The organism is Streptomyces sp. NPDC048270 (genome assembly GCF_040652335.1).
Classification (GTDB): domain Bacteria; phylum Actinomycetota; class Actinomycetes; order Streptomycetales; family Streptomycetaceae; genus Streptomyces.
Map to the genome: position 1 here is coordinate 108,516 of NZ_JBEZLV010000018.1, position 47,630 is coordinate 156,145.

Annotated in this window: 44 protein-coding genes and 2 pseudogenes (1 of these 46 only partly in view); 16 read left to right on the top strand and 30 right to left on the bottom strand. The window is 71.4% G+C overall.

What is annotated here, in order from left to right; all coding sequences use genetic code 11:
• The 7 genes from AB0D66_RS18240 to AB0D66_RS18270 all read right to left on the bottom strand — a co-directional run.
• Positions 1-688 carry the 5' portion of a hypothetical protein gene (locus AB0D66_RS18240; protein ID WP_362303877.1) on the bottom strand. The gene continues 470 nt to the left of window position 1, outside the view, so 688 of the gene's 1,158 nt are visible here — the first part of the coding sequence; it begins with the start codon at positions 686-688; the stop codon falls past the left edge of the window.
• On the bottom strand, positions 685-1,314 hold the full coding sequence (locus AB0D66_RS18245; protein WP_362303879.1) for an HAD-IA family hydrolase: 630 nt from the start codon (positions 1,312-1,314) through the stop codon (positions 685-687). Before AB0D66_RS18245 ends, AB0D66_RS18240 begins: the two co-directional genes overlap by 4 nt.
• On the bottom strand, positions 1,298-2,191 hold the full coding sequence (locus AB0D66_RS18250) for an alpha/beta hydrolase (RefSeq protein ID WP_362303882.1): 894 nt from the start codon (positions 2,189-2,191) through the stop codon (positions 1,298-1,300). Before AB0D66_RS18250 ends, AB0D66_RS18245 begins: the two co-directional genes overlap by 17 nt.
• Entirely contained in the window at positions 2,184-3,206 is a 1,023-nt protein-coding gene (locus AB0D66_RS18255; RefSeq protein WP_362303884.1) for a glycosyltransferase, read from the bottom strand. Before AB0D66_RS18255 ends, AB0D66_RS18250 begins: the two co-directional genes overlap by 8 nt.
• Positions 3,207-3,547: 341 nt before the next feature.
• Entirely contained in the window at positions 3,548-4,048 is a 501-nt protein-coding gene (locus AB0D66_RS18260; RefSeq protein ID WP_362304020.1) for a hypothetical protein, read from the bottom strand.
• A gap of 11 nt (positions 4,049-4,059) precedes the next feature.
• Positions 4,060-4,191 carry a hypothetical protein gene (locus tag AB0D66_RS18265; protein ID WP_362303887.1) on the bottom strand — a complete coding sequence of 44 codons (132 nt, stop codon included), beginning with the start codon at positions 4,189-4,191 and terminating at the stop codon, positions 4,060-4,062.
• Between the two features lie 47 nt (positions 4,192-4,238).
• Complete coding sequence (locus AB0D66_RS18270) at positions 4,239-4,436, bottom strand: hypothetical protein (protein WP_362303890.1); 198 nt, start codon at positions 4,434-4,436, stop codon at positions 4,239-4,241.
• On the opposite strand from AB0D66_RS18270, the gene AB0D66_RS18275 reads away from it, so the two are divergent.
• Together AB0D66_RS18275 and AB0D66_RS18280 are read left to right on the top strand one after the other, a co-directional pair.
• Positions 4,435-5,448, top strand: a complete 1,014-nt coding sequence (locus AB0D66_RS18275) for an SPFH domain-containing protein (RefSeq protein WP_362303893.1) — start codon at positions 4,435-4,437, stop codon at positions 5,446-5,448. The genes AB0D66_RS18270 and AB0D66_RS18275 overlap by 2 nt on opposite strands.
• Entirely contained in the window at positions 5,445-6,347 is a 903-nt protein-coding gene (locus AB0D66_RS18280; RefSeq protein ID WP_362303896.1) for a hypothetical protein, read from the top strand. Before AB0D66_RS18275 ends, AB0D66_RS18280 begins: the two co-directional genes overlap by 4 nt.
• A 113-nt stretch (positions 6,348-6,460) precedes the next feature.
• Here the strand turns inward: AB0D66_RS18280 and AB0D66_RS18285 are convergent, their stop codons facing one another.
• The 3 genes from AB0D66_RS18285 to AB0D66_RS18295 all read right to left on the bottom strand — a co-directional run bounded on the left by AB0D66_RS18285 (position 6,461) and on the right by AB0D66_RS18295 (position 9,374).
• Entirely contained in the window at positions 6,461-7,891 is a 1,431-nt protein-coding gene (locus AB0D66_RS18285) for an amidohydrolase family protein (RefSeq protein ID WP_362303898.1), read from the bottom strand.
• 213 nt (positions 7,892-8,104) lie between these two features.
• On the bottom strand, positions 8,105-8,857 hold the full coding sequence (locus AB0D66_RS18290; RefSeq protein ID WP_362303900.1) for a DUF4232 domain-containing protein: 753 nt from the start codon (positions 8,855-8,857) through the stop codon (positions 8,105-8,107).
• On the bottom strand, positions 8,850-9,374 hold the full coding sequence (locus AB0D66_RS18295) for a SigE family RNA polymerase sigma factor (protein ID WP_362304023.1): 525 nt from the start codon (positions 9,372-9,374) through the stop codon (positions 8,850-8,852). Before AB0D66_RS18295 ends, AB0D66_RS18290 begins: the two co-directional genes overlap by 8 nt.
• Before the next feature lie 195 nt (positions 9,375-9,569).
• Here AB0D66_RS18295 and AB0D66_RS18300 point away from each other — a divergent pair, with 195 nt between their 5' ends.
• From AB0D66_RS18300 to AB0D66_RS18315, 4 genes are all read left to right on the top strand, one after another.
• Complete coding sequence (locus AB0D66_RS18300) at positions 9,570-10,145, top strand: DUF4232 domain-containing protein (protein WP_362303903.1); 576 nt, start codon at positions 9,570-9,572, stop codon at positions 10,143-10,145.
• 108 nt (positions 10,146-10,253) lie between these two features.
• Positions 10,254-10,469, top strand: coding sequence for a hypothetical protein (locus AB0D66_RS18305; RefSeq protein ID WP_362303906.1), 216 nt, complete (start codon positions 10,254-10,256; stop codon positions 10,467-10,469).
• A gap of 273 nt (positions 10,470-10,742) precedes the next feature.
• Positions 10,743-11,264: a TetR/AcrR family transcriptional regulator gene (locus AB0D66_RS18310; RefSeq protein WP_362303909.1), complete on the top strand. Its 522-nt coding sequence runs from the start codon at positions 10,743-10,745 to the stop codon at positions 11,262-11,264.
• The gene (locus AB0D66_RS18315) at positions 11,261-12,118 is read left to right on the top strand and encodes an alpha/beta hydrolase (protein ID WP_362303912.1); all 858 of its coding nucleotides are present in this window, start codon (positions 11,261-11,263) and stop codon (positions 12,116-12,118) included. The genes AB0D66_RS18310 and AB0D66_RS18315 overlap by 4 nt, the downstream gene beginning before the upstream one ends.
• A 139-nt stretch (positions 12,119-12,257) precedes the next feature.
• Here the strand turns inward: AB0D66_RS18315 and AB0D66_RS18320 are convergent, their stop codons facing one another.
• From AB0D66_RS18320 to AB0D66_RS18335, 4 genes are all read right to left on the bottom strand, one after another.
• Positions 12,258-14,840 carry a DUF4157 domain-containing protein gene (locus tag AB0D66_RS18320; RefSeq protein ID WP_362304026.1) on the bottom strand — a complete coding sequence of 861 codons (2,583 nt, stop codon included), beginning with the start codon at positions 14,838-14,840 and terminating at the stop codon, positions 12,258-12,260.
• A 362-nt stretch (positions 14,841-15,202) separates the two neighbouring features.
• Complete coding sequence (locus tag AB0D66_RS18325; RefSeq protein WP_362303915.1) at positions 15,203-15,430, bottom strand: hypothetical protein; 228 nt, start codon at positions 15,428-15,430, stop codon at positions 15,203-15,205.
• 187 nt (positions 15,431-15,617) lie between these two features.
• Complete coding sequence (locus tag AB0D66_RS18330) at positions 15,618-15,989, bottom strand: hypothetical protein (protein ID WP_362303918.1); 372 nt, start codon at positions 15,987-15,989, stop codon at positions 15,618-15,620.
• A gap of 229 nt (positions 15,990-16,218) precedes the next feature.
• Positions 16,219-17,709 (bottom strand): hypothetical protein, encoded by a 1,491-nt coding sequence (locus AB0D66_RS18335; RefSeq protein WP_362303921.1) that lies wholly within the window; start codon positions 17,707-17,709, stop codon positions 16,219-16,221.
• 147 nt (positions 17,710-17,856) lie between these two features.
• Between AB0D66_RS18335 and AB0D66_RS18340 the strand changes: the two genes are divergently transcribed.
• Positions 17,857-18,060: a cold-shock protein gene (locus tag AB0D66_RS18340; RefSeq protein WP_030832902.1), complete on the top strand. Its 204-nt coding sequence runs from the start codon at positions 17,857-17,859 to the stop codon at positions 18,058-18,060.
• Between the two features lie 132 nt (positions 18,061-18,192).
• Here AB0D66_RS18340 and AB0D66_RS18345 read toward each other — a convergent pair whose 3' ends face one another.
• Positions 18,193-18,681, bottom strand: a complete 489-nt coding sequence (locus tag AB0D66_RS18345) for an isochorismatase family protein (protein ID WP_362303925.1) — start codon at positions 18,679-18,681, stop codon at positions 18,193-18,195.
• A gap of 256 nt (positions 18,682-18,937) precedes the next feature.
• On the bottom strand, positions 18,938-20,632 hold the full coding sequence (locus AB0D66_RS18350) for an alkaline phosphatase D family protein (protein WP_362303928.1): 1,695 nt from the start codon (positions 20,630-20,632) through the stop codon (positions 18,938-18,940).
• A 248-nt stretch (positions 20,633-20,880) separates the two neighbouring features.
• Here AB0D66_RS18350 and AB0D66_RS18355 point away from each other — a divergent pair, with 248 nt between their 5' ends.
• Together AB0D66_RS18355 and AB0D66_RS18360 are read left to right on the top strand one after the other, a co-directional pair.
• Positions 20,881-21,315 (top strand): hypothetical protein, encoded by a 435-nt coding sequence (locus tag AB0D66_RS18355; RefSeq protein ID WP_362303931.1) that lies wholly within the window; start codon positions 20,881-20,883, stop codon positions 21,313-21,315.
• Positions 21,316-21,351: 36 nt separating this feature from the next.
• Positions 21,352-23,220, top strand: a complete 1,869-nt coding sequence (locus tag AB0D66_RS18360) for a hypothetical protein (RefSeq protein ID WP_362303934.1) — start codon at positions 21,352-21,354, stop codon at positions 23,218-23,220.
• Positions 23,221-23,312: 92 nt separating this feature from the next.
• On the opposite strand, the gene AB0D66_RS18365 is transcribed toward AB0D66_RS18360, so the two are convergent.
• Positions 23,313-24,218: a S41 family peptidase gene (locus AB0D66_RS18365; RefSeq protein WP_362303937.1), complete on the bottom strand. Its 906-nt coding sequence runs from the start codon at positions 24,216-24,218 to the stop codon at positions 23,313-23,315.
• A gap of 57 nt (positions 24,219-24,275) precedes the next feature.
• Here AB0D66_RS18365 and AB0D66_RS18370 point away from each other — a divergent pair, with 57 nt between their 5' ends.
• Entirely contained in the window at positions 24,276-24,818 is a 543-nt protein-coding gene (locus AB0D66_RS18370; RefSeq protein ID WP_362303940.1) for a winged helix-turn-helix domain-containing protein, read from the top strand.
• Between the two features lie 80 nt (positions 24,819-24,898).
• Here the strand turns inward: AB0D66_RS18370 and AB0D66_RS18375 are convergent, their stop codons facing one another.
• Complete coding sequence (locus AB0D66_RS18375) at positions 24,899-25,240, bottom strand: HopJ type III effector protein (RefSeq protein WP_362303943.1); 342 nt, start codon at positions 25,238-25,240, stop codon at positions 24,899-24,901.
• A 741-nt stretch (positions 25,241-25,981) separates the two neighbouring features.
• Between AB0D66_RS18375 and AB0D66_RS18380 the strand changes: the two genes are divergently transcribed.
• Positions 25,982-26,671: a hypothetical protein gene (locus AB0D66_RS18380; protein WP_362303946.1), complete on the top strand. Its 690-nt coding sequence runs from the start codon at positions 25,982-25,984 to the stop codon at positions 26,669-26,671.
• A gap of 63 nt (positions 26,672-26,734) precedes the next feature.
• Positions 26,735-27,097: pseudogene (locus AB0D66_RS18385) on the top strand (hypothetical protein); the annotation flags it as partial.
• Between the two features lie 335 nt (positions 27,098-27,432).
• Here AB0D66_RS18385 and AB0D66_RS18390 read toward each other — a convergent pair.
• The 8 genes from AB0D66_RS18390 to AB0D66_RS18425 form a co-directional block, all read right to left on the bottom strand.
• The gene (locus AB0D66_RS18390; RefSeq protein WP_362303950.1) at positions 27,433-28,788 is read right to left on the bottom strand and encodes a hypothetical protein; all 1,356 of its coding nucleotides are present in this window, start codon (positions 28,786-28,788) and stop codon (positions 27,433-27,435) included.
• Positions 28,769-30,679: a caspase family protein gene (locus AB0D66_RS18395; protein ID WP_362303952.1), complete on the bottom strand. Its 1,911-nt coding sequence runs from the start codon at positions 30,677-30,679 to the stop codon at positions 28,769-28,771. Before AB0D66_RS18395 ends, AB0D66_RS18390 begins: the two co-directional genes overlap by 20 nt.
• 37 nt (positions 30,680-30,716) lie before the next feature.
• Complete coding sequence (locus tag AB0D66_RS18400) at positions 30,717-34,367, bottom strand: CHAT domain-containing protein (RefSeq protein ID WP_362303955.1); 3,651 nt, start codon at positions 34,365-34,367, stop codon at positions 30,717-30,719.
• Positions 34,364-35,140, bottom strand: coding sequence for a hypothetical protein (locus AB0D66_RS18405; RefSeq protein WP_362303958.1), 777 nt, complete (start codon positions 35,138-35,140; stop codon positions 34,364-34,366). Before AB0D66_RS18405 ends, AB0D66_RS18400 begins: the two co-directional genes overlap by 4 nt.
• Complete coding sequence (locus tag AB0D66_RS18410; RefSeq protein WP_362303961.1) at positions 35,137-36,264, bottom strand: hypothetical protein; 1,128 nt, start codon at positions 36,262-36,264, stop codon at positions 35,137-35,139. The genes AB0D66_RS18405 and AB0D66_RS18410 overlap by 4 nt, the downstream gene beginning before the upstream one ends.
• A gap of 246 nt (positions 36,265-36,510) precedes the next feature.
• On the bottom strand, positions 36,511-37,188 hold the full coding sequence (locus AB0D66_RS18415; protein WP_362303963.1) for a Crp/Fnr family transcriptional regulator: 678 nt from the start codon (positions 37,186-37,188) through the stop codon (positions 36,511-36,513).
• Positions 37,189-37,544: 356 nt separating this feature from the next.
• The gene (locus AB0D66_RS18420; protein WP_362303966.1) at positions 37,545-37,895 is read right to left on the bottom strand and encodes an STAS domain-containing protein; all 351 of its coding nucleotides are present in this window, start codon (positions 37,893-37,895) and stop codon (positions 37,545-37,547) included.
• Between the two features lie 287 nt (positions 37,896-38,182).
• A complete protein-coding gene (locus AB0D66_RS18425; protein ID WP_362303969.1) occupies positions 38,183-39,433 on the bottom strand; it encodes an MFS transporter in 1,251 nt (416 codons plus the stop codon).
• Positions 39,434-39,683: 250 nt separating this feature from the next.
• On the opposite strand from AB0D66_RS18425, the gene AB0D66_RS18430 reads away from it, so the two are divergent.
• Positions 39,684-40,634 carry an alpha/beta fold hydrolase gene (locus AB0D66_RS18430; protein WP_362303972.1) on the top strand — a complete coding sequence of 317 codons (951 nt, stop codon included), beginning with the start codon at positions 39,684-39,686 and terminating at the stop codon, positions 40,632-40,634.
• A gap of 254 nt (positions 40,635-40,888) precedes the next feature.
• Positions 40,889-41,815 (top strand): hypothetical protein, encoded by a 927-nt coding sequence (locus AB0D66_RS18435; RefSeq protein ID WP_362303974.1) that lies wholly within the window; start codon positions 40,889-40,891, stop codon positions 41,813-41,815.
• Positions 41,816-41,909: 94 nt separating this feature from the next.
• Here AB0D66_RS18435 and AB0D66_RS18440 read toward each other — a convergent pair whose 3' ends face one another.
• Positions 41,910-42,698, bottom strand: coding sequence for an SDR family oxidoreductase (locus AB0D66_RS18440; RefSeq protein WP_362303977.1), 789 nt, complete (start codon positions 42,696-42,698; stop codon positions 41,910-41,912).
• A 525-nt stretch (positions 42,699-43,223) separates the two neighbouring features.
• Here AB0D66_RS18440 and AB0D66_RS18445 point away from each other — a divergent pair.
• Entirely contained in the window at positions 43,224-44,846 is a 1,623-nt protein-coding gene (locus AB0D66_RS18445; RefSeq protein ID WP_362303980.1) for an MFS transporter, read from the top strand.
• Between the two features lie 104 nt (positions 44,847-44,950).
• Here AB0D66_RS18445 and AB0D66_RS18450 read toward each other — a convergent pair whose 3' ends face one another.
• Both AB0D66_RS18450 and AB0D66_RS18455 read right to left on the bottom strand, forming a co-directional pair.
• Positions 44,951-45,916, bottom strand: coding sequence for a YihY/virulence factor BrkB family protein (locus AB0D66_RS18450; RefSeq protein ID WP_362303982.1), 966 nt, complete (start codon positions 45,914-45,916; stop codon positions 44,951-44,953).
• Positions 45,917-46,023: 107 nt separating this feature from the next.
• Positions 46,024-46,266 (bottom strand): hypothetical protein, encoded by a 243-nt coding sequence (locus tag AB0D66_RS18455; protein WP_362303986.1) that lies wholly within the window; start codon positions 46,264-46,266, stop codon positions 46,024-46,026.
• 300 nt (positions 46,267-46,566) lie between these two features.
• Here AB0D66_RS18455 and AB0D66_RS18460 point away from each other — a divergent pair, with 300 nt between their 5' ends.
• Positions 46,567-47,466: a tetratricopeptide repeat protein gene (locus AB0D66_RS18460; RefSeq protein WP_362303989.1), complete on the top strand. Its 900-nt coding sequence runs from the start codon at positions 46,567-46,569 to the stop codon at positions 47,464-47,466.
• A 47-nt stretch (positions 47,467-47,513) separates the two neighbouring features.
• Here AB0D66_RS18460 and AB0D66_RS18465 read toward each other — a convergent pair.
• Positions 47,514-47,630, bottom strand: a pseudogene (locus AB0D66_RS18465) (galactose-1-phosphate uridylyltransferase); the annotation flags it as partial.

The window sequence follows — 47,630 nt, forward strand, 5'->3', positions numbered from 1 at the left end:
CCACGGCCGGCGTGACATCGAGAACCCGACGGGCGTGGACACCCGCCCAGTCGGTGGCGGCCCCTTCGGTGAGAAACGCGGCCGCGCCCAGCAGCCCCATCGCCACCACCAGCAGCGGGCTCCGACGCGCGGTGGTGCCCGGCGCGGCGGGACGGGGGGCGGGCGGCCGGGCCCGGAAGGTGGCGACGCCGATGGCCGCGGCCAAGACCAGTCCGCTGGAGGCCAGCACGGCCGCCACCCCGGCACCGGCCTGCAGGGCGGCAGCGACGGCGAGGCCGCCGCCCACCGCGCCGACCGTCCACATGGCGTGCAGCCGGGACATGGCCGGCTGCTGGTGGACGTGCTCGGCAGCGGCGGCGTGCAGCGTCAGCACGACGTTGAGGCCGCCCAGAAGCAGCCCCAGCACCCCGGCCGCGACCATCAGCGCCCCGTAGCCGTCCGCGACGGCCGGACCGACGAGGGCCAGCGCGGCGGCGGGAGCGGTCCACACGAGCAGCGGCCGTGCGGCCAGGCGCCCGGCTGCGGCCATGCCCGCCATCGCGGAGAGCCCCATCGCCAGCAGCACCCCGCCCAGCCTGCCCTCACCCAGGTCCAGGCGGGCGTCCAGGGCGGGCAGGCACGCCCCCCACTGCGCATTGACCACACCGGTGAGCAGGTAGATCAGCCGCAACCGTGCGAAGTCGGTCACCGCACGACTCGTAGCATGTCCAGGCCGGTGATCAGGTGGTCGCCCAGGCGGGGCCGGGCGGACGGCACCGGACGCATCTCGATGGTGGTCATCCCGGCCGCCGCACCGGCGTCGATCCCCGCCGCCGCGTCCTCCAGCACCACGCACCGGCCGGCCGCCGCGCCCAGGCGGCGGGCCGCCTGAAGATAGCCCTGCGGGTCGGGCTTTCCGGCCGTCACGTCATCGGCGGTCACCAGTACCGCGGGTATCGGCAGGCCCGCGGCCTCGAGGCGGGCCCTGGCCACCGCGCGTCGCCCGGAGGTCACCACGGCCCAGGGCCCGGCATCCGCCAGGAGGCTCATGGCCCCGGGGGAGGCCGAGATGCCCGCGGTGTCCTCGACCTCACGGACCAGCAGGCGGGCCTCCTCGGCGGACGAGTCCAGGCCGGGCGCCACCAGCTCTACCAACTCGCGGGTGGTACGGCCGCCGGACAGTTCGTGCACCGTCGCGGGGTCCAGCCCGTGCTCCAAGGACCAGTCGCGCAGATGGCGTTCGATCGTGGGCAGGGAATCGACCAGCACTCCGTCCATGTCGAACAGCAGGGCGTCGCAGGACAGCCGGATGTCGGGTTCAGCGGACAGCAGCATGGGGGAGGAGTCCTTCTTCAGCGGGGTGGGTGTGACCGAGGATCTCGCCGATGACCGGAGCCCAGTCCCGGGGGTCCAGACCATGGCCGCCGAGGGGCAGGGTCGTCATCTTCGCGCCCGGGATCTCCCGGGCAAGGGCGAGGCCGTGTTCCAGTGGGAGGAGCTGGTCGTGCGCGCCATGGAGGACCAGCGTGGGTACCCGGATCTCGGGCAGCCGGGCGCGCCACGGAGCGACAGGCTCCACGTAGTAGTGATTGGTCAGGCTGGACTCGATGTTCCCTGCCCGCTCGACCACCCTGCGCGCCCGGTCCCGGGAGGAGTGCTCGTCGAACTCCCGCCCCGGTCCGGCGTGCAGCCGGTCCAGGAACACGATGTGGTCCGCGACCGAGGCCTGGTCCGACCACTGCGGCCAGGGCGCGTTGTGCAGTTCGACCTGGGTCTCGAGCGGGGTGGGCGGCAAGGTCGGGTGTTCGGGATCCGCGTCGCCCGGGCTGCTGGAGATCAGCGTCAGCGATGCCACCCGGCCGGGATGGGCGAGCGCGACCAGTTGGCTGACGGCTCCGCCTTGGGACAGCCCGACCAGATGGACCTGCGTGACCCCGAAGGCGTCCAGGATGCCGATCGCGTCGGAGGCCAGATCATGCAGGTCGTAGTCCGGTGAGCCCGGCATGCAGGTGGTCGAACGGCCGGTGTCCCGTCCGTCGTAGCGCAGTACGCGCCGTCGTCCGGCGGCCAGCCGGGTACAGAACTCCCGGTCCCAGGCGAGCATGCACGCGCCCGTGCCGGAGACCAGGAGGAGCACGGGGTCCCCCTCCTCCCCGAACGCCTCCACGAACAGTTCGGTTCCGGGGAGGCGGACCGTCGCTGTCTCACGCATGGACGCTCCTGCCGGCCACGTGCTGAAGGACCTGCGTGTACGCGGCGGCCTCGGCCGGCAGGCCGTGCCTGCTGTCGATCATCCGGCGGGCGTTGCCCGCCAAAGAGGCCGCGAGCGAAGGGTCTTCCAGCAGCCTCTGGGCTTGCGTTCTGAACTCGTCCGGACTGTGGAACAGCAAGCCGGTGATGCCGTCGGCCACCAGACAGGTGTTGCCGGGAATATCGCGGGCGATGACCGGGGTGCCCAGATGCATGGCCTCCAGCACCGCGTTGGGGCTGCATTCGCTGAGCGAGGTGTTCAGTACGGCGGTGGCCTCCCGCATCGCCGCGTGCAGGTCCCGGCGGTTCAGGGCGCCGGCGTAGTGGACTCCGCTGTGCCTGAGACATCGACGACGCAGGATCTCTTCGAACCCGTCGTAGGCGACGCCCGCTATGACCAGACGCACGCGGGGGTCCTCCCGATGCCACTCGTCCACACACGCGGTCAGGAAGAGGGGGTCCTTGACCGGACGCAACCCCGCCGGCAGGAGGAAGACCTTGGAGTCGTCCGGCAGTTCGAGGCGATTCTTCAGCGAGAAGTCGGACGGGTCGGTGTCCACCGCCTGGGGAATCGAGTACAGCTTTTGGATGGTGTCCGGCCACAGGGCCAGACATCGCAACACGAAGTCGTCGTTGAACGCCACTAACGCCTCCGCACCGGCCACCGCCTCGGTCATGACCGCGAGATGGGCGGGGTCCAGGGAGAACTCGTTGAGATCGGTCCCGCCGAACACCACGATGTACGGGACGTTCAGGCGGTGCCGGATCTCACCCGCGGCCACCGCATGGGTCACGATCGCGGCGTCGAAGCTCAGCCCCCCGACCCCGTCGGCAAGGACCTGGGGGAGGGAACTGGCTTCCACCAGCCGTAATTCATGACCCACACTGGATAAATGAGCCGCGATCCGGCGGATCGTCGTGTCGTTTCCGGTTCCTGGAGCACTATCTGCGATTGCCGCAATGATCATGGCGTGCATGACCTTTCGTCAGAAACGGGCTCGCGACTGCGTGGGAGAGGCCCTACACCGCGCCCCGGCAGGCCCGGGCGGGCGGGCCCGGCGCGGACGGTGCCGCCACGTGCGGTTCGAGCACGGGCGCGGACCTGGACCCAGCCTCCACAGGACACGCGAACAGGTTCCGGACAATGTCCCGCCCACCCCTAGAGAGCCCACAGAGCCGGACCAGAGGCCCCCACCCGCCCCACAGCCCCGAAACACGCAGCCGGCGCCGGCGGCGGCACCCCGGTCGGTGCCTGGGCTCACGACGCGTGTGCGGAAGTGGAACCTCCACCAAGCGTCCGTACGAGGACGTGCTGCGGTCACAACTTGTACACACCGCGCCAAGTCCACCCGGCCGCGAGGACGGTGTTGCGCAGCGGGTCCTTCAGGTCCCGTGAGTCGAAGCTGAACGTCTCGACCCTGTGCCTGCGGCCGTCCGGCCCCGTTTGCAGGGTCCATTCCTTCCGGATGCCGCGGATCGGCCCGCGGCCGCGTGCGCGCGCCACGGTCCGGCCCGGCTCCGCGCCCGCCCGCGTCACCTCGAACTGCTCGTCCATGGCACGCACCTCGCGCTCGCGGGGGCTCAGGTGCATCCAGATCTTGAGGGTCCGTTCCACCTGCCTGCGGGTGCCACCGGAGCCCGAGGCCGGCTCCAGGAACCGCCACTGCGCCAGCAGGTTCGCACGGCCCGTGCCCGTCTCGCGGATGCGGAAGGGCGCGCCCGTGCCGTTGAGCGCGAGCAGGGCGGTCCGCAGCTCGTGGGTGGGAACGGCCTCGGTGCACGCGTCGGCGTAGCGGGTTCCCATCCACTTGTCCCACATGCGCCCCACTGCTACGCCGCCTTCTTCGCCGACTCGGCATGCACGGCAGCGAGCGAGACGTTCGGGTCGCCGCCTCCCGGGTCGGCCGGAAGCCGGCCCTCGGGCAGGCGGAACTCGTGCGGGACCGGCAGTGACGTGCGCATTCGGGCTCTCCTTCCACGGCGAAGTACAGGCGAAGTACATCAGTCCGTCAGCCGGCCGCCGAAATCGCCGCCTTGTCGCCCACGAGGTCGGCGGCAAGGCTCGCGGCCGCGGAGTACCCGTCCGGGTCGAACGTGATCTCGCGGCCCACCGCCCCGCCGAAGCCGGGGCAGCCCCTTTTCGTCCTCTTGACGATATGCGACCCCTTCGTTATCGTCGCATTGACGAAATAAAGGGGGTCCCTCATGGCCGACATCACCCGGCGCTTCGGCTGGCGTCATCTGCGCTCCGCGCCCACCGCCCACATCCGCCACCACAGGCGCGGCCGGCTCGTCCACGACGGGCGCGGGCTCAGTTTCTGGTACCGGTCGCTGTCGGCGGCGCTTTCCGAAGTCCCCGTGGACGACCGCGAGCTGGCCATGGCCTTCCACGCCCGTACGTCCGACTTCCAGGACGTCGCCGTGCAGGCCACCGTCACGTACCGGATCAGCGACCCGGCCGAGGCCGCGGAGCGGATCGACTTCTCCGTCGACCCGGACACCGGTAGCTGGCGCGGCGCGCCCTTGGAGCAGATCGCCACCCTTCTCACCGAGACCGCGCAGCAGCACACCCTGGACGTACTGGCCCGCACCCCGCTGGCCGCCGCCCTGGTGGACGGCGTCGCCTCCGTACGGGAACGGGTCGCCGCCGGTCTCGCCGCCGAGCCCAGGCTCCCGGCCACCGGTATCGATGTGGTGGCCGTGCGGGTCGTGGCGATCCGCCCCGAGGCCGAGGTCGAGCGCGCCCTGCGCACCCCGGCCCGCGAGCAGATCCAGCAGGAGGCGGACCGGGCCACCTACGAACGCCGGGCCGTCGCCGTCGAGCGCGAGCGCGCCATCGCCGAGAACGAACTGGCCAGCCAGATCGAACTGGCCCGCCGCGAAGAGCAGTTGGTCGAGCAGCGCGGCACCAACGCCCGGCGCGAGGCCGAGGAGAAGGCGGCGGCCGACGGCGTGCGGACGGAGGCCGAGGCAGCCCGCAAGGTACGCCTGGCCCGCGCGGACGCCGAGGCGGCGCGCGAGACGGGCGCGGCGCGCGCCGAGGTCCAGGCCGCATGGCTGCGCGTGCACGACGAAGCCGGCCCGGGCACGCTGCACGCCCTGGCGGCGACCCGGCTGGCGGAGAACCTGCCGCGGATCGAGAGCATCACGCTCTCTCCCGACGTCCTGACCGGGCTCCTCACCAGGCTCGGACGTCCGGAAGGCGGCGCGGGCGCGTGAGCCTGGCCCCGCGGGCGGTGATCGTGCACCGCAGGACCGAGTACGAGGAACTGCTCGCCCGGCACGGGACGCACGGGCAGGCCGCGTTCTTCCTCTCCAGCCGGGGCCGGTCGATCGACGAGGTGGCCCGCCGCCACGACCGCACGCGGCAGGCGCTGCGGGAGGTGGCGGCGGCGGTGCCGCTCACCTGGCGCAGCTCCCGGGTGGAGCGGGCGGACCTGGACCGCTTCCTGTTCGCCCCGGAGGACGTGGTGGTCGTGGTCGGCCAGGACGGCCTGGTCGCCAACACCGCGAAGTACCTGCGCGGACAGCCGGTGGTGGGCATCGACACCGACCCGGGCCGCAACCCGGGGGTCTTGGTCCGCCACCGCTGCGCCGACGCGGCCGCCCTGCTGCGTGCGGCGGCCGCCGCCGGCGACCCGGCGGAGGAGCTGACCATGGTCGAGGCCGTCGCCGACGACACCCAGCGCCTTCTCGCGCTGAACGAGATCTACCTGGGCTCACCGGGTCACCAGACGGCCCGCTACCGCCTGGGCTCCGAGGGCGAGAAGGGCCCGGGCGAGGCGCAGGCATCCTCCGGGGTGCTGGTGGGCACCGGCACCGGCGCCACCGGCTGGCTGCGCTCCCTGTGGCTGGAGCGCGGCAGCCCCGCGCCCGGGCTGCCCGCACCCTGCGACCGGCGGCTCCTGTGGTTCGTGCGCGAGGCCTGGCCGTCCCCCGCGACCGGAACGACGAAGGTCGCCGGCGAACTGGAGCGGGGACAACGGCTGCAGCTGACCGTGGAGTCGGACCGGATCGTGGTCTTCGGGGACGGGATGGAGGGCGACGCCCTGGAACTGACCTGGGGCCAGAGCGTACGGCTGGGCATCGCGGAGACGTCGCTGCGCCTGGTGACGTGAGCGGCCGGCCCCCGGCTGGGGCGCTGGAGTGCTCGGTATCGAGCCCCGCCCCCGCGTCTGCGGCGGCGCCGGCTGGCGATGCGGCCAGGCCGGGGCCGCCGGACCGGTGGCGTTCATCCGGCCGCGCGGAGTCGGGTCGCGGCCGTTTCGGCCTCCCGCACGACGCGGTCCGTGTCGACGTCCACGAGCCGGCCGCCGAACTTGAGGGGCCGTCCGTCCACGAACACGGCGTCGATGTTCTCGGGCCGCCCGTTGTAGACGGTCTGCCCGACCCAGTCGAAGCGCGGCGCGAAGTTCAGGGCAGCGGGATCGACGACCACGACGTCGGCACGCTTTCCGGGGGTTAAGGAGCCCACCCGGTCGCTGATCCCGAGGGCCTCGGCGCCGCCGAGCGTGGCCATCCGCAGGATGTCGTGCACTTGCGGGAAGACCCCGGCATCCGTCGCGCGGGCGCGCTGCAGGCCGACGGCCGTCTTCATCAGCGCGTGGAAGTCCGAGCTGTCGTTGGTCCCGCCGTCCAGGCCGAGGCCGACCTTGACGCCCCGCCGTCCGAACTCGGACAGCCGCATGATGCCCGAGGCCAGCCGCATGTTGCTGAGCGGGCAGTGGGCCGCACGCACGTCGTGCGCGGCGACGGCGGCGATCTCGTCGTCGGTCAGGTGGATCGCGTGGTTGATCAAGAGCCGCGGACCGAGGGCGCCGATGTCGGTGAGGACTCCGATGGGGTCGTCGGCGCGCTGCTCGGGGCGTTCCAGGACGTGGGAGTTGAGCATGACCCCGAGGTCCTGGGCGGCTTCCCAGTGCGCGTGGTTGAGGTGTTGGACGGGGCGCGCCGCGTGCGTGGCGACCTGGAAGCCGGCGAGCGGAACCGGGTCGACGAGCTCCTTCTTCACCTTCGTGACCAGCGTCGGATCGGCTTCGGAAGGGAACATCGCGTAGGTGAACCGCACTCCGCTACCGGTCAGGGCCCGTACGTAGCTCTCGATGAGGTCGTAGGAGAAGATGTCCACCCAGTCCACGAGGGTGGTCACGCCCGACTGGACGGCGTCGAGGGCGGCGAGGCGTACGAAGCTGTGCACGGCCTCGGGGGTGAGCCGGTTCCGCTGGGGGTTGGTACATCGGGTGAACCAGCCGAACAGGTCCCCGTCGGTACAGCCCCCGCGGATCACCGCCTGCCAGAGGTGGGTGTGCGTGTCGACGAACCCCGGCATGGCCAACTTGCCCGAAGCGTCCACGATCCAGGTACCGGGCGGGGGCCGCAGGCTCCTGCCGACGGCGGCGATGGTGCCGTCGCGCATCAGGACGTCGGCGTTCTCGACGGCGCCGAGGGGGCCGCTGCCGAGGGCCGGGTCCATGGTGAGCACCAGCGAGGCGCCGCGCAGCAGGACCACCGGGCCGACCGGGACGCGCGGGTCGGCGGGGCGGCTCGGGCGTTCGGGGCGGGTGGTGGTGCCGAGGACGAGCGGGGCGGCAGCGGCCAGGCCGAGGCCGGTGAGGAATCCGCGGCGGCTGGGGGCCGGCGTCGGGGTGGGGGATGACTGCATGGCGTAGTACCTCCCGAAGGCTCAGAACGGAAGGCCCGCCCGGGCGGCGCCGTGTGAGCGTCGGTCAGGGGCGGGAAATTACCCGCAGCATTCCCAGCGAACGGCCATTCGATAGGCGTCCGCGGAAAACATTTTCCGTTCCGGCCATCTGCCGGCCATCCGCGCCCCGGCGCGTGGACCCCCGGTGAGTCTCGGTGCGGGCCGCCCCGTCTGTCAGGAGCTCATGATGAAGCGCAGGGCGAGGCCGGAGGCCGTGGTCCAGTAGGTGACGCGGGCTCCGTCGTCGAACGCCACCTGACCGGGCAGGTCCAGGTCGACCGGCCCGCCCGCCTTGCTTCCGGCATCGGGGCCCTGGAGGCTGAGGGGGATGGTGTTCGTCTCGTACGTGTCCATGCGGCCGCCGGTGGCCAGGAGAGCCGCGTACGCCTTCTCGCCCGGTGCGAGCGTGACGGGAGCGTCCTTGCTGTCCTGGATCACGGCGATCGGACTCCGCGCATCGGTGAACTTCAGATACGGGTACTGGTAGAGGAGGCACTTCTTGTCACCGGTGTTCGTGACGGTGAGCAGGAGATGCCTGACACTCCCGCCCTTCTCGTCCTCGCTCGTGGCGGAGAACCCGAGACCCTCGACCGCGCACGCAACAACGGCGGTGGTCGCGGTGGTTGACGGCGCGGTGGGGGACGGCGCATCGGGGGAGGAGGCGTCGGGCGAGGGCGCGATGGGGGAAGGCGCGGTGGGAGAGTCGGCGGGCGGGGCCGGGCGCTGATGGGGCTCCGGTCCGCCAAGGGCTGTGGTCAGGGCGAACGCGAGGGCCGCGGTCGCCACGACGGTGCCGCCCGCGAGGGCGGTGTGCCGGCGGCGGCGACGGGAGACGGCCCGGCGCCGGACCTCCGCGCCGGTCGTGGGGGCGGGGCTGCCCGCGCTGTCGGCCAGTTCGCGCAGGGCGGAGGAGAGGTCATCAGGCACGGTCGTCCTCCTTGGTCTCGCCACGCCCGCCCGCCGCACCGACCTCGCTCGCCGGCAGCAGCTTGGCGAGGGCTGCCCGGCCGCGCGCGAGGCGGGCCTTGACCGTACCGGTCGGGGCGCCGGTCTCGGAGGCTACCTGCTCCACGCTGAGGTCACACAAGTGGTGCAGCACGATGGCCAGGCGCTGGGGCTCCGGGAGCTGGCGCAGCGCGGTGACGAGGGCGACGTGTTCGGGGCCGGGTCCCGGGGCGTGACCGGGCGGCGGGGTGCGGCGTACCAGCTCCAGCCACCGCCGCGCCCGCCGCCAGTGGCTGACCGCGAGACGCATCGCGACGGTGCGGATCCATGCCTCCGGGGCCTCGGTGGCAAGGAAGTCGCGCCGCCGGTCCCAGGCACGGATGAAGGCCTCCTGGACCACGTCCTGGGCCTGGCCGTGGTCGCCGGTGAAGGAGTAGACCTGGCCGACGATCCGAGGGAACGCCGACGCGTAGAACGCGTCGAACTCCTCCTCCGTCATGCCGCCCCCGTCGATCCCGGAATTTTTCTGCTTCGCATGCAACCCGGTGGCTCCCGGGGTGCGTACAGGTCGTGCAGATCGAAGCACACCACATAGGGGGCTCCGTTGACCAGGGGAAACAAGGCAATCAGCAAGGCTGCGGCCGTGGCCGCTCTCGGTGCGTTGCTGCTGGCGTCCACAGCATGCGAGGAGAGCATGGCCGATGCGTCGGCCGGCTCCAAGTCCTCCGACCGGCCGAGCGTGACGAGCTCGCCGACGGCGGGTCAGGCGGCTTCGGCCACACCGAGCGACGGATCGGGCCACAACGGCGGTGACGCCGGCAACGGGGCCGGCGCCGCCGTTGTTGCGTGCGCGGTCGAGGGTCTCGGGTTCTCCGCCACGAGCGAGGACGAGAAGGGCGGGAGTGTCAGGCACCTCCTGCTCACCGTCACGAACACCGGTGACAAGAAGTGCCTCCTCTACCAGTACCCGTACCTGAAGTTCACCGATGCGCGGAGTCCGATCGCCGTGATCCAGGACAGCAAGGACGCTCCCGTCACGCTCGCACCGGGCGAGAAGGCGTACGCGGCTCTCCTGGCCACCGGCGGCCGCATGGACACGTACGAGACGAACACCATCCCCCTCAGCCTCCAGGGCCCCGATGCCGGAAGCAAGGCGGGCGGGCCGGTCGACCTGGACCTGCCCGGTCAGGTGGCGTTCGACGACGGTGCCCGCGTCACCTACTGGACGACGGCCTCCGGCCTCGCCCTGCGCTTCATCATGAGCTCCTGACGGGCCGGCAGATGCCGGGAACCCCACCGCGCCTGAGGGCCGGTGGGGTTCTGCCGGCGGGGCGCCAGATGGTGCGTGACCTCCACACTGCAAGATCGTTTTCGGGGTATGCGTCTGACTGCTCGTACCCTTGCCGCCCTCGCCCTCGGCCTTGCCCTCGGAGGCTCCGCCCTGGTCGCCGCCGGGACCGCCCACGCTCATGGCGCGGCGTCCGCGCCGCGCACCGCCGCTACCGCCACCGCTGTGGCCGGTGTCGCGGATGACCTCACCGACGAAGTGGAGCTCGATGAGGTGGAGGGCCTGGACCTGATCAACGAGGACTAGTGGGAGAGGGAACACCGACGGACTGCGGCGGCCGAGCCTGGGGAAGTCGGCCGCCGCTCCGTTTTCCGCCCCGCCCTTGTCGGGGTGCTCCGCGGAGGTTTGCCGGGCCCTTTCCAGAGGGAACTCTATTTTTAGAAGGCTCTCTAAGTTTAAAGAAGGCGGGGTGGGCGCATGCGGACGGCCGAAGGGGGGCTGCGTGAGCGGCACAAGGCGCGGAGACGGTCGCGGATCCTCGCTGCCACGCGGGAACTCCTGCGGGAGGGCCCGGAATCGATGATCAGCACCGAGCGGATCGCCGAGCGAGCCGAGGTCTCGCCGGCCACCGTGTACAACCTGATCGGGCCGCGCGAGAAGATCTGGGAGGCGCTCGCCCACGGGTTCACGGACGAACTGGAAGGACGCCTGGCCGCGCTGGGAGCCGGCGACCCCCGGGAGGTGGTCCGATCGACCGTCCGGTCCTTCGTGAGCGACCCGGTCGTGTCGCGCCGCATGGTGCGCGGCTGGGAAGGGAGCGGCCGCGTGCTCGACCGCAGCCCGCACACCCAGCTCCGCCAGGCGATGGCCGAGGCACAGACACGAGGCCTCCTGCACGCCGACACCGATACCGACGCGCTTGCCGCCGTGGTCAGCGCCTCGTGTGCGGGGGCGCTGCACCAGTGGGTCGCCGAACTGATCGACGACGACCGGTTCCTCACCCGCTCCCTGTTCGCGCTGGACGTCGCGCTCGCCGCGGCGGCCGCGGACGCCCACCGCGACCGGCTGCAGGCGCCGCTGCGCACCCGGGAGGCCAAGTGACCGCCGACGCCCTGCCCCGGTCGCGGGAATTCGTGGGCCACGGCGGGATCCGGCTCGCGGCGGACGTGTGGGGCCAGGCGTCGTCACCCCCTCTCGTCCTGTTGCACGGCGGCGGCCAGACGCGGCACGCCTGGGACCGGACCGGCCCTCGGCTGGCCGCGCTGGGGTGGCGGGTGTTCGCCCCGGACCTGCGGGGGCACGGCGACAGCGCGTGGTCGGCCGACGGCGACTACGACCTCGGCCTGTTCGCCGGGGACATCCGGGCGATCGCCGCCGAGGCCGGCGAACAGCCGGTGCTGGTCGGTGCCTCGCTGGGAGGCCTGGGCTGCCTGCTGGCCGCTGGGGAGGCGCCCGGGGCGGCTGTCCGTGCCCTGGTCCTCGTCGACATCGCCCATCGGCCGGATCCGCGCGGGTTCCGCCGGATCGTCACGTTCATGCGCAGCGATCCGGACGGATTCGCCGACGTGGGAGAGGCGGCCGCAGCGGTATCCGCCCACCTGCCGCACCGCCCGCGTCCCTCCGGCCCCGAGGGGATGAGACCCAACCTGCGGCGCCACGGCGACCGCTGGGTCTGGCACTGGGACCCCCGGATGCTGGACGCCTTCGAGGGGCGGATGGACCCGCCGGGCATGGCGCAGCGCCTCCTCGACGCCGCACGCCACGCCGACGTGCCGATCCTGCTCGTCCGCGGCGGGAACAGCGACGTGGTGGGCGAAGAGGTCGCCCAGCAGTTCTGCGACGGGGTTCCCAAGGCGCGGCGCGTCGATGTCGCCGGCGCGGGGCACCTGGTGGTCGGCGATCGCAACGAGCACTTCCTCGATGCGATCGTCCCGTTCCTGGGGGAAATCGGCTGAGCGAGCGGGGGAGACCGATGGTGGGGGTACCTGCGGGCGACCCCCCCCACAGGTCCCCCACAGGTACCCCCGCCGGTACGCCGGGAGACCGAACGGAGCGGCGTGCCCGATGGCTGCCGCCCCGCCGGCGCAAGAGCTGCTACTCGCCGTCCGCGAGTCCGAGGAGATGGTCGACGAAGCGCTTGTAGGCCTCGGGCTTCCGGTAGTCCGATGTCAGCTTCTCTTCCCCGCTCCGCAGATCGGAGGCGAGCTCGGTCTTCATGAGGAAGTCGCGCAGGTGCTGCCCGCCGATCCAGCGGCCGAGGTCCTTGGTGGCGGAGGCCCGGTCGCTGAAGGCCCCCATCTTGTCTTCCTGCTGCATGTTCCGCAGCGTTGCCGCCGCGGCCTTGAACTCGGGCTGGCCCGGGCCCGGGGTGCCCCGCTGGTCGTAGTCCCGGCTGACGGCGGCGATGCTGTCGATGTCCGGCTGCCTGACCCCGGCCCCGGCGTACAGCGATTGCCGGAACGCCTTGCTCTGCTCCATGCCGATGCTCTCGTACATGATGGTCTTGCCGGCCGACAGCGCCTCGGAGGTGCTCTGGTTGCCGGTCGTCATGACGATCGGCTCGCTCGCCTTGATCAGCGTCAGCATGTCGTCGTGCGGGACCCGGTCGGTCATGATCCAGTGCATCGTCTTGCCGGGGCCGCCGGTGTCCTGGACCGTGATCGTCGGGGCCTGCTGGGAGGACACCTCCACCAGCCGGACCTTGGCCACCCCGAGTCCCGCGAGGTCGCCCTTCGCGGCGGCGTCGAGGGCCGGCATCTGCGTGGGCGAGGACTGGACGACGTGCACGTCGTTGTTGCTGCCGTTCTCGACCTCGGCCACGGTGAGCGCGAACCGCATCGCGCTCTTGTTGGAGTACGCGAAGTACAGCCGGGAAGTGGCGGCGGCTGCGTACTCCTTCGCCTTCTGCTCCTGGTCCTCCGGGAAGAGCGCGGTCAGCAGGTCCTTGGACTTCAGGGCCTGGAGGTTCTCCAAACGGGCGGCCCGCTTGTTCTCCTCGCCCTCGATGTTGTCCTGGTTCTGCTTGTACGCCCGCAGACCGGCGTCGAAGGTGATGCCGACCTCGCCCGCACCGAGTCCGGTGGTGTAGCCGGTCCCGATGGCGCCCGGCGGCAGCGGCTCCTTCTTGGAGTACTCGGTCATCGCGGAGACCTTGCTGCCCCAACTACCCACGGTCTTCTGGAAGTTCTTGGTGGCGGCCAGCTGCGGGGCGACGATCGCGTGGGTGGGGCCCTGGTCGGGACCGAGTTGCGGAGCCTTGGGAGTGGCGCCGTCCAGCACCGTGAACGGGTGGCCGGAGTCCGCGAACACCCCCGGCTGCTTCTTGTGCGCCGCCTCGGCGGTCAGCAGTGCGATGTCGTTCTTGTTCGCCTCGGTCCGGGGGAAGTTCTCGCGCAGCGCGTCGGCGGTCTTGACACCGAGCATCAGGTCGCCCTTGCCCTGGGCCTCATGGGTGAAGACGGCGATGGGTGCCCGGCCGGTCCACTCCAGGCAGCTGTAGAGCTGGTCGATGAGGTGCGGCATGAGCTGGTTCTTGTTGTTGATCTTCACGGAGCCGGCCATCTGCTGGAACACCGCTTCGGTCAACTGGCTCGCCGCCCGTCTGCGCAGGTACGAGCGGGGAGCGGCTTGCTCCTTCTCCAGTTCCTCCCGAGCCTGCGCGGAGTTCGCCGCGAACTCGTCGAACGGGACCTGCTCGGCGACCCCCTTCTCCCGCTCCTCGACCGGCGCCGGCGGTGCGGTGGTGTGGGCGTGCGACGCCGAGGCCGGCGTCGAGTCGACCTGCTGGTGGGCCGCCGCGGAGCTGGACTGGTGCCCGGCCGTGGTGAGTCCGGCCGGTTTGGGCTTGGGCTTGGGTGCCGGCCCCGTGCGGCGGGCGGGGGTGGCCGCGGTCGGGGTGGTGGTGGCCGTGGTGGTGGACGTGGGAACAACCCCGGGAGCCGAGGTGTCCCCGGACTGCTGCTGCTGCTGCGGCGGCTGCAGACCCAGCGCCGACGCGAGTCCGCCGAGGCTGTCGTAGGCCGTCGTTCCGGTCCGTGCCGCGTTGACCTCGCTCCACTTCGGCGCCGATCCCGGAATCTGCTGCTTGAGGGCAGCGATCGCACTGGCGGTGCTGTAAGGGCTCAGGTCGCCCTGAAAGACCCTCTGCACGGCGGGCGACGACGCGGGGGTCCCGCCGCCCGACGCCGGGGGCGCGCCCACGCCCGAGAGGTCGCCCCGAGGGGCGGGCCGGCTCATCACCCGACGGGCATTGGCCTCCGCCTCCCGCTCGAACCGGTCGGAGGGGTCCGACACCCGCAGGCCGGCACCGTTGTCGGAGCCGGCGACCGGCCCCTGCCGCTGCTGGATGACGTGCGTCAACTCGTGCGCCAGGGTCCGCTTGTCGGCGCCCCCCGCGCCAACGACCACGTGGCTGCCCGACGTGTAGGCGCGGGCGCCGACTTCGGCCGCGGAAGCCCGCGCGGCTCCGTCGGTGTGGATGCGGACGTCGGAGAAATCCGCCCCCAGGCGGGACTCCATGTCCGAGCGGGTGGCATCGTCCAGGGGGCGCCCGGGCGCGCGCAGGACGTCGTGAACGGCGGAACGCTGCACGGCGGGTTGCGCGGTGCCTTCATGGCCGCAGCCGTCACCGTGCTGATGCTCCTCACGGCCCCGAAGACCGCCGGCCTGCCCGAGCATCTGGACCACGGTTGCGTTGCCCACCGCACTCTGCAACGCGAGGAGCCCCTGCGGCGCTGACACGCTCCGATGCTGCGCGGCGGACGACACACCTCTCATCGAGGCGGGAGCCTGGTCCGGCTTCCTCTCGTCGCCCGACCGGTCGTTGCGTTGCGTCCGCACTGAGCACCATCCCCACGATCTACGTTGCCAACTTCCTTGATACACGCGGGCAGCGGTCTACGACGAAGGCTGCGGGGGCAGACCTCGGCGCCCTATCGGGCAATGCCCGGTGCCTCCCACAGGCCGCAAACAGCCCGGCAACCACGAGGATCATCATCGGGGACCCCGAGGTGCGAAGGCAGATCGAGAACCTCTGCCGGTCAGGCGGCCTCCTGGCGTTCGGGCGCCTTCCGCGTCTTCATCCCGCCGCCGACGAGCGCCAGCCCCGCGAGGACGACGCCGAGGTAAGCGGTGGACGGTAGGTCGACGACCTTGTGCAGCCAACCCCATTCCGTGCCGAAGAGGGTTTGCGAAGCGAAGCTGACAAGCCCTTGGGCTCCTATGACGTAGCCGATGCTTTCGACGGTGTATCCGATGGTTGTTCGCACGGATCAAGCCTCTCGCGGCGGTGCCGCAAGATCGTCCTCCACAGGGCCGACCACGCAGTAGGCCAAAGGATGCAGTCGCTTGCCCCGAGCACCGGCGCCTCTTCTCGTACGCCTCCCGGATTCCGCCGGGCCGCGGTCAGCGCCGTCGCGATCACCGCTGACGTCCTCGGCTGGGCCCGTCGGGTGGTCAGGGGCCTGCTTCCGGGAGCGTGGTGCGGCGGTACGCCGCGCGGGCGCCGGCGACGCGGGCGATGGCGGTCCCGGTGCCGGCTGCTGCCAGGAGGCATCCGAGGCGGCCCAGGTCGTAGCCGGAAGACCAGGTCAGTTCTCCCATCGGCGGTGTGGCGAAGCCGTTGAGGGCGAGCCAGCAGACCAGGGCGGTGCCCGGCGCGGCCGCGAGCCGCGCTCCCGTGCTCAGTACGGCGCAGGCCATCGACACCAGGAGGAGGTCGATGGTGGGGTCGCCGTGCCCGTTGAGGTGGTTGAGGACCGTCACCACGACGAGGGCCGTGACCCCTGCGGCAGCCCACACCGAGGGGGTCGCGACAGGGTGGGGCACCGGGCGGACACCGGAACTCAGACGCCTCCACTGCACCACGCGACTCTCCCCTCGTCTCGGCCCCGCCGTTGGAGACCTCCGCCATGATGCCCGAGTCGGTGAGACGTCATGACACGGTCGGACGGCGTCGGCCCGACGGCGACGGCGACCGCTACGACCACGGCCACCAGGGCCGTGGTCGCCGGCGCGGGTGCTGGCTGCCTGACATCGTGCGTGGCGGCCGGGCGGCTCAGTGTCCGACGCCGGCGATGTCGAGCAGCTGGTGCATGAGCTCGTGGGGGAGGGCGGGATTGCGGGCTGCGGCCCGCGCCATCCCGGTCGCGGTCACGCCCAGGCATTCGACGAGACGCGCGCGCGGCAAGCACGGATGGGATGCGGCATGGCCGCGGATCATGCCCTCCGAGTCGTGCGAGAGGCGCTCGACCAGCTCCGGTCCGGCGTGCGGGTCGAAGAGGGACGCATAGCGCAGCCGGTGGTTCGGGTCGTCCGCGAACCCGGCCAGACCGGGGCGCGCGAAGTTGCGGTGGTACGCCAGCGTGCCCCAGCTCAGCCCGTTCCAGTCGGCGAACATCTCCACGAGCAGCTCGTGCGGGGCGCGGTCGTTCTCGCAGAGCATCAGCCTGACGTAGTAGTCGCCGTCGGCGGCCAGCCGCTCGATCACGTCGCCGGGCAGCTCCGGCGCGCAGGTGGCGCCCCGGCGCAGCAGGACGTGGCTGGACGCGGCGATCTCCCGCAGCGCATCCGGGTCGCCGAAGCGCTCCTCCACCCAGGCCGGCACCGGATGGCGGCCCGGGGGCACGGTGTAGTCGATCGCCGCCCGCTGCTCCTCGGTCACGTCCGCGCGCAGGGACACGGCGAGACGGACGGAGGGCTCGGGATCGGCGGCCAGCGCGAGAGCGAGCGTCGTCGGCAGGTGGGGGTTGCGGGCGGCCCCGTGGCGCAGCGCGCTGTCCGCGTGGGTCGTGAGGAACGCGGCCAGGGCGGGGTCGAGGGGGGCGGTGGACGCGGCGTCGCGGCGGCGGCGTTCGTCCGTCTCAGAGAGGAAGCCATCGACCGACGTCGGCAGGGGCGCCTCGACGTGAAGGGCGCGTTCGACCGCCTTGCGCACCTGGGGATCGGGGTCGGCCTCGGCCGCGGCCCGGACCTCCGGGCGCAGCCTGGGCCAGCTCCAGGAGCCGATGGCGGCGGCCCGGACGCGGGGATCGGGATCCTCGGCCAGCGAGAGCAGCGTCTCGTCCGGCAGTCCCGGCAGCCCCGCGGCGAAGAACCGGAGCCGGGCCTCCGGGCCGGTGGCGAGTCGCAGGACCACCTCCGCCGGCAGCTCGACGCCGTACTCGCACGCCATTATCACCGCGACGCGTCGCACTCTCGGGTCGGGGTCCTCGGCCAGCACGGCGAGTGCCTCCGGTGGCACGTGCGGATTCTCGGCGAGGACCCTGCGGACCTGCGGGTCGGGGTGCGCGACGGCGGCCCTCGCCGCCCTGGGCGGCAGCTTCAGGTAGGCCAGCCAGTAGCGGGGGTCGGGCAGCGGGTCGACCTTGAACACGCGCCGCAGTACCTCCTGCGGTGCCGCGCTGTTCGTGGCGAGCCCGACGATCCACTCCGCGTGCAGGGCGGTGTCGGCTTCGAGGAGCTGTCGGGTATCGGCGCGAGCCGCGTCCGTCGCCTCCGACACGCCGCCGAACGCGACCCGTGCCGGCTGATCGTCCTTGGGTGCCATGAGGTGATCTTCTCAAGCCCCTGGCGGGCACCACCCACGCCTCTCGGTTCACTCCTGGGTGCCGTTTGGCATGTGTGGGGGGCGGGGGAGTATCGGTTTGCTGCCGGCCGTGGTGTTCGCGGCTGGGGTGGATCGGGAAGGTGCGTCATGGCTCAGGGGACTGTGAAGTGGTTCAACGCGGAGAAGGGGTTCGGGTTCATTTCGCCGGATGACGGTACTCCGGACGTGTTCGTGCATTTCTCCGAGATCGATGCGTCCGGGTTCCGGTCGCTCGAGGAGAACCAGCGGGTGGAGTTCACCACCGGCCAGGGCCCCAAGGGTCCCCAGGCTCAGCAGGTCCGCCCGATCTGATCCTCATCTCCTGCGCTGTCGGCCGCCGCTCTGCGTTCCGGTCGCCCCGGCCCCACCGGGCCGGGCGACCGCCGGTCTGCCGGGCCTTCGGGCGCTACGGGATCGTACGGTGGACCGCGGGGGAGTCGGTCGTCAGGTGTAGTCGGCGGTGTTCCGTACCTCGCCGAAGCGGGGGAAGGTGCGCTCGATGGTGAACTCGTGCTCGTCCGCGGCCAGGCCGGACATGGCGTCGGCGACGAACTCCAGCTGGTAGCCGTGGTCGGCCGCGGCCCGCGCGGTGGATTCGACACCCATCGTCGTGACCAGGCCGGCGAGTACCACCGTCTCCACCCCGAGTTCGCGCAGCTGCTCGTCCAGGCCGGTGCCGTAGAACGCTCCGACGGTGCGCTTGACCAGCACGATGTCGCCGTCCTGGACCAGGCCGTCGGCGAAATCGCTGCCCGGCGGCTGCTGGGCGACGTTCGGGCGGTCCACCCGGACCAGCACCACCGGCCGACCACTCGCCCGGAACGACGCGGCCAACGCGCGGCAGCGTGCGAGCACTTCGTCACCGGAGTGCGGTGCGAGCGGAAGCCCGATGATGCGCGGCATGAGGTCGATGAGGATCAAGGCGGTGGTCATGGCCATGATCGTAGATCTCTGCGAGGGGCAAGCGCGCCCGTTCGCTGCCGTGGCTGGTGGAGGCGGTGGAACGGCACGCTGGAACCTGATGCCATGGATGACGCTCCCGTCCTCACGGATACGGGACGCCCCCCGGGGCGGATCCAGCGGCCCCGCCGCGGCCGCGGGACCGCGCCGTCGACCAGCCGCCCGCCGGCGCCGGCCCGCGCAAGAGACGCGTGCCGCGCGCCGGGCGGGTCGGCCGGCCGGCAGGGCGTCAACTTCCGTCCGTCAGGCTCCGGTCGATGACGCCGATGAGCCGCGCTCCCGCACGGTCGGTCCCGCGGCGCCCGCGCTTCGCACCCGCCGAGGCCATCTCCAGCCGCAGCCGCGCCGTACGGCCGCGCAGGGTCAGCGTCATCAACTGGTTGCCGAACCAGGGTCCGCCCGTGCGATCCCACCGCACCGACGGCCTCGCGACCCGCCCGTGGCGGGCGAGGAGATGCCCGATCCCGTTGCCGAACCGGCTCCAGCCGAAACGGAATCCGGCCCTTATGGCCGCGGGCACCGAGTTGTGCAGCGGTGAGCAGGTGAACTGGAAGACGCGGGAGCGCGGCTGCTGCCCGGTGCTCCAGACGGGCTCCGCCACATACGCGTGGTGCACGTCCCCGGAGAGCACGCACACCGTCGCCGGGGCGTCGTCGGCCCTTCCCACCTCGGCGACCGTCTCCGTCAGCTTCCCGAACGACGAGGTGAACGCCGCCCAGTGCTCCAGGTCCGCCCGGCGGCGCAGCCACTCGCCGAAGCGCGCCCAGCGCGGCCCCCGTTCGCCCCGGCAGAGCGCCGCATGCCAGCTCTCCGCGAAGTGGACCATCGGGGGCAGCAGCCACGGGAGCGAGGTCCCGACCAGCAGGTGGTCGACGCCGCCGGGGTCGTCGAACGCCTGCGTCCGCAGCCAGGCGGCCTCCTCGGTGTCCAGCATCGCCCGGTGCTGCTCCTCCAGCACCCGCGCGGCCCGGGTGTCGACCATCAGCAGCCGGGTGCGACCGAAGTCCCGTCGGTAGCTCCAGCGCACCGTCGCCGGGTCGGCGTCGGCGCGTTCGGCGAACGCGCGCAGCACTTCCGTGCCGTCGTGGGCCGCCCGCACCGCCGCGTACAGCTCGTCCTCGGCGAGCTCGGCGGGGGAGAGGTTGCCCAGGTGCTGGTAGACCCAGTACGACATCAGGCCGCCGGTGATCCGATCGTGCCACCAGGACGTTGCCCGCATGTCGGCCACCCAGGCGGCGCTGGTGTTCCAGTCGTCGATGACGTCGTGGTCGTCGAAGATCATGCAGCTGGGCACGGTCGAGAGCAGCCAGCGCAGTTCGGGGTCGCCCCAGGACTCGTCGTAGAGGTGGGTGTACTCCTCGTAGTCGGCGACCTGGTCCGGCGGGGCGGTCGAGCCGGTGCCGGCGGCCCGCCGATGCCGGGCGATCCACGCGCGGGTGTCGGCGGACGTCTCGTCCGCGTACACCTGGTCGCCGAGGAGGAGGAGAACGTCCGGACGCTCTGCCTCCGGGTCGGCGGCGAGCCGTGCCGAGAGGGTGTCGAGGACGTCGGGGCCCACCGGATCGGACTCGCCCACGGCAGGCGCCGCCCACCGGCACGAGCCGAAGGCGACCACCGCGCCCGTCGCCGGGACCGGCGGAGTATGGATGGTGCTGGGCGGCAGGGGCGAGTCGGCGAGGGGCCACACCCGTTCGCCGTCGAGCAGCACCTCGTACGCCGTGGCGGACCCGGGAGCGAGTCCGGTCACGACCACCAGCGCGTAGTGGTGGCCGGCGACCCGGAAGGTCGCGGCAGAACCCCCGGCGCCGCCCGGGCACCGGACCTCCGCCGTGCACGCCCGGTCCGTCTCGACCCACACCGTCGCGCTCGTGCCCGACTCCCAGTCCACGTGTCGCAGGAGCGGTCCCAGCCTCAGACCGGCCATCGAGAGTCCCCTTCCGACGCTCCGCACGGTACGGAACGACCGCTCCGTACAGTACTCAACGCGGCGCGAACGGCGCCGTTCTGCCGCCCTGCCGCCCTGGCGCCCCGGGCCGAGCCCGGCGGACCCGGAGAGCGAGGGGTCACCGGCGACGGCCCCACCTGCACCCGAACCGCCACCCGCCGCCCGGCCTCGCGTGCCGCACGCAGCCTGCTCAACCTCTTGTGCACGAGGCCGCGTACCCTCGGCTGGTGCCCCGCCATGCGAAGAAGCCCCGCCGACTGGTCGCCGGCGAGCGCGTGTACATGTGGTCGATGCGCCACAGCCACCGCAGGGACCGCGACGGCCGGGCCGTGGACTGCCGCCAGACCCTCACCCTTTCCCCGCAGCCGGCCGGCACCGGCGGCCCGCTGCGCATCGTCTTCGCCGACGGGCCCGGCCGGTACGTCCCGGGCGGAGCCCCCTTGGGCTCCGGCGACGTGGGCTTGACCCGAGGGGCGGACCTGAACCTGCACGAGCCGGGCGCCGTCCGGGCCCTGTTCGACGCGGCGCTGGCCCGTGGCTGGCAGCCGGGGGAGCGGCGAGCGCTGGAGGTCGACGGCTGGCAGCTGCTGGAGGCGGCGGCCGCCGCGCGAGCCGGGGGGTGTCCGACTCCCCTCTCCAGCCCTGTCAGTGGTGATCGCTAAGGTCAGCGCACTTGATCAGACGAGGAGCGCGGACCCATGAAACCTCCGGCCGAACTGGACACCGTGGCGTGGCACACCCTGACCCACGCCTACGGCCCCGCCGAGGACGTGCCCGACCTGATCAGGGCGCTCTACCAGGACGACGAGACCGCGGCCGACGAGGCGATCCACGAGCTCTACGGCAACATCCACCACCAGGGCACGGTCTACCCGGCCACGGCACCCGCCGTCCCCTTCCTCGCCCACGCCGTCCGCCACGCCCCGGCCAAGCGCGACGAGCTGCTGGTGCTGCTCGCCACCCTCGCCGACCACGACCCGACGGACCGCGAGTCACCGCACTGGCCCGGCAGCTCGGTCGCCGCGATCTGCGCGGAACTCTCCAGGGCCCTGCCGGACCTGCTGCCCTGTCTGGCCGACTCCGAGCGCGAGGTGCGGCGGGCTGCCCTCCGCGTCGTCGCGGCCGTGGCCGACCAACTGCCGACCGAGCTGCACGCTCCGGTCGTGACCCGGCTCGACGCCGTCTACCACTCCGATCCCGTCCCAGCGGTACGGGCGGACGCGATGGTCGCCCTGGCCCTCCTCCACCGTACGGTGGAGGAGCCCCTGGCCGGCCCGCTGCCCGAGATCAGGCTCGCCGCGGCCATCCTCGCCGCCGAGCGATCCGGCCCCCCGTACGCGCACCGGCTGGTGGAGGTCTTCGCGCAGGACGGCGCCGAACCCGACCCCGGCGACGACGGCTTTCCCTGGCCCGGCATCCCCTCGCAGGAGGCGCACCTCACCGACCTGCTGACACGGGACCCGGACGCCGGCCTCGCCGTGGCGGCCCACTGGATCGCGGCCGGGGACCTCCACTCACGCGGCTCCTGGCTCGCCCGGGAGATCGTGGAGACCTGGCGAGACAGAGAGCCGGAGGTCCTGGACCTGCTGCTCTCCGCCCTCCCGCACCACGAGGGCACCCCTGCGCTCACCCGCACCCTGGGCACCATCGCCTCCTGGGCCGAGCACCTGCCCCGGCCGGGCGCCAAGCTCCGCGACGCGTTGTACGCCTACGCATCTGCCGAAGGGGACACCGCCGAACCCGCGCTCCTCGCCCTGCTGCGCACCCGCGACCCCCGCGCCCTCGACCTGGTGCTGAACCACCCCGAACCCCAGGCGCTGCGCGCGGCCTCCCGGGCCTTCCCGGCCGCCGCAGACCTGCTGATACCCGTCATCCGGCGAGAGCTGGCAGCCGGGGCCACCGGGACCGCCGCGACCGACCTGGTCGAGGCACTCGGCCCCTTCGGCACCGCCGCCCACCGGGCCCAACCCGAACTGGCCGACTGCCTGCGCACCGACCGGGCCCCCATGGCGGCGGCTCGCCGGCTCGGCCTCGACACCCTCGCGACGCCCGAGACCATCACCCTGCTCGCCAAGGCCGCCCAGAGCGCCGACGCCGCACTCCGCGCAGCAGCTGCCGTGGCGCACCACCGCTTGACCGGCGAGGCCGAACTCGCACTGCGCACCTTCGAGGACCTGCTCTCCAGCCGGGGCCCGACCCACTGGTACCTCACCAGCCTCATCCCCCTCGGCCGCGCCGCCGCCCCCTTGCTGCCGGCCATCGAACCCCTGCTGACGGCCGGCCACACCTGGACCCGCATGGCGGCCGCCGAAGCACACCACGCCCTCACCGGGACCCCGGACCACGCCGTTCCCGTCCTCGCGGAACTCGTCTCCGCCGGCCCGGTCGGCCTCGGCGCCCTCAAGGCCCTCGCCGCCATCGGCACGGTCCCCGAACACCTCCGCCCCACCCTCCGCGCCTTCGCCTTCTCCCCGGTCCGCCTGCTCGGCAACACCCCCCTCAACGAGGACGGCCACCCGGACGAGGAGCTCCGCACCCTGGCATGGCACCTCCTCGCGGCCGGGTAGGCACGGCACCCACCCGTCCGCCGGGGACACGAGCCGCCCGGTCGCGGTGCCCTCGAACACGTCGACTCGCTGCGTCGATGACCGCGGCCGGGTCAGCCGGCGAGTCGGGCGAGGGCCAGCGCGTGTGCGTGGTCGAGGGCGTCAGCAGCGGCGCAGGGGACGTCCGGCTGCACGCCGGCGCCCTCCCAGTTCGTGTGGGAGACGGGGTTGACGGCGCGGCCGACGGGAACGGTGGCTTCCAGGTGTGGGTGCACGGTCCAGCCCCTGCACGGATGTGCGCCGCCGCGGGTGGGCTCGCCCACGACTACGGCGCGGCCGAGCTGCTGGAGGTCGTACGACAGCTCTTCAGCGGCGGAGAAGGTGTCGGCGCTGGACAGCACGTACAACGGCTTGCTGCCACCGAAGCGCGCGCCGGGCACATGCGGCAGGCTCCAGGACTGCTCGCTCTGCCTGCTGCCGGGCCAGTGCATGGTGTTGAGGTGGGTGCGCTCGTCGAGCAGGTAGCTGCAGACGAAGGCGACCGTGTCAGGGTCGCCGCCCCGGTTGGCGCGGAGGTCGATGATCAGCCCCTGGGCGCGGGAGGCCAGGGTGAGCGCGGCGGCCAGCGGCTCGGCGGCCCACTCCAGCGGAAACAGCATCGGTGCCAGCTCCACCACGGCTACCCCTCCGTCGAGCAACTCCACCCGGGGCGCACCGCCCAGCGAGGTGTCGAAGTCCCGGCGCATGGCGTCCAGGGTGGCCGCCCCCTGCTTGGGGGACACCGGGTCGGCGTGGTGCTTCAGCCGCAGGTGTCGGTCGCCGTTGACGGACTGGAGGTCCGCGGTGACCAGCCGGGCGAGCTCCTCGGCGCCGTCGACGTCGTAGGCGCCCTCGGCGAAGCGTCGTTGCAGCAGGCCGGTGAGCTGCCGGCCTATCTCGGGGAACACGTAGTGCTCGGTCAGGAGCCGGACTGTCTCGTCGATGACAGGGGCGGGCGCAAGCTTCGCTGAAGTCGTCATGGCAGGGAGTAGAGCACTGCCCTTGCGAAAGCGTCAAAGAGTTTAGACACTTTCTGTATGCCTGATCAGCCTCCCTATCCGCCGCCCCCCGAGGACGTTCTGGAGATCGGTGCGCCTGAGCAGTTCGCGGCACTCGCCCACCCGTTGCGCCAGCGGTTGCTCTTCGCCCTGGGCCATCGGCCCGCCACCATCAGGCAGCTTGCGGCGCAGCTCGACACGAAGAAGGGCAACGTGGCCCACCACCTCAAAGTGCTCCGCGAAGCCGGGCTGGTCCACATCACCGAGACCCGCCAGGTCCGCGGCGGGACCGAGCAGCACTACCAGCGCACGGCCCGCCACATGGTCGTGGCCGAACCCCAAGCGGCGGGCACCGCCGCGATGCTCGCCGCGTTCGCCCAGGAGCTGGACCGCTCACCTGGCGAGACCCACCTGACACTGCGCCATCTGCGTCTCAGCCCCACGAAGGCCAGAGAACTCGGCGAGACCCTCGCCAAACTGGTCGACGAAGCCGAGGAGAATGCAGAGGACCAGCCCCTGCACGGCGTGTTGGTGGCGCTCTACCAGCAGGCCCTGCCCGCCGGCACCACCGGTTCCGCCTAGCGGCCACGAGCAGGCCGGGGCTCACCCCGCCCCCTGCCGGTACCCGGTTGCTCCAGCACGCCCAAGGCCGATTCCGCTGTTCAGCCCTTGCGCGTCAACGGCTGCCCGGCGAAGCTCACCCCGGCCAGGCCATGGGCGATCAGATTGCGAATGTTGCTGTGATCGGCGTCGTTCGGCGTCGCCAGCACGCTGCGGTAGTGCTCACCGAAGGCCAGCAGCGCCTCCTGGTCGCTCAGTCCTTCCAGCACGGCCAGTCCCAGTGTCTTGCAGGATCCCTCGTTCTCACCTGCGGCGTTCTCCACGTCCCCGTTGCGGAACGCCTGCGGCTGATAGTCGTAGTGCGCGGCGACGAAGGCCAGGGTGTCGGCGAACTGGTGCTCATCTGACGCAAGGCTTGCCCGCAGCGAGTTCAGATCCGTCATCTCGGTTCCCTTGGGTTGGACAGACGGTCCGATTGCCGTCCGTGACCGGGGGACGATACCCCTTCGGGTCCAGCCGGCAGGAATCGGGCCACATACCGGAACGAGCCGCGGGGCGGGCGATGCTGATCTGTTTGTTTCATGGCTGGTCAGGGGGTGCGCAACAACGTCCCGCATCGAATTGTTGTGCCGTGCCGGCGTCCGGTCGGCATGCAAGCAGGACGTCACCCATAGCCGCCCCGAGCGCGGCTGATTGGAGAGTCACGTGCACAACACGTTGCGCGGGTGGGGCGTACGCCCCCTCGCAACCGCTCTGATCGCGGCCACCGCGGTTGTGACCCAGACCTCCGCGCCATCTGCCGCCGCCGCAGTCCCCGCCGCAGTCCCCGCCGCCGGCGAGACGTCGCCAGCACGCGCCGGCGCCGGCCCCTTCGGCGCCCGGGCCACGACACTGCGTCGGCTCAAGAGCAGAGCCACCGGGTTGTGCATGGACGACAGCCACGGCGGAAACCTGCGCACGTTCGCGTGTCACGAGCCGGAAGCCGACTTCGGCATCTTCCAGAAGTTCGTCCTCGACTCCTACTAGAGCCTCGGACGGCCGTGCAAGGCCCGCGCCGTCGCCGGCGGCGCGGGCCTTGCGCTCCCGCCGCGTCCTGGTCTCGGTCCGGAACCGGCCTTGTGTGCGGCATGGGTACCGGTGTTGGGTGACGTTCCGGCCTGACAAGGCATCAGCAGGGAGGTGTGGTGGGACGCCGAGAAAAGTCCCTGGACGCGGCTGCCGGACCGGTGGCGGAGTTCGCTCTCGCCCTGCGCAGGCTCAGGCAGGAGGCCGGGGGGCCGACGTACGCGGCGATGGCCGACCGGCCGGGATCCTACTCGGTGGCCACGCTCTCCCGGGCGGCGGGCGGCGGGCGGCGGGCGGCGGGCGGTGAGCAGCTGCCGACCCTCCCCGTCGTTCTCGCCTACGTCACCGCCTGTCGGGGAGACGAGGCCGATTGGCAGGCACGCTGGCATGCGGCGGCCGAGCGACTGTACGCAGCCCGCGCACAGGAGGAGAACGACGCGGCGTGCCCGTATCGGGGCCTCGCCCGGTACGAGCCCAGCGACCGGGACGTGTTCTTCGGACGCGGCCGGCTCGTCGACGACCTCGTGACCCTCTCTCGCGAGCACCGGATCGTCACCGTCTTCGGCCCTTCCGGGAGCGGCAAGTCCTCACTTCTGCGCGCCGGCCTCGTACCCCGCCTGCAGGACCTCGACCCGGCTCCTGCCGCGATCCGCCTCCTCACTCCCGGAGACAGCCCCGCGACCCGGCACCGCGACCTCCTCGTACCTGCCGAGGCCCCCGGTGACAGCTGGCTCGTCGTCGACCCATTCGAAGAGGTCTTCACCCTTTGCCAGGAGGGCGAACGCGCCTCGTTCCTCGACGCTCGCTGACCACCCCGCTCATATGAGATCCACGGCCAGGACGCCGGGCTACCCCTCCTCTCCCACTCCCTGCTGGAAACCTGGCTCCGACGGCACGGCCGGACGCTCACCCTGGATGCGTGCGAGCGCTCCGGCGGGGTCCACGGCGCGATCGCACGCACGGCCGAGGCCGCGTACGAGCGGCTCGACCCTTCCCAGGCCGAGATCGCCCAACGCGTCCTGCTCCGCCTGATCCATCCCGGCGAGCTGGGCCGCCCCGACACCCGCCGGCCGGCGGACCGCAGCAGCCTGGGGCCCGTCGGCGCGGTCCTCGACGAACTGGTCACGGCGCGACTCGTCACCGTCGACGCGGACACCATCGCACTCGCCCACGAGTCCCTGATGACCGCCTGGCCGCGACTGCACGACTGGATCGAGCAGGACCGCGAGAAGCTGCGGCTGCGTCGCTGGCTGACGGAGGCCGCGGAGGCATGGCAAGCGGTGGGCCGCGACCCCGGTGTGCGGATATCCCCGGTCCGACTCGCACAGGTCGGCATCTTCACGACAGCGGCCGGCCGCAGCGAACTCACCGGGCTGGAAGCCGATTTCCTCGACGCCGGAATCGCAACCCATCGCCGTACCCTTCGCAGCCGGCGGAGGGCGCAAGCCGCGATGTCGCTGTTGAGCGCTCTGTTACTGGTCACCGGAAGCATGGCATGGCAGCAGAGCCGCACCGCCGGGAGCACAGACGGCGACGGGTCGAACTCCCGGCCGGGAACGGGCGGCCCGGTTCACGTTCGCCGCGCAATGCCCGCACGGGCAACGGAGAGGCCTTCTTGGACGGCGGGACCGGAGGCCTTTTGCGACCGGATCCAGGCGACACCCACGAACTGCTTGACCGCCACTTCCGTCCGCATGAAGCCCACTGGCGACAGGCCCTCGTAGCCGTGCACCAAGAGGTCCTGATACGTCCGGTCGGAGACGGCGACGACGAGGTCGGTGGCCTGATCGTCCATCAGGAGTGCCCGCACCGGGTCGGAATCCAGCATGCGGAAGAGTTCCACGATCGCGGAACCCGCGTACCCGCTGTCCGCTTCGTGGACGATTCCGTGATGGAAAGCCGCCCGCATGCGGACGCGGGCGGGTGTACCGGCACGGGCGCTCCCGGGCGATTCCCGGTTCACGACGGCCAACGCGTCCGTGAGGCCGTGCATCAGGCGGGGGACGACGCGGGTGTCGTCGATGTCCGGCGGCAGCACCAGCAGATAGCCGTCCCCCTGGGCCTGGCGGCCACAAGCGTCCCAGGGCACTTCGGCCCGTGCGCAGACGGCGCGCATGACCCGCAGCAGGGCTCGCTGCAAACGAATCATGTCCGCGTTGCTGCGAGCGCTGTACCTCTCGATGTCGACGGCGAAGCACAGCCGTTGGTGCCCGGGAGGGAGCCGGTCATCCGGCGCTCCGGCGTCCTCGAAGTCCGCGAGTGCCCAGGACCCCGGCCTCGGCACCTGTGGTGCGAGAGGTGCTCCGGTCCACAGATCCGCGCGAGACACGAGGAACGGTACGTCCTCGCGCGTCTGCACTTCGCCCTCCGTCCGGGTCCCTGTCAGCAACGGGTGCTCGATCACCCCTCGTAGCCGCAGGCGGCCGGACACGGCGGTGAAGGGGCGCGGCAAGGCCACGACGGCCTGTGCCCATCGGCCGTCCGGGCGGAGGGTTCCGCCCGCACGGGGGGCGTGGAACACCCAACGAAGCCCGCTCCTGCCCAGCCCGAACGTGGCCACCCGCTCCCCGTCCGGGTCGGCCCGGCCCGGACCGGGCTGCATGTCCAAGGCCATGACGGCCTCGTCGTCGAAGGTGACGGCCAGCTCGATCTTCCGGTAGCCGTATCCCGTCGGCATTTCCTCCAGATCGAAGGGGAAGCACAGCAGCAGCGTGCGCCTGTCCGCCCCCGCGAAGACCCCCGAGGTGGTGTCGCCCAGGGCATAGGACAAGGGCCGGCCGAGCGTGACCCCGGCATGCGACTGCATGCCCCGCGGTTTCAGCACCCCCCTGAACACGAGATCGGAGGTGGCCAGTACGTCGTCCGGAACCGTGCCGGCGGCACCTTCATGTGACGTGGGCGAACCGCTATTCACCGGATCGTGCATCTCCTGTGCTCCCTGGGTGTCGTCCGTGCTTCACGATGACGGGGGGCTCGACGGTCGTGTGCCAGCTGAACACCCGGTACCGCAGCTTCTTCGCGTGGAGCTCCACGCGTGAGTCGCGGACGCCCTCGCACACCTCGTCCAGCAGCACACGCAGCGCGTCGGGCTCCGACCAGCGGCGGCGTGTGCCACCGCCGAGGGGACTGAGGTCCAGTTGGTCGTCGCCGACCAGCAGGAGCACGCTCTCCGGGCGCCTTCCCCGAGCGGGTACGTCGTCGGGCCACCAGACCTCCACCGGCCCGGACCGCCAGCCGACCTTCTCGTCGTGCCCGGCGACCGGTTCCAGTCGGATGCCGCTCGGCTGGTCGTGCGTCACCAGGGAGATGCGGCCGCTCAGGCCCACGCCGAGCAGCCAGACGTACAGCGCGGTGGTTGAGGCGCCGGTGACGGAGATCCGGTAGCGGTCCCCCGCCCGCATGCCGTCGCAGGTCCGGAACTCCCGGAAGGCGTGGCTGCCCGGCTCCGTCTCCACCTCCATCCAGGCCCGCAGGTCCTGCCGGAGCAAACCGTCCGCTCCGGGGTCCCCCAGTCCCCGCATGCGCTCGCCCCGGGCGATCGTCTCCAGGAGCGCGATGGCCTTCCGAGCAGGGGCGGATGGGTCTCCCATGGGGTCCGACAGCTCATCCGGATGCCGGTAGGACAGCCCTGTGGCGTCAGTCGTTTCGAGTTTTCCCTCCCGGACGCGTACGTAGGAGAGGGGTTCGCTCTCACGGTCTGCCTCGATCAGACGTGGTGATGACGCGAGCCGTGTACGGATGGCCTCGGCCAGGGGGCCTCCCGCCGCGATGCGTACGGGATGGCGTTTGTGGACCCGTACGGGAAGCGCGTACGAGCCGAGCGGCAGAGGGGGCGCAGGCGCGTTGAACGAGGGGTCCAGCAGGGCGTCGGCCGCGTCAACCGCCGCCACCGCAACCTCCATCACCGTGTCGGGGGACCGCTCCTCTTCGGCGGGTAACACGAGCCGGACCACGTCCAGGGCGCGCAAGCCGTACAACGCGCCTCCGACCACGCGCAGTGCGCCACCGGCTGCACGGAGCGGCAGCCGCTCCGGCAGCGCGGGCACGTCGAGGGAGAAGGGCAGCCGGCCGGACGGCCCGCCGGCGTCGGGGCGCTGGAGCACCTCGGTGAGTTGGACTTCGTCGCGGATCCTGGGAATCAGTGTCGCCCAGGGGACGGCGGTGTGGCGGAAGTCATCCAGTACCTTGGCCAGGGCTGCCGTGAACAGTCCCTCGTGCTCGTTCTCGTACGCGACACCGTGCCGCTGACATGCGACCAACCGCACGACGTCGGGATCGGGCAGCCGGGGTGCGGTGGCGAGCCGGAGCGCTCGTTCAAGTCCCGCTTCGGCGATGACGCCGGACCGTACGGACCTGATGCGCCGCCGGCCGGCGTCACGGACCATTCCCCCGGAGTGGCAGCAGTCCAGAATGCACGTCACGTTCGGGGTCGTCCGAGTGAGGCGGCGGAGCAGCAGGGTGAGCTCCTCGGCCAGGTAGCCGCGGAAGTCGCTGGCGGTGCTGTCCCGGTGGTCGCTCGGTACCAGGTACTGCAAGTACGCGGGGCCGCCGGGGAAGCGCTCGCGCAGAGCCGCCGGAACGGGGAGGAGAGCGCCGTGCCCCGCGTAGTACACGACGACCGCGTCACCCGGCTTCGTCTCACAGGCCAGCTTCGCCAGTGCCTCGACCATGCCGTGGTACGTCGTCTCGCCCTCCGCGCACAGGCGCAGATCCGCGAAGCCACGGTCGGCCAGAAGCCGCTCCATGACGGCCATGTCCTCGTTCACACCGGTCAGGTCATAGGTCTGGGCGCCGATCAGCAGGGCACGCATCGTCATACCGGATCCTCAACTCCCTCTGCCTGCGGACTTGCTCTCAGACGCCCACGTGGATGAAGGGCGCCCAGTGGAACGGATGCAGCCGGTCGGTGCCGGCCGCCGAGGGCCGGGGGCCGCTGTCACGACTCCTCACGCATGGCCCCGATGGGTCCGAGCCGACGTGCACGCGGTCGGCCAGTCGCGCGTACTCCTCTTCCCTCCCGTCCGGGGAGAGCCGCCGGACGTCACGCTGTGCGCGGGCGAGCGCCGTGCCGACCGGTGGCCGGTCCGGGGACACCAGGTGCCGGTACATGTACGTGACCACGAGACATCCGGTGATGTCGTCCACCGGCCAGAGCGACACGACCGCGTGGCGGGCGCCGCTGATGACGGCGGCGCGGGTGAGTCCGAGCACGTCACCTCCCGCGGTCGCGGTACCGCGACCGGTGTCACAGGCGGAGAGGACGATGAGTTCGGGGGCGAGGCCCGGGCCCAGGAGGTCGTCCACACCCAGATGGTCCCGTCCGGCGAGTGCGAGACGGCTGAGATAGGGGGTCAGTTCCTGCACGTCCCCGTGGGTCGCCAGGTGCAGGATCGCGCAGCCGGCCGCCTGTTCCAGTACCCGGGCACGGTCGGCCGCCCGTCCCGTGACCACCCGGCTGCGGGGGAGCAGTCCGTGGATGGCGGCGACCTCGGTCTCGGTGCCGGGCAGGTGCGCCAGGCCGCGTTCGGGTGCGGTCGCCGGTGCACCGACCAGCAGTGCCGGCGCCTCCGCCCAGACGGGCTGGACCAACCGGTGACCCTGCCTGGTGAGCAGGGAAGCCGCCGGCAGGTAGGAGACTTCGTGAGTGACGCCGAGAACCGCACCGGCTCTCGGAAGGGCGTGGAACGGCACCAGGGAGAGCGGGGCGGGAGGGACGACCACGATCCTGCCGTAGCCGGACAGGAGCGGTGAGCAGAAGCCGAGCAGGGCCTCGGAGAGCACCCGTCCCGGGCCCGCCACCTCACCGCCCGACGCGCACGCGGTGTGGAAACGGCGGGCCGTCGCCACCAGGTCGTCCGCCGACCGCTCGTGCCGTTCGGCGACCAGCCCTTCGCGGGTCACCGCCCAGCAGAGCAGGTCGTGGTCGAGCAGGTGGTACTGGAGGAGCACCGTGTCCGGCGCAAGCGCGCTCCTCACTGCGGCGACGTCCGGCACCGCGCCCGGACTCCGCCTGGAGGCGAGCGCGCGGGGGGCAATCCGGCGCACCTCGCTCTCCGCCGCGCTGAGCGCCCGCTCAGCGTCGAGGATGCGACGCTGCCGGGAACCCGCGTCGGCGGTCACCGCCGGCTCCGGAACCTGCGCGGCGCCCCCCGACCCGCCGCCACGCAGAGCAACGGCCGTCTCCTCGAACCGAGCGGCCCAGCGGCTTTCCGCCTGGAGCCAGCCCCGTACCGCGCGTACCGCGGCGGGTTGCCCGGCGACGCTCTCGAGGGCTTGTACGGCGTCGAGGAAGCCGGCACGGCTTCGTTCGGCGGTGGCGAACGCGGCGGCCTTGCCGTCGGGCAGCTCCCATTGGGACAGCATCGCGGTGTGGTAGGCGCGGGCCACCACGGGGTCGTCTCCCGATGCCGCCCGCAGGGTGTCGCGTCCCAGCCTCACCCGGTGTTCCTCGAATGCGGTGACCGCCTCGGCAGCCCGGCCGGCCGCGCGTCGTCGGTCACCGAGAGCGAGCGAGGCCTCCGCCGCGATCGCCGCCCTCTCCCAGGGCCTGTCCGGTTGCGTGCCGTCCGCCCCGACGCGCCGCTCTGCCTCGGCGGCACGCGCCGGTTCCCGCAGGCGCAGCCGGAGTGCCGCCGATTGCAGTGGCGTGAGCAGCCCGCGTGCCTCCAGTTCGGCGGCCTCCGTCCGCGCCTGCGCCATGCGGCCCATCTCCACCAGGAGGGCACAGCGCGCCGGGGAAAGCGGACCCGTCCGCACGAGTACCCCCGCTGTCGCGGCGGTCCGGTCCGCCTCGGCCGACAAGCCTGCCGACCTGTGCCGCCGTAGCCGGTAGAGCGTCTCGACGATGTCCGTTGAGCCCAGGCCGGCGCGCAACCCCTCCAAAGAGCTGTGCAAGGCCTCGGCCACGGGAGGCGGCACTTCCCCTCCGCCCAGCAGACGCGCGCCGAGACCGATCACGCCGGCCAGCCGGGGCCGGGCGGCGGCGACCAGGTCCGGGTCGCCCAAGCCCACCGCCGCGCCGAAGAACAGCTCGGCTGTACTCGCGGCGGCCAGCCACTCGTTGACCATCCCAGCCGTGATCTGCAGGTCCGCGGCCTGCGGACCCGGCCCGTCCGCGCCGACGGCCTCCCACTCTTCGCTCTGCATCCGCCGCATCCGCGTGTCCAGTTCCAGGTCGGCGACCACCAGGGAGGCCAGCCGGTGGCGGGCCTCGTGGTAGGTCTCCAGGGAACCCGTCGTCGTGCGGGCAGCCCGAACGGCGTCCGTCACCGGCCGTTCCGGGTCCGCCGGTGCGCCGCGCCGCTCTGTGAGCCGCTGCGCGAGGTCGTCCGCTTGCCTTCCTCGGAGGATGTGCCCCTGCCGGGCCCACTCGCCCGCCCCCTCGGCGACGAGATGGGCCATGCCGCGAAGCCAGGAGCCGCTGCCGACCGTGGACGCCCAGTGGCGGACCGCGTCCGCGTCGTGAACGGGCAGGGTCCGGCCGTCCTCCACGGCGTCCAGCATGCGGTGCACTGTCAGCAGCGCCCCGTAGGCCCCGTCACCTGCGACCGCGGCCAGCGCCAGGGCCCGGTCGACATAGGCGGTGCGAAGCTTCGGCTTTCGGGACAGCCGGGCGACGTGCGCCAGACGAAGCGCGGCGGCCGCCCGGCCCCGCGCGGCGCCACTGCTCAGGAACAGCGCGTCGGCCCTCGCGTAGTGCTTCGCGGCGCGTTTGAGCGCCCTTCCTCCCGCGGGGACGATGAGACGGCGCTCGGATGCTCCGGCGACCCCGAGCTCCGCATCACCCGCCGCCAGCTCCGACATGCCGGCGAGGGCCGGGGCCCGGGAGGCGAGCCGCAGTGCTTCCCGGCGTTTCATCTCGCCCTGACGCCGCTGCCCCGCTCGGTCCCGTATGTCCGCCGCGACGAGCAGATGGTAGGCGGCCGCTGCCGCGAGACCACCCTCGGCGATCTCCTGCGGCAGCTCATCGAACCACCGGACGGCCTCCTGCGTCTCTTCGGCCCCGCCAACCGCTTCCACCACGGCGGCGGACTGGGCATTGATGACGTCACCGCTACCGAGGACGGCCCGGGCGGAGAGCACGTCGGGGAGGTACCGGCCCGCGAGGAAGGCGGGGAGCCGCAACCCGGGATCCTTGGCGAGGATGGTCAGTCGGGCGTGGGTTCCGTCCATGGACTGGAGCAGCGCCGCTTCGTCCTGCGGCGGCAGGGCCCAGCCGACATGGCCTCCGGGGCTCCAGTTGACGTCCATGGCAACCGCTGCCGTCCGCAGGGTGCGAGTGACCAAGTCGTCATAGGTCTCCTCCGGTACGGGATCCCCCAGCAGAGCGAGGGCTCGCCGGGGCTCTCCGGCGGCGAGGGCGGCCCCGACCGTCAACCAGCCGCGTACCGGCATGGCCCAGCCGGCCGGTTTGACGGCCGCAGGGTCGACACCCCGCGCCTCGGTCATCAGGAGGTGCGCGAGCAGGCGGATGCCGTCCGCCGTGTGGCGCCCTTCATAGGTCACTTGAACTTCCTGATGACGAAGACGACCACGACGCCCAGCGCGATCAGTCCTGCGGTTCTGGCCGCTCGTAGCGGCCAGTGCGGTCCGGTGCGGGGTGTTCCCTCTCGAGGAACCGACTCAGAAGGGACAGGACCTTGTCCACGGCCGTGTCCACGAGGGGATCCCAGGCTTGCCCCCTGCCGACCAGGACGCAGGCCGAGGGATCGGAGGACAGCGGACAGAAGCCTTGTGGCGAGCCGACGGGCGCGCGATGGGCGACGGCCGTGAACGGCCGTCAGAGGACTCCCTTCCACCGGGGCCGGCTCCACGACCTGCAGGGCAACGCCGGTCGCCGAGGCGCTGAACGCCCGGGAACGGGTGACCGGACGGGTGGTCGTGTCGGCCACGAAGAACTCCCGTACCTCCGCCGCGCACCTGCGGTGGACCTCGGCGAAGAGCTCCTGCGTGGCGAGTGACTTCGGAGGTGTGCGGCAGACGATCCCTTCGACCAGGGGAGTGCGACGGGGCCCGTTCATCGCGTACTCGCCGTCCAGGCCGACATCAGCCGCTTTGAGGTGGACGACCCGGTACAGCAGCCACAGGGGTCCTGTCCCGTGGCCTCGGTGTTCACGCACGTAGACGGCGCTTTCGTCGACGTCTCCGCCTGTCGCGTCGTGCAGCAGGGAGTAGCTGCCCGCGTCCACGAGGAAGTCCGGAGCCACCACCACCCGGAAGCCCGTTTTGACAGAGCGTGTGAGAGCGAACGGCCACACTCCGACCGTGGCGGTGTTCATACGGTCGTCCACGACGATTCCCCCTCGATGAACCGAGAGCCCGGATGCTCGGCCTCGAACTCGGCCAGCTTGGCGTGGAACAGCGCCACCAGTCCGTTCAGCGCCTCCTTCTCGGACGTGGCAGCCGGCATGCGGTTGCGCAATCGGGCGACGTCCTCCTCGATCTTGTCGCCGTACGCCTTGGCCCGGTCCTCCACGTAGTTGATGAACACATCCGCCATCTGATCCCGTACCAGCCGCATCAGGGGCGACTTGGCTGCGGGCATCCGCAGGTACGCCCGGATCAGCGGCATCCTGTCGCTGATCATGCGGACCCACGAGAGCCGCTGATTGCGCTGAGCGATCAACTGCTTCTCCGGGGAGCCGTGTTGGGCCATCCTCTTCAATTCCGCTTCGAAGAGGTCCACCAGCACGGCCATGAACGGGACCTCGACGTGCAACGGAGCGGGGAAATTGCCCTTCTTGACCATCTCCTGACCGTCGGGTCCGAGAACGGCGAAGTCCAGTCCCACGGAGCTCACCGGAATGAAGCGGACTCCTTTGGTGCCGCGCGGGTTGAACAGCTGGGTCTGCACGCCGTCTTTGAAGTCCGGATGCTGCAGGAGGCGGTCCCTGACCTCCTGCACGGTGTGTCCCGCCCTCGCGAGCACATCCCACTTGGTGATCACGAAGTGCACGATGGCCCAGCTCTTCAGCATGAGGTTGAAGATCGGGACGAGATCGTCCACCAGTTGGTGGTCCCCGTCGAGGAACCGCAGGATGTTGACGCCGTCCAGCAGCACGAGGAGGAATTCCGATTCCTCGATCCTGCTGATCACGCGGTCGGCCGCTTCCACCCGCCCGTCGGGCTCGGTGAGGACCTCGCCGGAGTAGTCCAGGTACTTGATGGAGAAGGGGCTGAAGGTCTCGTTTCGGGCGGTGAGGACCGAGCAGGTGAACTCCCACTCGGAGATCTCGCTCCGGCGGGTGGGGTCGGGCCACCCGCCGGGATTCGAGATCTGCTGGTAGACCTTGTTCAACCTGGTCGATCGCTCGGGAGACAGCTCGACGTAGAAGCCCGTGTCCGGTCGCAGAATGGCCAGTCTGCGGAACAGACTGGCGAGAAAGACGGTCTTGCCGGACATGGACGGTCCGAGCACGGTGACGGGAATGGCTGGCATGCGGCGCCTCGCACTGGCTTGGGGTGATGGACCTGCTGGACGCACGAGCGAGTACGGCGAACCGTGCCCCGGTTCCCCGTTCCCCTGCCTGTAGTAGAGCGCTTTGGCGGGCGTGCGAACCGGTCCCAGTGCGGGTTCGGAGGAACGCCGTGCACAGAAACGTTCCGGCCGAAACCGCCCGGCGCGGACACCCGCAGCCGGACTCTTCGATCAGGGGTCGGCAGCGATCCTCCGCAGGGCGGGAAGCGAATGCACGGTGAGTCGGCAGCGTCCGTAGCTGACGACCTTCGCGGTCCTCAGCTCCTGTAGCGCGTGCTGCACGCGGCGCTCCCCAGCTCCGATGAGCTCACCCCACTCCGCATGGGTGAGCCCCGGCCTGACCGACAACCCTTCCGGCGTCCGGGCCCCGTATTGCTCCGTCAGGTCCAGCACGGCGCTGGACAGGCGGGCGATGACGGGGCCGCGCGTGAACTGGATACGGCGGCGAACCGCGGTACGGCTGCGATGCGCGAGGCTCCGACTGATCGCCAGGTTGGCCGCCTGATGCCGGTTCATCCACGCCAGCCACTCATCCTGCGAGATCCGCCGGACGGACATCCTCTCGACCGCCGTGGCCGTGGCCGACCGCGGCTCGCTGTCGAACGCCGCGGTTTCTCCCATGACGTCACCGCCCGCGCGAATGTCCACCAGCACGGCTGCGTGCCGGCTGTCGGTCGTGGTGACCTTGGCGAACCCGTTCAGCAGCACCAGGACGAACGTGTCCGTGCCGCCGGCCAGCAGCATGATCTCGCCGGCCTCGTAGGTGCGTGGGGTACCGGCCCGCATCAGGGCCGACCGGGCTCGGTCGGCGGAGGCGGCTTCCGGCCCGGTCGCGCTCGCGCCGTTCAACTCCCACAGGAGGCTCCCGCGCGGGTAGGCGCTCCAGGGCGGACACATCGACGGCCCGTCTCCCCTGTCCGACTCTTCCCCACTCAACACGCCGGCCCCCTCCCGCATGTCCAACTTCCACGAGACATGGTCAGGTAGGGGCACATTCACGACAAGCCACCGCTCTGCTTATCGGATGGGAACATGAGTGCATCGTCGGTCGTGCTGCTGAGGCCTCTTCATCCGCGCCAAGGACTCCTCTGCTGCGGCCAGGTAGCCGCGGTCAACGGTGACCGCGGCCGAATCCGTCAGCGGACCAGGGGGAGCCGCGCGAAGGGAATGACGGCACCCCGCCGGATGTGACCGAGGCTGGTGGGTCAGTCGGTCTGGTCGCGGGTGGTGATGGGGAAGAGCTGGTTGGCGCCGGTGAGTGCGAGGAGTTTGGCGACTTGCTGATTGGGGGCGTGGAGGCTTAGGCGCCGGCCGTTTTCCTGGGCGGCCAGGCGGGCCTGGAGGAAGGCGTTCAGACCGGAGGAGTCGCAGAAGGTGAGCTCGGTCAGATCGAGAACGACTTCGGCGGGACAGTCGGGCTGGGTGAGCAGGGTGCGCAGGGCTTCTTGGAGGAGCGGGGCGCGGTCGATGTCCATCTCGCCGCCGACGTGCACGATCACGTGCCGCTCTTGCTTTTCCACCTCAACGGGCGGGGTGGGGTCCTGCTCATCGTCCATGGTCCAAGCGTAGGAGGCCGGCAGGCCGGTGACCAGGTCTTCCGCGTCAGCGGGCGGCCGAGTCGGCGCGGGTCCGCGTGCCGCAGCGCCGAGCATGCGATCTCTCGGTTTCGCCCACTGTCACGGACATGAGGCATCCGGCTGCGCACTGTTGCCCCTGACAGATGCGCAGGCCGCGCACGGACACGAAACCGAGCGATCGCACCGACCGCCTCACGCGGCGCGACGACCCGACGGCGGCGCCGTGAGACACGCCCGGTGCCAGACTGATACGGGGAGGGAGCGAGTCACCCTGTCACTTCCGCGGCAGCGGTCGGCCGGGGCCGGGTCCGTATGCCCCAGCGGGCAAGGGCTGGGCCGGCAGCACCCAGCGCCGCGAAGAACACCGCCAGCAGCAGCCAGCCCGCCGTGCCGAGGCCGAGCACCACCGTGGTGAGGATCGCGGGGGCAAGGGCCTGGCCCGCGCTGAAGCCGAGACCGAGGACGCCTTGGTACTGGCCCTGGGCATGGTCGGGGGCCAGACCGAAGCCCAGGGCGAAGCCCGCCGAGGACTCCCAGACCTCTCCCAGGCTATGGACGAAGATCGCTGCCAGGACCAGTCCCGCTGCCGCCCAGGCCGGGGCGTACGCCGCCAGCGCCATCATCGGGCAGCTGAAGAGGAAGAGCAGTCCCGCGGTCCGAAAGGCCCTGCCGCCGTCGTGCGGGGTTTCGATGCGGGAGCCGATCCTGGTCTGCATCAGTACGCAGAAGGCGGCATTGACCGCGAACAGTGCGGCCACCGTCCAGCGCGGCGCTTCGGTGTGTTGGGAGATCCAGATCGGCAGGAGCAGGGATACCACCGGATACTGCAGACCCATGGCCCCGTAGAGGGCTGTGAACGCAAGGAACGGGCGGTCCGCGAAGGCGAGCCAGCGACGCTGCTGCGGCGGTGCTGCCAGCACCGGATAGCGGGGCAGCAACAGCAGAAGCACCGCGCACAGGGCGAAGCTCGCCGCGTTGCCGAGGATCAGCGTGACATAGGCGCCACGGGTGTCCGCGGCCAGCGCCAGCCCGGCACCCACCGTCCCGAGAATGACGCCCAGGTTGACGAAGGTGCGCAGCCTCGCCCGGAACAGGGCCGGGCGGTCACCCCCGACCCGGACCACCAGAGCGCCCCAGGCCGCCCCGCCGGCCGCAGCGGCGACCTGGTCGACCGTCGCGATGACCGTGAACGCGGCCCAGCTCTCTACCAGGACGAGAGCCGCCATCGACATCGCCTGGACCGCGAGGGCCAGCATCATGATGGTTCGCGCCCCGCGCCGGTCGGCGAGATACCCGCCGGGTATCCCCGCGCACAGGCCGACCACTCCGGCGATGGTGAGCGCGGCACCGACCTGCACCGCGGGCAGACCCACGACCAAGGTGAAGTACAGCGCCGACGCAGCGTTGAACAGACCGTTGCCGACCCGGTTGACAAAACTGGCGGCGATCAGCACGCGCTCCGGCCTGCTGTCCCCTGCTACGCGGCCTATTCGGCCTGCCAGGTCGCCCTTGATCATGAACGGCAGGCTAACAGCGGTCGATGCTCACGCAGTCGGCAGAGATGATCGTGTCCCCGGGCCTGCTCACCAGCGGGTGGCGCACGAGCAGCAGTTGTGGACAGGTATTGGCGTCAGTCCGCGTCTGTCCGCTGGCGGGTGGGGTGGCAGCGCTCACCATCCGGCCCGGGCCGAGCATTTTCGTGGTACCGCCGTATCAACAATATGGTACGTTCGTATCACGAAGAACGGATCTTCCTGGAGGTGCCCCGTGCCCGAGAACACGACCCGCGCGCGCCGCGACATAGGCCGCTACGTGAGCGACGAGCTGCGCGATCGCTACTTCGCCGCCTGCGACGCCCTCTACGCGAAGGGAGCACCCGTCCGCTCCGAGACGGACGTCGAGACGAGCTTCGGCACCACCCGCGTCTACCGCTACGGCCCCGCCGACCCGGCAGCCGAGTCGCGCACGCCCGTGGTCCTGATCCACGGTTCGGGGGGCTGCTCCGCTCAGTGGTACCCCAACACCCTCGCGTTGAGCGCCGAGCGCCCCGTCTACGCCCTCGACACTCCCGGCGATCCCGGACGCAGCGTCCAGCGCGAGCCGATGTGGCAGCCCGAGCGCGCGGCGCAGTGGATGGACGAGGCGCTCGACGCGCTGGGCCTCGACAAGGTCCACCTCGTCGGATCCTCGTACGGCGGCTGGCTCGTCATCAACCAGGCCCACCTTCGGCCCGAACGCCTCGCCTCGGTCACCGCCCTCGATCCCGGCGGCCTGGAGAAGGTGGGGCTGCGCTTCTTCGTCTGGATCTTCGCCAGCCTCTTCGCCACCTACGCCCCCAGGGCGTGGCGACCGCGCCTCGCCAAGTGGCTGGAGCAGCCGGTGATCGTGGTCCCCGAGCTGCGCGCGATGATCCAGGCCGGCGTGCGGGCCTTCCGGATCCGCCGACCCGCGCCGCTGCCGCTGTCCGACGCGGAACTCGGCTCCATCCGGACGCCGTTCTACCTGGTCATGGGCAAGCGCAGTCTGCTCGTCCACCCCAAGCGGCAGCTGGAGCGCGTACCGCGCCTGATCCACGGCGCCCGCGCCGAGATCGTGGCCGCGACCGGCCACGGGCCGCAGATCGATCACCCCGACCTGGTCAACGCCCGGATGCTGGGCTTCCTGGAGGACATCGACTCCCTCGACCCGGCGGCGGCACGGGGCGCCACGGACGCGTAGCCGCGCGGGCCGCGGGCGCGGACCGCCCCACAGTGCAGAGCAGAAGTTCGACGGGCGTCGCGCGCCGCTGCACCCCCGCCTCGGCGGGCGGGGGCGGGTGGGTGGGTGGGTGGGTGGGGGTGTTGGAGACCGGCCGTGGTCCCTGATTCAGGGCCGTCTCCCGAACCGTGTGGCGGCAGTGGAGCAGCCGCTGGTCCATCGGATCCCGTGGATCCCGTGAGCCGTCACCGGAACGGCGCCGATATCCTCGCGACGTGATCTACGAGGGAACGATGGGCATGGACGAGGGCGCTCCGACGACAGCGCGCCTCCGCGATGTACTGAACCGTGCCGGGCGCGTCGTGATCGTCGAGGGACCTCCTGGCGAGGCGGACTCCGCCGACGTGGCACGGACCGTGGTGACCGGTGCTGAGATCGCAGACCTGGCCCGAGTGCTGGCCCTTGTGGACGGCGGCACCGGCGACCGGTGCCGGTGCAATGGCTGGCCGACGATCACGGTCCACGACGTCCAGGGCGAGCTGATCGCCCGCTGGACGCTGCACCACCAATCCGGCCTTCGAGGAATCGGTGACTGCGATGCCGACCTTCAGGACGGTCCGGCACTCACCGAGTGGCTGGCGCAACGAGGCCTGACCGGATCGCGAGAGGTACAGGCGAGGCTGGCCGTGCAAGAGGCCGAGGAGGACCGGCGCCGGCTGCGTTGGCTCCAGGCCGCACCAGCCGGGCTGCACGACGCAGCCACGGAGGTCTCCAACCCGCATGGGAGTGACCTGGAAGCCTGGTCGGATCGGCTTCGCGAGGCCAAGCCCTGGCTCACCACGCTCCTCAGAGAGGGCTATCCCGACGAGATCGAGCGGATCCGCGTCCTGCTGGCATGGGCCGGGGCCTCCGCCAGGGAGTCCACCGGCGGCCTGAAGTGGTACGACATGGCGGTCCAGGAGCTGCTGCTCGCCGAGGACCCCGCCCTCATCCTCAGCGCGCTAGCCACCGGCTCGCCGAGCCCGGTCCAGCTCGACGGCGCGGCCCAGCTCTTCAGCTCCCTCGAATGGACCGGAGCGCACGGCAAAGACCTGCCCGAGCCGCTGCGGTCCCTGCTGATCGGGCACATCCAGGCAGACGGCACCGACCCCATGAGGTTCCGGATGCGCCACGGCTACTACGGTGCCGAGCGATCTGCCTGACCGAGCGATCTGCCTGACCGAGCGATCTGCCTGACCGAGCGATCTGGCTGACCCTGCGATCTGCCTGACAGGACGCTGCCGGCTTCCGGGCGGGTCAGGGCAGGATCGAGTCGACGTAGCCGCCGTCGACCCGAACCGCCCCGCCCGTCGTCGCCGAGGCGAAGGGAGAGCTGAGATAGACCACCATGTTCGCGATCTCCTCGGGTTCGATCAGCCGCTGAAGGAGTGACTGCGGCCGGTACTCGCGCATGAACGCGCGCTGGGCCTCGTCCCAGGAAAGGTCTCCACCCACGAGTTCGCGGACGAAGTCCTCCACGCCGCCCGTGTGCGTGGGCCCGGCGATGACGGAGTTCACCGTCACCCCCGTGCCCGCGGCCTCCTTGGCGAACCCGCGGGACACGGCGAGGAGGGCCGTCTTCGACATGCCGTAGTGGATCATTTCGGCGGGGATCGCCACCGCCGAGTCGCTGGCGATGTACTGGATCCGGCCCCAGGAGCGTTCGACCATGCGCGGCAGGTAGTGGCGGGTCATCCGCACGGCCGAGAGGACGTTCGTTTCGAAGTAGCGCCGCCACTCCGCGTCGTCGATCTCCAGGGCCGGCCGGGATCCGAAGATGCCGAGGCTGTTGACCAGGATGTCGACGTCCGGGGCCGCGTCGAACACCGCCTCGGCGCCCTCGTCCGTTGCGATGTCTCCGGGCGCGGCGATGAACGTGCCGCCGTCCGCTGCGAGCCGTGCCACGGCCGCCTCCACGGACTCCTTGCTCCGGCCGTTGACGGCGACCCGCGCCCCCGCCGCGGCCAGCCCGGCCGCGATCGCCGCGCCGATGCCCTGAGTGGAGCCGGTGACCAGAGCGGTCTTCCCGGAAAGGTCGATGAGCACGCTGCCTACCTGCCTGTCTGCCGCCGAGCGGCGTGGGGACGAACATTCCCTGTGTCGCTTCCCGCTTTCACCCGGATTACCACCCGCAGGAACACCATCGCCCCGCCTCGACCCGGCCCGCGCGCCAGCTGCCGGGCGAATGACGACTGGCGGCACTACCGGCAACGCCCCGGGCCCGGCGGTAGGTGAGTCCTGTCCCGTGGTTGACGCGCGCTACCGCCATCACCCTCTTTCATGCGGATTTGCCCGGAATGGTCATATATTGATGATCATGTGTGCTGACACCAGCCCGTTCCGGATCGATATCCCGCAGGCCGCTCTCGATGTCCTCGCCAGATCACTCCGCAACTGACGCGCCAGCGCACCACGCTGGTCCGACGTCACCTGCCGACACCCCGCGCGACATCGGCGACCAGGTGCGCGATGCCCCGGTGGCGCCGCACTCATACGGCCTGGCTTGCAGGCCGGGCCGGGCCGGAGCGGCAGCCCGACGTTCACCAAGCCCCACTTCGCCCCGGAGGTTCCATGTCGAAAAGCGGCGCGCCTCGCATCGACGTTCCGCGTGACGCCCCGGCGCGGTCCTCGCTCGTTCTGGCGTCCCTGATCATCGTTGCCGCGGTGGCCAACCTGAACCTGACGGTGGCCAACGTGGCGCTGCCTGCGATCGGGAATGCCTTCGACTCCTCCCAGACCGCACTGAACCTGATCGCCGTCGGGTACTCCCTCGGCCTGGCCGCATCGGTGCTCTATCTGGGTGCGGTCGGCGACCGTCACGGCCGCAAGCTGCTGCTGCTCCTCGGCATCGCGCTGTCGGTCCCCGCCTGCCTGCTCGCCGCCTACGCGCCGAGCGACACCGTCCTGGCGATGGCCCGGATCCTCGGCGGGCTCTCGGCCGGCATGGCCTACCCGACCACCCTGGCGCTGATCACCGCCCTGTGGCAGGGGCCGGGGCGGACGAAGGCGATCGCGCTGTGGGCGGCCCTGGGCGGCGGCATCTCCATGCTCGGGCCGGTGATCGCGGGCGCACTGCTCGAACGGTTCTACTGGGGGTCGGTGTTCCTGGTCACCCTGCCCCTCGCCGTGGTCGCGCTGGTCATGGCCCTGCTGTTCGTCCCCGCGCACGCCAACGAGTCGGCCGAACCGGTGGACAACCTCGGCGGCATCCTGTCCGTTCTCCTGGTCGCGGGACTGGTGCTGGCGATCAATTTCGCCGCCGTCCCCCACCAGACAGCCCTGGTCGTCGGCCTCGCCGTGATCGCCCTGGCATCCGGAGCGGCGTTCTTCTGGCGTCAGCGCCGGGCTCCCAACCCGCTGTACGACCTCCGCATCGCCGGCCGGCGCACGTTCTGGGTCGCCGCATGCGGGGGCATCATCGTGTACGGCGCCTTGATGGGGTCGGCGTTCATCAGCCAGCAGTACCTGCAGAACGTGCTCGAGTACAACCCCGTCGAAGCCGGCGCCGCCATCCTCCCCCTCGTCGTGATGATCGTGCTCGTGGCACCACAGTCCGCGAAGCTGGTAGAGACACGCGGGGCCCGCACGACCCTGCTGATCGGCTACGTGTTCCTCTTCCTCGCCTTCGCCTGGATGCTGCTGTTCTGGGGCGAGCACAGCAGCTACTGGCAGATCGGCCTCGCCTACGTGCTCATCGGTATCGGCGCCGGCCTCGCCGGGACGCCCGCATCCCACTCGCTGACCGGATCGGTGCCCGTGCGACGGGCCGGCATGGCCTCAGGCACCGCCGACCTGCAACGGGACCTCGGCGGGGCCATCATGCAGTCCATCATGGGCGTGCTCCTCACCGCCGGATACGCCTCGGCCTTCAGCGCGGCGATCGCCGCTTCCCCCGAGAGCAAGGACGTGTCGGACCAGGTCCAGAGCGAGCTGACGAAGTCGTTCGCCTCCGCCGGGCAGGTCGCCCAGCAGCACCCCGAGTACGCCGACCAGATCGTCGCGGCAGCACGCCGGTCGTTCCTCCACGGCGACGACTGGGCGTACACCGTCGGCCTGGCCGCGATCGGCCTGGGTGCGCTGCTGATCTTCTTCAAGTTCCCGCACCGGGACGCCGAGCGGGAACTCCTAGGGCGCTACTACACCGAGGACTCCGCCCCCGCCGCCATCGAGGGGCCGAGCGGACCGGCGGCCTGAGAGATCGGGCGGTCAGCCGGTCAGCCGGTCAGCCGGTGAGCCGGTGAGCCGGTCAGCCGGTCAGCCGGCCAGTCGGTCAGCCGGCCAGTCGGCCGGCCGGCCGGTCAGGGTCCGGAACCGGGATCCGTATGCACGGGCCTGGTGATGCCGGCCCGGGCGGCCTCCAGCTGGGCCGCGAAGGCCACGCCCAGGAAGAGCGCGACGCCGGCCAGGTTGGCCCAGAGGAACAGGGCCATCAGGGCTGTCAGCGGCCCGTACAGCGAACCGAAGGACCCGCTGTGCCCCACATAGAGGGCCAGTAGCCAGGTAGCCGTGATCCACAGGACGAGCTGTACCACCGAGCCGAACGCCAGCCAGGTGTAACCCGGTTGGTCGCGCCGGGGCGCCCAGCGCAGGATGACCGCCGATGCCACGCAGGCGAGTGCCACGCCCACCGGGACCTTCCCCCACTCCCACCAGCTCAGCCATGCCCCGGGCCGGCCGAAGACCTCCGTTACCGCCCTGCTCACCGCCCCGCCGGCCACCGTCACGAGGAAGCCGAGCACCAGCGGCCCGCCCGCACCGACCGCCAGCAGCAGGCTGCGGCCGTACTTCTCCAGGAACGGCCGGTCGCGTTCGATCCCGTAGATGCGGTTGCACCCCCGCTCGACCTGGCCCATGGCCGAGGCGAGGTTCAGTACGGCGAAACCGAGGCCCAGCCACATGGCCACGGTGCCCGCCGTGTCGGCACCGGCGTGCGTGCGGGTGGCGAGCAAGCCCTCGCGCACGAGCTCGGCGCTGGCCGCCGGAACTATCTCGTCCAAGGTCAGTTCGATCAACCGTCCGACGCTCTCGGTGTGAACGGCCGCGGATACCCCGACCAGGGCGATGGCGAGCGGCACCATCCCGATGACCAACTGGAAGGCGAGGGCGCGCGCGAAGCTGAACCCGTCGGCGTACCGGAAGCGCAGGAACGCGTCGGACACCAGCCGGCGGCCCCCGTAGCGGCGCAGCGCGGTCCACGCCTCATCCCCGGACAACTCGTCACCGATCATGTCCCTCGTCTGCGGTACGTGCACCACTGTTCCCATGCAGGGGGTGTGCTCCGCCAGCCCGTTTCCATGCGGCCGCGGGTGCCATCGTGTGCGGAGCCGATGCCGGCGTCGGCCGGGGAGTGGGTGCCGCCCCGGCGGAGGTTCTACCCGGCTTCGGGGGGCGGGTTGGCCGCAATCCAGGGGGGTGGCGGAAGGGCCGTGAGCAGCTGATGGGCGGCCTGGATGATGCCGGCGTTGAGTTCTTCACGGGAGATGTCCCAGTCCTCGAGGCCGGCGAGCAGCGCGTCGAGGCCGGCCTGGACGAGCCGGCCGGGGTCGACTTCGCAGCCGAGCGCCCGCTCGTCGGCCAGCATGCGCAACTGCCGGATGGCCTGGTCCCCGCTCATGGCACATGCCCTTACCGAAACCGCGTGGTGGAAGTGCCCACCTGCAGGTGAGTCACTCGCCGCAGACAGATCGATCATAGGCTTTGCGGGTGCCGGGGAACCCTTCACCGCACCAGATCCACCCACCTGCCGTTCCAGTGGCGCGAGCGCCGGCGCGGGCACAGGCCTGGGCCGTGGCATGAGGTCTGGGGCCGCTGCAGGATGGAGGGTATGAGGTGGCGAAGGAAGCAGGGTGGAGCGGAGGGGGAGCGGCAGAAGGCGGCAGGGACAGGCGAGGACCGTCCCGAGCGGGGCGACGCCGTGCAGGACGTCGACGCGAGGAGCATCTCCGCCGGCGACTTCTGCCGAGGTTCGCTCCCGGTGGAGCCTCCCGGGAGAAACCACGACGGATTGCGCGCTGCCGCTGCGGCCGGTGACCCGGATGCCATGCACAGCCTCGGTCGCGTGCTGGCCGGGCAGGGAGACGGGGAGGGATCCCGCACCTGGTCCCGGAGGGCTGCTGAAGCCGGGCATCTCGAGGCCATGGACACCCTGGGTTGCCTGCTGCTGGCGGATCAGCAGACCGATGGCGCTGCCGCTTGGTTCCGGCGTGCCGCCCACGGCGGATATCCCGGCGCCATGAGCAACCTCGCCGCCCTGCTGGCACAGCAGGGAGAGGTCGAGGAAGCCCGCGCGTGGTGGCTGTCCGCTGCGGCCGAGGGGCACGCCGCCGCCATGTACAACCTGGGTGCTCTCAGCGTGGTGCAAGGGGACACCCAGGAGGCGTTCCGCTGGTACGAACGCGGCGCCCAGGCCGGTAACCCCGACGCCATGCACTGCCTCGGCTCCCTGCTGGAAGAACGGGAGGACGCCGCACTGGCCGAAGCCTGGTACGAGCGCGCGGGCGCGCGGGGCAACCCCGTCGCCTTGTTCAAACGAGGTGCCTTGCGCTACCGGCACGGCCACATCGATGCGGCGCGGGTGTGCTGGCAGCTCGCGGCCGAGCGCGGCGATGCAACGGCCATGTTCAACCTAGGCGCCCTGGAGCACGGACGAGGAGACTCCAAGGAGGCACGTGCGTGGTGGCAGCGTGCGGCAGAAGCCGGTGACACTGACGCCATGCGGCACCTCGGCCCGCTGTTGGAGGAAGAAGGGGACACCGAGGGAGCCCGAGCCTGGCACCAGCGTGCCGAAGAGGCTGACAGCCCGGGATCCGTATAGCTGGAAGATGGAGGTGCTCCGCACCGCCCGAAACGACCCGGGTTCCTTTACCGGCTTGCCACCTCGCGTAGGCGGGCGGCGGCGTCTTCGGGTCGGATGTCGTTGATGTAGGCCTCCATTCCGGATTCGGTTCCGGCGAGGTATTTCAGTTTGTCTGCGGTGCG

Excerpts from the sequence above, each read along its gene's own strand:
- AB0D66_RS18270 (WP_362303890.1), bottom strand. The coding sequence starts at position 4,436 with ATGAGGGACCCCCTTTATTTCGTCAATGCGACGATAACGAAGGGGTCG.
- AB0D66_RS18375 (WP_362303943.1), bottom strand. The coding sequence starts at position 25,240 with ATGACGGATCTGAACTCGCTGCGGGCAAGCCTTGCGTCAGATGAGCAC.
- AB0D66_RS18300 (WP_362303903.1), top strand. The coding sequence starts at position 9,570 with ATGGCCGATGCGTCGGCCGGCTCCAAGTCCTCCGACCGGCCGAGCGTG.
- AB0D66_RS18295 (WP_362304023.1), bottom strand. The coding sequence starts at position 9,374 with ATGACGGAGGAGGAGTTCGACGCGTTCTACGCGTCGGCGTTCCCTCGG.
- AB0D66_RS18365 (WP_362303937.1), bottom strand. The coding sequence starts at position 24,218 with ATGACGACTTCAGCGAAGCTTGCGCCCGCCCCTGTCATCGACGAGACA.
- AB0D66_RS18370 (WP_362303940.1), top strand. The coding sequence starts at position 24,276 with ATGCCTGATCAGCCTCCCTATCCGCCGCCCCCCGAGGACGTTCTGGAG.
- AB0D66_RS18255 (WP_362303884.1), bottom strand. The coding sequence starts at position 3,206 with ATGCACGCCATGATCATTGCGGCAATCGCAGATAGTGCTCCAGGAACC.
- AB0D66_RS18275 (WP_362303893.1), top strand. The coding sequence starts at position 4,435 with ATGGCCGACATCACCCGGCGCTTCGGCTGGCGTCATCTGCGCTCCGCG.
- AB0D66_RS18455 (WP_362303986.1), bottom strand. The coding sequence starts at position 46,266 with ATGAGCGGGGACCAGGCCATCCGGCAGTTGCGCATGCTGGCCGACGAG.
- AB0D66_RS18265 (WP_362303887.1), bottom strand. The coding sequence starts at position 4,191 with ATGCGCACGTCACTGCCGGTCCCGCACGAGTTCCGCCTGCCCGAGGGC.
- AB0D66_RS18310 (WP_362303909.1), top strand. The coding sequence starts at position 10,743 with ATGATCAGCACCGAGCGGATCGCCGAGCGAGCCGAGGTCTCGCCGGCC.
- AB0D66_RS18245 (WP_362303879.1), bottom strand. The coding sequence starts at position 1,314 with ATGCTGCTGTCCGCTGAACCCGACATCCGGCTGTCCTGCGACGCCCTG.
- AB0D66_RS18405 (WP_362303958.1), bottom strand. The coding sequence starts at position 35,140 with ATGAACACCGCCACGGTCGGAGTGTGGCCGTTCGCTCTCACACGCTCT.
- AB0D66_RS18425 (WP_362303969.1), bottom strand. The coding sequence starts at position 39,433 with ATGATCAAGGGCGACCTGGCAGGCCGAATAGGCCGCGTAGCAGGGGAC.
- AB0D66_RS18395 (WP_362303952.1), bottom strand. The coding sequence starts at position 30,679 with ATGACGATGCGTGCCCTGCTGATCGGCGCCCAGACCTATGACCTGACC.
- AB0D66_RS18410 (WP_362303961.1), bottom strand. The coding sequence starts at position 36,264 with ATGTCCGGCAAGACCGTCTTTCTCGCCAGTCTGTTCCGCAGACTGGCC.
- AB0D66_RS18320 (WP_362304026.1), bottom strand. The coding sequence starts at position 14,840 with ATGCTCGGGCAGGCCGGCGGTCTTCGGGGCCGTGAGGAGCATCAGCAC.
- AB0D66_RS18305 (WP_362303906.1), top strand. The coding sequence starts at position 10,254 with ATGCGTCTGACTGCTCGTACCCTTGCCGCCCTCGCCCTCGGCCTTGCC.
- AB0D66_RS18335 (WP_362303921.1), bottom strand. The coding sequence starts at position 17,709 with ATGGCACCCAAGGACGATCAGCCGGCACGGGTCGCGTTCGGCGGCGTG.
- AB0D66_RS18345 (WP_362303925.1), bottom strand. The coding sequence starts at position 18,681 with ATGACCACCGCCTTGATCCTCATCGACCTCATGCCGCGCATCATCGGG.
- AB0D66_RS18390 (WP_362303950.1), bottom strand. The coding sequence starts at position 28,788 with ATGCACGATCCGGTGAATAGCGGTTCGCCCACGTCACATGAAGGTGCC.
- AB0D66_RS18350 (WP_362303928.1), bottom strand. The coding sequence starts at position 20,632 with ATGGCCGGTCTGAGGCTGGGACCGCTCCTGCGACACGTGGACTGGGAG.
- AB0D66_RS18450 (WP_362303982.1), bottom strand. The coding sequence starts at position 45,916 with ATGGGAACAGTGGTGCACGTACCGCAGACGAGGGACATGATCGGTGAC.
- AB0D66_RS18445 (WP_362303980.1), top strand. The coding sequence starts at position 43,224 with ATGTCGAAAAGCGGCGCGCCTCGCATCGACGTTCCGCGTGACGCCCCG.
- AB0D66_RS18250 (WP_362303882.1), bottom strand. The coding sequence starts at position 2,191 with ATGCGTGAGACAGCGACGGTCCGCCTCCCCGGAACCGAACTGTTCGTG.
- AB0D66_RS18420 (WP_362303966.1), bottom strand. The coding sequence starts at position 37,895 with ATGGACGATGAGCAGGACCCCACCCCGCCCGTTGAGGTGGAAAAGCAA.
- AB0D66_RS18340 (WP_030832902.1), top strand. The coding sequence starts at position 17,857 with ATGGCTCAGGGGACTGTGAAGTGGTTCAACGCGGAGAAGGGGTTCGGG.
- AB0D66_RS18260 (WP_362304020.1), bottom strand. The coding sequence starts at position 4,048 with ATGTGGGACAAGTGGATGGGAACCCGCTACGCCGACGCGTGCACCGAG.
- AB0D66_RS18285 (WP_362303898.1), bottom strand. The coding sequence starts at position 7,891 with ATGCAGTCATCCCCCACCCCGACGCCGGCCCCCAGCCGCCGCGGATTC.
- AB0D66_RS18360 (WP_362303934.1), top strand. The coding sequence starts at position 21,352 with ATGAAACCTCCGGCCGAACTGGACACCGTGGCGTGGCACACCCTGACC.